Origin of the sequence: Mesorhizobium sp. M0816, from assembly GCF_040320005.1 — a bacterium.
GTDB lineage: Bacteria > Pseudomonadota > Alphaproteobacteria > Rhizobiales > Rhizobiaceae > Mesorhizobium.
This window is the reverse complement of sequence record NZ_JAMYOT010000020.1, coordinates 57,436-112,791: the sequence shown is the minus strand read 5'-3', so window position 1 is coordinate 112,791 and position 55,356 is coordinate 57,436. Positions and strand designations below refer to the sequence as shown.

The 55,356-nt window shown below is 60.5% G+C and carries 56 protein-coding genes, 1 tRNA gene, 10 pseudogenes and 1 other annotated feature (2 of these 68 cut by a window edge); of the genes and pseudogenes, 28 read left to right on the top strand and 39 right to left on the bottom strand.

What is annotated here, in order from left to right; all coding sequences use genetic code 11:
* A protein-coding gene (locus NKI17_RS26365; protein WP_023679202.1) for a Fic family protein crosses the window boundary here: on the bottom strand, positions 1-882 show its 5' portion. It extends 663 nt beyond the left edge of the window; the window shows 882 of its 1,545 coding nt (coding positions 1-882); its start codon is at positions 880-882; its stop codon lies beyond the left edge, outside the window.
* A 1,142-nt stretch (positions 883-2,024) separates the two neighbouring features.
* Between NKI17_RS26365 and NKI17_RS26360 the strand changes: the two genes are divergently transcribed.
* Complete coding sequence (locus NKI17_RS26360) at positions 2,025-2,480, top strand: YybH family protein (protein WP_352907003.1); 456 nt, start codon at positions 2,025-2,027, stop codon at positions 2,478-2,480.
* A gap of 965 nt (positions 2,481-3,445) precedes the next feature.
* Here the strand turns inward: NKI17_RS26360 and NKI17_RS26355 are convergent.
* A complete protein-coding gene (locus tag NKI17_RS26355) occupies positions 3,446-3,691 on the bottom strand; it encodes a DUF6074 family protein (RefSeq protein WP_084641544.1) in 246 nt (81 codons plus the stop codon).
* A 118-nt stretch (positions 3,692-3,809) separates the two neighbouring features.
* Complete coding sequence (locus NKI17_RS26350; protein ID WP_352907002.1) at positions 3,810-4,166, bottom strand: hypothetical protein; 357 nt, start codon at positions 4,164-4,166, stop codon at positions 3,810-3,812.
* Here NKI17_RS26350 and NKI17_RS26345 point away from each other — a divergent pair.
* Together NKI17_RS26345 and NKI17_RS26340 are read left to right on the top strand one after the other, a co-directional pair.
* Positions 4,156-4,518 (top strand): cysteine hydrolase family protein, encoded by a 363-nt coding sequence (locus NKI17_RS26345; RefSeq protein ID WP_352644401.1) that lies wholly within the window; start codon positions 4,156-4,158, stop codon positions 4,516-4,518. The two genes, NKI17_RS26350 and NKI17_RS26345, sit on opposite strands and share 11 nt — an antisense overlap.
* A complete protein-coding gene (locus tag NKI17_RS26340; RefSeq protein ID WP_352644399.1) occupies positions 4,515-4,829 on the top strand; it encodes a cysteine hydrolase family protein in 315 nt (104 codons plus the stop codon). The genes NKI17_RS26345 and NKI17_RS26340 overlap by 4 nt, the downstream gene beginning before the upstream one ends.
* Positions 4,830-4,965: 136 nt before the next feature.
* Here the strand turns inward: NKI17_RS26340 and NKI17_RS26335 are convergent.
* The 3 pseudogenes from NKI17_RS26335 to NKI17_RS26325 all read right to left on the bottom strand — a co-directional run.
* Positions 4,966-5,107: pseudogene (locus NKI17_RS26335) on the bottom strand (transposase domain-containing protein); the annotation flags it as partial.
* A 116-nt stretch (positions 5,108-5,223) separates the two neighbouring features.
* Positions 5,224-5,442, bottom strand: a pseudogene (locus NKI17_RS26330) (tyrosine-type recombinase/integrase); the annotation flags it as partial.
* A gap of 393 nt (positions 5,443-5,835) precedes the next feature.
* Positions 5,836-6,358, bottom strand: a pseudogene (locus NKI17_RS26325) (IS3 family transposase); the annotation flags it as partial.
* Positions 6,103-6,217, bottom strand: a sequence feature (AL1L pseudoknot). It overlaps the preceding pseudogene by 115 nt.
* A gap of 127 nt (positions 6,359-6,485) precedes the next feature.
* On the opposite strand from NKI17_RS26325, the gene NKI17_RS26320 reads away from it, so the two are divergent.
* A complete protein-coding gene (locus NKI17_RS26320; RefSeq protein ID WP_352644397.1) occupies positions 6,486-7,037 on the top strand; it encodes a hypothetical protein in 552 nt (183 codons plus the stop codon).
* Positions 7,038-7,420: 383 nt separating this feature from the next.
* Here the strand turns inward: NKI17_RS26320 and NKI17_RS26315 are convergent.
* Positions 7,421-7,628: pseudogene (locus tag NKI17_RS26315) on the bottom strand (IS66 family transposase); the annotation flags it as partial.
* Between the two features lie 199 nt (positions 7,629-7,827).
* Entirely contained in the window at positions 7,828-8,154 is a 327-nt protein-coding gene (locus tag NKI17_RS26310) for a hypothetical protein (RefSeq protein ID WP_352757423.1), read from the bottom strand.
* A gap of 499 nt (positions 8,155-8,653) precedes the next feature.
* Here NKI17_RS26310 and NKI17_RS26305 point away from each other — a divergent pair, with 499 nt between their 5' ends.
* Together NKI17_RS26305 and NKI17_RS26300 are read left to right on the top strand one after the other, a co-directional pair.
* Positions 8,654-8,953, top strand: a complete 300-nt coding sequence (locus NKI17_RS26305; protein ID WP_352576674.1) for a DUF1236 domain-containing protein — start codon at positions 8,654-8,656, stop codon at positions 8,951-8,953.
* A 307-nt stretch (positions 8,954-9,260) separates the two neighbouring features.
* Entirely contained in the window at positions 9,261-9,443 is a 183-nt protein-coding gene (locus NKI17_RS26300; protein WP_352907001.1) for a hypothetical protein, read from the top strand.
* 77 nt (positions 9,444-9,520) lie between these two features.
* Here NKI17_RS26300 and NKI17_RS26295 read toward each other — a convergent pair.
* Positions 9,521-9,691 (bottom strand): annotated as a pseudogene (locus NKI17_RS26295) (type II toxin-antitoxin system VapB family antitoxin); the annotation flags it as partial.
* Between the two features lie 549 nt (positions 9,692-10,240).
* Between NKI17_RS26295 and traG the strand changes: the two are divergent.
* A pseudogene (gene traG, locus NKI17_RS26290) lies at positions 10,241-11,680 on the top strand (IncP-type conjugal transfer protein TraG); the annotation flags it as partial.
* Positions 11,653-13,071: pseudogene (locus NKI17_RS26285) on the top strand (transketolase-like TK C-terminal-containing protein); the annotation flags it as partial. The pseudogenes traG and NKI17_RS26285, both read left to right, overlap by 28 nt.
* Positions 13,072-13,175: 104 nt before the next feature.
* Here NKI17_RS26285 and NKI17_RS26280 read toward each other — a convergent pair.
* From NKI17_RS26280 to NKI17_RS26250, 7 genes are read right to left on the bottom strand one after another with little or no spacing between them, the layout of a single operon-like run.
* On the bottom strand, positions 13,176-13,928 hold the full coding sequence (locus NKI17_RS26280) for an ATP-binding cassette domain-containing protein (protein ID WP_352699541.1): 753 nt from the start codon (positions 13,926-13,928) through the stop codon (positions 13,176-13,178).
* Between the two features lie 9 nt (positions 13,929-13,937).
* Positions 13,938-15,137, bottom strand: coding sequence for an alanine racemase (locus NKI17_RS26275; protein ID WP_352699543.1), 1,200 nt, complete (start codon positions 15,135-15,137; stop codon positions 13,938-13,940).
* A gap of 12 nt (positions 15,138-15,149) precedes the next feature.
* Entirely contained in the window at positions 15,150-16,124 is a 975-nt protein-coding gene (locus tag NKI17_RS26270) for an ABC transporter permease (RefSeq protein WP_352621950.1), read from the bottom strand.
* A gap of 35 nt (positions 16,125-16,159) precedes the next feature.
* Positions 16,160-17,221, bottom strand: coding sequence for a substrate-binding domain-containing protein (locus tag NKI17_RS26265; protein WP_352699545.1), 1,062 nt, complete (start codon positions 17,219-17,221; stop codon positions 16,160-16,162).
* A 60-nt stretch (positions 17,222-17,281) separates the two neighbouring features.
* Positions 17,282-18,343, bottom strand: coding sequence for a substrate-binding domain-containing protein (locus NKI17_RS26260; RefSeq protein ID WP_352621947.1), 1,062 nt, complete (start codon positions 18,341-18,343; stop codon positions 17,282-17,284).
* 33 nt (positions 18,344-18,376) lie between these two features.
* On the bottom strand, positions 18,377-19,636 hold the full coding sequence (locus NKI17_RS26255; protein WP_352907000.1) for a M20 family metallopeptidase: 1,260 nt from the start codon (positions 19,634-19,636) through the stop codon (positions 18,377-18,379).
* Positions 19,633-20,847: an ROK family transcriptional regulator gene (locus tag NKI17_RS26250; protein ID WP_352699549.1), complete on the bottom strand. Its 1,215-nt coding sequence runs from the start codon at positions 20,845-20,847 to the stop codon at positions 19,633-19,635. The genes NKI17_RS26255 and NKI17_RS26250 overlap by 4 nt, the downstream gene beginning before the upstream one ends.
* Before the next feature lie 218 nt (positions 20,848-21,065).
* Between NKI17_RS26250 and NKI17_RS26245 the strand changes: the two genes are divergently transcribed.
* Positions 21,066-21,147 (top strand) — tRNA-Leu (locus NKI17_RS26245).
* Positions 21,148-21,340: 193 nt separating this feature from the next.
* Here NKI17_RS26245 and NKI17_RS26240 read toward each other — a convergent pair.
* The 8 genes from NKI17_RS26240 to NKI17_RS26205 all read right to left on the bottom strand — a co-directional run bounded on the left by NKI17_RS26240 (position 21,341) and on the right by NKI17_RS26205 (position 28,073).
* Positions 21,341-22,033, bottom strand: a complete 693-nt coding sequence (locus NKI17_RS26240) for an amino acid ABC transporter permease (protein ID WP_352699551.1) — start codon at positions 22,031-22,033, stop codon at positions 21,341-21,343.
* A 20-nt stretch (positions 22,034-22,053) separates the two neighbouring features.
* Complete coding sequence (locus NKI17_RS26235; RefSeq protein ID WP_023679367.1) at positions 22,054-22,770, bottom strand: amino acid ABC transporter permease; 717 nt, start codon at positions 22,768-22,770, stop codon at positions 22,054-22,056.
* A gap of 68 nt (positions 22,771-22,838) precedes the next feature.
* Positions 22,839-23,666 (bottom strand): transporter substrate-binding domain-containing protein, encoded by an 828-nt coding sequence (locus NKI17_RS26230; RefSeq protein WP_352644377.1) that lies wholly within the window; start codon positions 23,664-23,666, stop codon positions 22,839-22,841.
* Positions 23,667-23,690: 24 nt separating this feature from the next.
* Positions 23,691-24,431 carry an amino acid ABC transporter ATP-binding protein gene (locus NKI17_RS26225; RefSeq protein ID WP_023679366.1) on the bottom strand — a complete coding sequence of 247 codons (741 nt, stop codon included), beginning with the start codon at positions 24,429-24,431 and terminating at the stop codon, positions 23,691-23,693.
* A gap of 168 nt (positions 24,432-24,599) precedes the next feature.
* On the bottom strand, positions 24,600-25,166 hold the full coding sequence (locus NKI17_RS26220; protein WP_023679365.1) for a peroxidase-related enzyme: 567 nt from the start codon (positions 25,164-25,166) through the stop codon (positions 24,600-24,602).
* Positions 25,163-25,645 (bottom strand): CMD domain-containing protein, encoded by a 483-nt coding sequence (locus NKI17_RS26215; RefSeq protein WP_352622741.1) that lies wholly within the window; start codon positions 25,643-25,645, stop codon positions 25,163-25,165. The genes NKI17_RS26220 and NKI17_RS26215 overlap by 4 nt, the downstream gene beginning before the upstream one ends.
* Positions 25,642-27,105 (bottom strand): NAD(P)-binding domain-containing protein, encoded by a 1,464-nt coding sequence (locus NKI17_RS26210; RefSeq protein ID WP_023679363.1) that lies wholly within the window; start codon positions 27,103-27,105, stop codon positions 25,642-25,644. Before NKI17_RS26210 ends, NKI17_RS26215 begins: the two co-directional genes overlap by 4 nt.
* A complete protein-coding gene (locus NKI17_RS26205; protein WP_023679362.1) occupies positions 27,102-28,073 on the bottom strand; it encodes a LysR family transcriptional regulator in 972 nt (323 codons plus the stop codon). The genes NKI17_RS26210 and NKI17_RS26205 overlap by 4 nt, the downstream gene beginning before the upstream one ends.
* A gap of 319 nt (positions 28,074-28,392) precedes the next feature.
* Here NKI17_RS26205 and NKI17_RS26200 point away from each other — a divergent pair, with 319 nt between their 5' ends.
* From NKI17_RS26200 to NKI17_RS26185, 4 genes are all read left to right on the top strand, one after another.
* Positions 28,393-29,463, top strand: coding sequence for an NAD/NADP octopine/nopaline dehydrogenase family protein (locus tag NKI17_RS26200; protein WP_352644367.1), 1,071 nt, complete (start codon positions 28,393-28,395; stop codon positions 29,461-29,463).
* Between the two features lie 142 nt (positions 29,464-29,605).
* A complete protein-coding gene (locus NKI17_RS26195) occupies positions 29,606-29,887 on the top strand; it encodes a metal-sensing transcriptional repressor (RefSeq protein WP_352622689.1) in 282 nt (93 codons plus the stop codon).
* Positions 29,888-29,897: 10 nt separating this feature from the next.
* Entirely contained in the window at positions 29,898-31,232 is a 1,335-nt protein-coding gene (locus NKI17_RS26190) for a cation diffusion facilitator family transporter (protein ID WP_352756203.1), read from the top strand.
* Between the two features lie 24 nt (positions 31,233-31,256).
* On the top strand, positions 31,257-31,691 hold the full coding sequence (locus NKI17_RS26185) for a YqaA family protein (RefSeq protein ID WP_352699558.1): 435 nt from the start codon (positions 31,257-31,259) through the stop codon (positions 31,689-31,691).
* Between the two features lie 210 nt (positions 31,692-31,901).
* On the opposite strand, the gene NKI17_RS26180 is transcribed toward NKI17_RS26185, so the two are convergent.
* From NKI17_RS26180 to NKI17_RS26160, 5 genes and pseudogenes are all read right to left on the bottom strand, one after another.
* Positions 31,902-32,675 carry a sulfite exporter TauE/SafE family protein gene (locus NKI17_RS26180; protein WP_352699748.1) on the bottom strand — a complete coding sequence of 258 codons (774 nt, stop codon included), beginning with the start codon at positions 32,673-32,675 and terminating at the stop codon, positions 31,902-31,904.
* 224 nt (positions 32,676-32,899) lie between these two features.
* Entirely contained in the window at positions 32,900-33,760 is an 861-nt protein-coding gene (locus tag NKI17_RS26175; protein WP_352906999.1) for a DUF1259 domain-containing protein, read from the bottom strand.
* Between the two features lie 66 nt (positions 33,761-33,826).
* Positions 33,827-34,297 (bottom strand): chromate resistance protein ChrB domain-containing protein, encoded by a 471-nt coding sequence (locus NKI17_RS26170; protein ID WP_352906998.1) that lies wholly within the window; start codon positions 34,295-34,297, stop codon positions 33,827-33,829.
* A complete protein-coding gene (locus NKI17_RS26165; protein WP_352907006.1) occupies positions 34,294-34,581 on the bottom strand; it encodes a rhodanese-like domain-containing protein in 288 nt (95 codons plus the stop codon). Before NKI17_RS26165 ends, NKI17_RS26170 begins: the two co-directional genes overlap by 4 nt.
* Before the next feature lie 176 nt (positions 34,582-34,757).
* Positions 34,758-35,252: pseudogene (locus tag NKI17_RS26160) on the bottom strand (superoxide dismutase); the annotation flags it as partial.
* 127 nt (positions 35,253-35,379) lie between these two features.
* On the opposite strand from NKI17_RS26160, the gene NKI17_RS26155 reads away from it, so the two are divergent.
* The 4 genes and pseudogenes from NKI17_RS26155 (at position 35,380) to NKI17_RS26140 (ending at position 39,776) form a co-directional block, all read left to right on the top strand.
* Complete coding sequence (locus NKI17_RS26155) at positions 35,380-36,357, top strand: chromate resistance protein ChrB domain-containing protein (protein ID WP_352906997.1); 978 nt, start codon at positions 35,380-35,382, stop codon at positions 36,355-36,357.
* A gap of 17 nt (positions 36,358-36,374) precedes the next feature.
* Positions 36,375-37,787: a chromate efflux transporter gene (gene chrA, locus NKI17_RS26150; protein WP_352907005.1), complete on the top strand. Its 1,413-nt coding sequence runs from the start codon at positions 36,375-36,377 to the stop codon at positions 37,785-37,787.
* Between the two features lie 102 nt (positions 37,788-37,889).
* A pseudogene (locus NKI17_RS26145) lies at positions 37,890-39,109 on the top strand (MFS transporter).
* A 25-nt stretch (positions 39,110-39,134) separates the two neighbouring features.
* Positions 39,135-39,776, top strand: coding sequence for a hypothetical protein (locus NKI17_RS26140; protein ID WP_352906996.1), 642 nt, complete (start codon positions 39,135-39,137; stop codon positions 39,774-39,776).
* On the opposite strand, the gene NKI17_RS26135 is transcribed toward NKI17_RS26140, so the two are convergent.
* The gene (locus NKI17_RS26135) at positions 39,777-40,358 is read right to left on the bottom strand and encodes a TetR/AcrR family transcriptional regulator (protein WP_352699569.1); all 582 of its coding nucleotides are present in this window, start codon (positions 40,356-40,358) and stop codon (positions 39,777-39,779) included.
* A 152-nt stretch (positions 40,359-40,510) separates the two neighbouring features.
* Here NKI17_RS26135 and NKI17_RS26130 point away from each other — a divergent pair, with 152 nt between their 5' ends.
* A complete protein-coding gene (locus tag NKI17_RS26130) occupies positions 40,511-41,395 on the top strand; it encodes a class I SAM-dependent methyltransferase (RefSeq protein ID WP_352906995.1) in 885 nt (294 codons plus the stop codon).
* Between the two features lie 135 nt (positions 41,396-41,530).
* A pseudogene (locus NKI17_RS26125) lies at positions 41,531-41,722 on the top strand (DUF1007 family protein); the annotation flags it as partial.
* Between the two features lie 88 nt (positions 41,723-41,810).
* Here the strand turns inward: NKI17_RS26125 and tnpA are convergent.
* Positions 41,811-42,173 (bottom strand): IS66-like element accessory protein TnpA, encoded by a 363-nt coding sequence (tnpA, locus tag NKI17_RS26120; protein WP_352621733.1) that lies wholly within the window; start codon positions 42,171-42,173, stop codon positions 41,811-41,813.
* Between the two features lie 770 nt (positions 42,174-42,943).
* Here tnpA and NKI17_RS26115 point away from each other — a divergent pair.
* Positions 42,944-43,399: a Ros/MucR family transcriptional regulator gene (locus tag NKI17_RS26115; RefSeq protein ID WP_352644347.1), complete on the top strand. Its 456-nt coding sequence runs from the start codon at positions 42,944-42,946 to the stop codon at positions 43,397-43,399.
* Between the two features lie 356 nt (positions 43,400-43,755).
* Here NKI17_RS26115 and NKI17_RS26110 read toward each other — a convergent pair whose 3' ends face one another.
* From NKI17_RS26110 to NKI17_RS26090, 5 genes are all read right to left on the bottom strand, one after another.
* Positions 43,756-44,010, bottom strand: coding sequence for a DUF982 domain-containing protein (locus tag NKI17_RS26110; RefSeq protein ID WP_352699572.1), 255 nt, complete (start codon positions 44,008-44,010; stop codon positions 43,756-43,758).
* Positions 44,011-44,255: 245 nt separating this feature from the next.
* Positions 44,256-44,519, bottom strand: coding sequence for a hypothetical protein (locus tag NKI17_RS26105; RefSeq protein ID WP_352621738.1), 264 nt, complete (start codon positions 44,517-44,519; stop codon positions 44,256-44,258).
* A 270-nt stretch (positions 44,520-44,789) separates the two neighbouring features.
* Positions 44,790-45,131: a hypothetical protein gene (locus NKI17_RS26100; RefSeq protein WP_352621740.1), complete on the bottom strand. Its 342-nt coding sequence runs from the start codon at positions 45,129-45,131 to the stop codon at positions 44,790-44,792.
* 28 nt (positions 45,132-45,159) lie between these two features.
* Positions 45,160-45,369, bottom strand: coding sequence for a hypothetical protein (locus NKI17_RS26095; RefSeq protein WP_352699576.1), 210 nt, complete (start codon positions 45,367-45,369; stop codon positions 45,160-45,162).
* Between the two features lie 11 nt (positions 45,370-45,380).
* The gene (locus NKI17_RS26090) at positions 45,381-45,560 is read right to left on the bottom strand and encodes a hypothetical protein (protein WP_352621744.1); all 180 of its coding nucleotides are present in this window, start codon (positions 45,558-45,560) and stop codon (positions 45,381-45,383) included.
* Between the two features lie 378 nt (positions 45,561-45,938).
* Here NKI17_RS26090 and NKI17_RS26085 point away from each other — a divergent pair, with 378 nt between their 5' ends.
* The 3 genes from NKI17_RS26085 to NKI17_RS26075 all read left to right on the top strand — a co-directional run bounded on the left by NKI17_RS26085 (position 45,939) and on the right by NKI17_RS26075 (position 47,293).
* Positions 45,939-46,076, top strand: coding sequence for a hypothetical protein (locus NKI17_RS26085; protein ID WP_352621746.1), 138 nt, complete (start codon positions 45,939-45,941; stop codon positions 46,074-46,076).
* Positions 46,077-46,217: 141 nt separating this feature from the next.
* The gene (locus tag NKI17_RS26080) at positions 46,218-46,880 is read left to right on the top strand and encodes a nucleotidyltransferase domain-containing protein (RefSeq protein WP_352644342.1); all 663 of its coding nucleotides are present in this window, start codon (positions 46,218-46,220) and stop codon (positions 46,878-46,880) included.
* Positions 46,877-47,293 carry a hypothetical protein gene (locus NKI17_RS26075; protein WP_352699578.1) on the top strand — a complete coding sequence of 139 codons (417 nt, stop codon included), beginning with the start codon at positions 46,877-46,879 and terminating at the stop codon, positions 47,291-47,293. Before NKI17_RS26080 ends, NKI17_RS26075 begins: the two co-directional genes overlap by 4 nt.
* 41 nt (positions 47,294-47,334) lie before the next feature.
* Here the strand turns inward: NKI17_RS26075 and NKI17_RS26070 are convergent, their stop codons facing one another.
* Positions 47,335-47,664: an FCD domain-containing protein gene (locus NKI17_RS26070; protein WP_352699580.1), complete on the bottom strand. Its 330-nt coding sequence runs from the start codon at positions 47,662-47,664 to the stop codon at positions 47,335-47,337.
* Positions 47,665-48,532: 868 nt separating this feature from the next.
* Positions 48,533-48,844 carry a hypothetical protein gene (locus tag NKI17_RS26065; RefSeq protein WP_031212213.1) on the bottom strand — a complete coding sequence of 104 codons (312 nt, stop codon included), beginning with the start codon at positions 48,842-48,844 and terminating at the stop codon, positions 48,533-48,535.
* A 448-nt stretch (positions 48,845-49,292) separates the two neighbouring features.
* Here NKI17_RS26065 and panB point away from each other — a divergent pair, with 448 nt between their 5' ends.
* Both panB and panC read left to right on the top strand, forming a co-directional pair.
* Positions 49,293-50,129, top strand: coding sequence for a 3-methyl-2-oxobutanoate hydroxymethyltransferase (gene panB, locus NKI17_RS26060; RefSeq protein ID WP_352699583.1), 837 nt, complete (start codon positions 49,293-49,295; stop codon positions 50,127-50,129).
* Positions 50,126-51,085, top strand: coding sequence for a pantoate--beta-alanine ligase (gene panC, locus NKI17_RS26055; RefSeq protein ID WP_352699585.1), 960 nt, complete (start codon positions 50,126-50,128; stop codon positions 51,083-51,085). The genes panB and panC overlap by 4 nt, the downstream gene beginning before the upstream one ends.
* 135 nt (positions 51,086-51,220) lie before the next feature.
* On the opposite strand, the gene NKI17_RS26050 is transcribed toward panC, so the two are convergent.
* Entirely contained in the window at positions 51,221-51,901 is a 681-nt protein-coding gene (locus NKI17_RS26050; protein ID WP_352699587.1) for a GntR family transcriptional regulator, read from the bottom strand.
* A 224-nt stretch (positions 51,902-52,125) separates the two neighbouring features.
* On the opposite strand from NKI17_RS26050, the gene NKI17_RS26045 reads away from it, so the two are divergent.
* The 3 genes from NKI17_RS26045 to NKI17_RS26035 form a co-directional block, all read left to right on the top strand.
* On the top strand, positions 52,126-53,253 hold the full coding sequence (locus tag NKI17_RS26045; protein ID WP_352644330.1) for a sugar ABC transporter substrate-binding protein: 1,128 nt from the start codon (positions 52,126-52,128) through the stop codon (positions 53,251-53,253).
* A gap of 74 nt (positions 53,254-53,327) precedes the next feature.
* Positions 53,328-54,866, top strand: a complete 1,539-nt coding sequence (locus NKI17_RS26040; protein ID WP_502894611.1) for a sugar ABC transporter ATP-binding protein — start codon at positions 53,328-53,330, stop codon at positions 54,864-54,866.
* A protein-coding gene (locus NKI17_RS26035; RefSeq protein WP_352906994.1) for an ABC transporter permease crosses the window boundary here: on the top strand, positions 54,863-55,356 show its beginning. The gene runs 1,579 nt beyond the window's last position; the window shows 494 of its 2,073 coding nt (coding positions 1-494); its start codon is at positions 54,863-54,865; its stop codon lies off the right edge, out of view. The genes NKI17_RS26040 and NKI17_RS26035 overlap by 4 nt, the downstream gene beginning before the upstream one ends.

Below are 55,356 nucleotides of genomic sequence, written 5' to 3'. Positions count from 1 at the left end.
GGGCAAGGGCGTGCCGTTGTCTCGGTCATGCTCACCGACGAAACCTCCTTCTTTTCGGAAGCCAAGTCTTACGAAACGAGCGTCACCAAGTACAATTCTTTGCAGACGCAGCAGCTCATCGCGATCGATCGGCCAGCGGCCGGCTTCGCCGATGGCGCGGCCCCAGCGCTGGATGCGATCTTGCGGCGGGTGCTCGCCCTCGATCGCATAGCTTGATCGCGAGTCTTTGAGCAAAAGAAAGGCGGCGGTCCGAGCAAGGAGGTCGCGCGGCACGTCCGCTACGATTGCCTCCGCGCGCCGCGGTAGTTCAAGGCCGATGAATTTTTCGAGAATCTTGGTGCGGAACACCAGAGGGCAGAACTCACGCGTGCCGGGGAGATTGTCCCTTACGCGATAGCGCGAAGCGGTCTTGTCGGGTCCGGGCCACTGCAGCTCGGGATCGACAACCGGAATGTATCGTCCGGCCTCCGCGTCCGGCAGATCGATACGCGCGCCCCTCAGCCATTCATATAAAAACCAGATGCGGCGGGCATAACTGCCGGTCGGGCTTTCACGGACCAGCGCCTCGATCGGCGCGGGACCGGTCACTTGGAACAGCCGCTTGAGGACGGCAAGGTCCAGTCCCTCGTACTTGAGCGCAAAGGTCAGGTGGCCTTCGAGGGTAGGATTTGGGGCATGGCGGGGGGTCATGATCCGCCAGCCTTCCCGTTCGGTAATGCGATGATGCTCGCCAGTGGCGAACAACCTACGGGGCAAGGGCGCGGCGAGCCTGTAGGCTCCGATCAGGGCGCTGTACCCGGCCGGGGTCGCCGTTTCAGGAAGGCGGATTTCCTGAAAAACGGTAACAGGACCTGAAAATTGGTGCTGTTGCACCGCAGGCATGAAAAGCGAATCCTTCCATCGAATTTTGGTTTAGTCGGCCAAAACCTATGAAAAATGATCCTATCCCATGAAAATTGATGCCACAAGACAAATTTTCCGAAAACCGATTCTAAAACGGTGCTGAAGTCGATCAAGCAAGAACTCCGCCACCGGCTCAAGGAAGCGACTTCAGACCAGAAAGGTGAGTCCAGGAACCGCCATTCGCCCGTCTCTTAGTCACGAGGCCGGCACAGATGGCCCGCCTTACGTCGAGCCGGATTGCTCGAGCGCGCCGTTCGGGGCTCACTCATAGAGCGCTCCGGTGCGCGATCCCGATTTGATAGCCGCGATCACGCTCGCGACTGATCTTGGTGACGTGGCGGCGTCGGAGTAGAAAAGTGATGCAGGATCTCGGTGGCGTCGTGTGTGTGTGTGACCTGAAGTGAGTTCTCTGCGGTATGGGGGGCGGCACGCAGCGCGCGCGTCTTCTCGGCAAACAGATCGACGAAGCGGCACCGAAGGGAAGTTCCTGGCATTCATTCTCGCCATCGCTGCCCCAATTTGCCGACCGGACTGCCGATCGATCTCGCCCAATACTTTGCGCGCCCAAGGGCCGAAGCTGAACTGGGCGGCACCTGCTCATTCGGGAGCTGACTCATGCTTGGCGCGCTAGCCCGAGAGAGCTGTGCCTGATCGAATGCGTGAAATCGTAGCTCGGGGTGGAGAGGCTGACGCGGTCATCTGTCACCCGCCTTCGGGCTGTAACGGAAAGCGCGACATCGTCTCCAATGCTCGTTCCCCACGTCGAGGGGCCCAGCGGCTTGGCTGCGGGGGGACTGTCAGCTAGTGGCCGCTGGGCCTTGACGACCAGCGAGCGTAAGAGGAGGCCCTGTGCTGGCTGACGAAAACTTGCGAGCAAAGCCACGGAAAAGCATCATTCGAACGAACTCTTTCGTCGAGACGAGGAGGGCAGTGAGGCGGTAGCCGCCGCTTTGAAGCTCTCCGGCAGCTGCTACGCTGGTCGTTCAGAGGGTCGCAGCTGCGCTTGCGCCGTCATATCAGATAAGTCTAATATAATCCGCGCCTGGCCATCGAACGCCGCGGCGCCCTCGGGTCGGCGCTATTCATCGGGTGGGCATGTCGGGCACGCAAGGGAGGACGAAATGAGACTGGTTCAGTCATTTGCATTTGCTGCTGTGCTGCTTCTTTCGTCTGCATTGTCTGCGGCCGCCCACTCGGCTCGTGAGGACATCGAAGCGGCGTTGGTAAAATTCATGGACGCCTTCAACAGCGGAAACGCAGCAGCGGTAGGTCAAATGTATACCGACGATGCCGCCCTGCTGCCACCCGACGGCAAACGCGTCGATGACCGCAAGGGCGTGGAAGAATTCTGGCAGGGCGCAATCAAGGCCGGGATGAAGAATCTCACCCTGAGGGCGCTGGAAGTGGAAGGGAGCGGGAATCTCGCCTACGAAGTTGGCGCATTTACGCTCGGTGTGCCGAGCAAAGGCGGCGCCCTCTCCACCGTCGCGGGCAAGTATCTCGTCGTCTGGAAAAAGGGCGACGACGGGACATGGCGCCTGCATCGGGACATCTGGAACTTAGGTGCGGCCGAATAGGGATAGATATCCAGGCCCTCATCGACCGTCTTGCGAAGGGTAGGGCGGCTGTATTGACCGGGATCTGGTGCTCTATTGCCAGCGCTGTCGAGTGGCAGGACGATGGGGACCGGCTAACCGCGCGGTATAGCTTCGGTCTGGCGCGCTTTCCAATGGATTTGCCGCCAATTTGGCGGATCGCTGATCAGTCGCGGTGATTGCGACCACGTCGCCAATTCCAATTCCCCGCTTCATGAAACGAGTCTGGAGCGTGCACGGCCTTAAGCAAGGGATTGCTAATGTGCGAGACAGCACGCTTCGCTCTAGCGGGTATGGCCCAGCGGCTTGGTTGAGGGGGGACTAGCAGCTAGAGGCCGCTGGGCCTTGACCAGCAGCATGCTTAAGAGGGGGCGCTGGCTGGCTGGCCAAAAACTTGCGCTCAAGGCAACGCAAAAGCATCATTCGAACGGACACTGCCCGCCAGAAGCTTATTCCAGCCGATAGAGCCACCATGGAATGCAAGCCCAGCAAACCAGATTCACCAAACATCGCATCAGGACCTGCGCTTGCCCGTCCATGGCCGCGCCAGTCCTTCGGCAATCAGCATTGCGACGCGGAGCAGCCAGCCGACCCATTATAGACCGCGACGGACGGTGATTAGGGCCAGCGCGGCGATAGGCAGCGAGCTTAACCGTTGGCGTAAGTGGAGTGTTTCACGATCTCAATTGGTTGGCTCCGCCAGGTTTCCAGCTGGCTGCCACCGGGCACGTGCCAGCTGGAGTAAACAATGAAATATTCGAAACCGGCTTTTTGGGCGGGAGCCGCGCTAGCTGCCTGCCTTTTGCCGAAACCGGCTTGGTCGAGCCAGTTCGGCTGCGCATATTGCAATGAGGGGTGAGAAACCTGGCATTCGACGGGAGCAGTGCAGTAACATGTGCGAAGCCTAGTCGAGTCTGCAAGCGGCAATCATTCGTCGTGAGTCGACGCTAGTGTGTGCGTTTCGCAGCACTCCGGCTGGCTATCTCGCGTAAGACGGCATGAAGAAGCGTTCCAATTTCCTGTTCGGCGCGCCCGGGTGCAATTCCTGATTCGGACAACTGAACGAGAATTGTCTTGGCGGTGCTGCGCCAGAACGCATTCGCCTCCTCGCCGTTCTTGGATTCCAGCACGCGGGCAACTCCCTCGACCAACTTCCGCCGCCGATACAGCGGAAACGCCCTTATGTTTGACACCGATCACCTCACCCATTCAGTCTCGCGATTAAGCATTGGCGGGTTAGAAAATCTGGTTAACGGCGTATTCTTTTTGGTAGTAGTAAGAGTTCTGTGCGGGCGGTGAACGGTGCCGCGATTAGCCAATGAGCGCGATGGCTTGGGCGCAAACTGTCGGGCAGGAATGGGTAAGAGCGGGCCGATCTCCGCTCTTCAGGGCCGGAAAAATCTCGACAATGCTCCCAATCGATTCCAGATCGAAGACGACGTCGTCAGAGCCGGTGTCATTGGCTGGCGTTCCGGAATAGCCGATGTCGTCACAATAGGATTTGATCGTCGCTGCTGCGCGACGGAGCAAGCCCGCACGCTCCGGCATCGTCAGCCGATCGACTTCATTGCCCCGCGCAGCAGTATAACCGCTGTTCCTGGGGCTCCCAAGCAGGATGTAGCTCCCCCTTTTGTTGACGCGATGTAGGTGGCCGATCATGATAACCAAGGGCGCAAAGAGCGACCCTCATGCTGGTGGGAGGATAAAAATGCAGCCACTTGTCATAGACGCGAAGCCTCAACCTATTTCAATTGATCCCGCTAACGCTGCAGTTCTCGTGGTGGACATGCAAAATGACTTCGGCTCCAAAGGTGGAATGTTCGACAGAGCCGGAATCGATATCTCCGGGATTCAACGGGCTGTCGACCCTACTGCCAGCGTAATAGCTGCCGCTCGCAATTTGAGAGTGCCCATCGTCTGTCTGAAGATGGGGTATTATTCCGACCTCTCGGACCTTGGGACATCGGACGCCCCCAACCTATCCGACATCTCCAGATCTTTCGGGTCGGTGAGAGCATGACAGCCCCGGACGGTAGCGAGGGCCGGATTCTGATCCGCGACACCTGGGGAACAGATATCGTTAACGACCTCAAGCCAGAGGCAGGGGATGTCGTCCTCTACAAAACGCGGTTCAGCGGTTTCTACGAGACCGAACTCGATTCTGTTCTGAAGACCGCAGGCATCAAACACCTCATCATGACAGGATGCACGACCAGCGTGTGTGTGGAGTCGACAATTCGGGATGCCTTCTTCAGGGACTATCACTGCATACTGCTAACGGATTGCACTAGCGAGCCCATCTCCTGGGAACGCCTCAAGGAGCAATCATGACGCCTCGATCACGCTCGTGCAGATACTCTTTGGATGGACATCGACGTCCGACCATTTCCTGAAGGCGATCGAGGAGCGAGTTCAGGGGGGTCTTGAACTAGCCGAATGAACTGGCGAGGCCGCGTATCACCCGAATTCAGATCACGGCCTTGAGATTGGGTGCGGTGACGTAGGCCCATGGCAGGAGATCGTCGATTCGGCTGTTAATAGCCGTTGACGATCCTAGTGAGGACGTCGGCGAGATAGCCGAGCGGCTCGATGCCGTTAAGTTTGCATGTTTATGCCGACCGTCGAACTATGCCGAGTGCCTCTTTCACCATGGCGGTCAGAGCGTGCTTCTCCCGCCGTTTTTTGGCCGCAGGCCAGTCGTTGACACTCGGCATAATTCTCATGCTCAAAGGGCGTTCAGGAATTCCAGAAGCCGGTCGTTTGGTCGAAATCGCTCGGCTTTGGCGCGTTCGTACGGCTTCAGCTTGGCGAGTGCGGATTCCTTCAGCTCAAGATGTGCGTGAAGATAGATCAGCGTCGTTTCCATCGTCTCATGGCCCAGCCACAGGGCAATGACCGAGCAATCGACACCGGCCTGCAGCAATTCCACGGCGGCGGTGTGCCGCTTATGTCTTGGTCGACATAGACGGCACACCTGCGCCATGCACACGCTGCAGGCGACCCGGGATGTCCGCAAAGTCTCGCTCTGGCTCGGTCACGCCAGCCTCCAAAGCACTGAAATCTACCTGCGGGCCGAGCCGACCGCTTGCCGCGATGGCGCCACCGTCGCTCAAGTCGGGTCGCTTCCGCACTCCCGCCAGGCTGCTGGCAGTGCTGAAGTCCGTCAGCCGATCGGCAGATTATGTCGAGTGATCGCTGCTCAAATACCGCAGGCGGCAAGCAATTGCCGCTGCGGACTCCGCATAATCAGACGCTCCACATAATTCCGGAAGTCGACTGGCCTCGTCGCCACCATGACCTTGACCGCACCAGTCGGCCCGATCACGACGTCACCGGGCGCGGCCTTGTCGCTGATCGTGGTTCTGAACGGCCTGCCGCGGATGGCGCCGTTCAGCCCGGTCTCCCGCATCAATCGTTCAATGGTGCAGCGGGCCACATCGAAGCCTTCGCGCTTCAATTGCCGCCACACCTTGCGCACGCCATAGACGGCGAAGTTCTCTGCAAACACTCTTGTGATCTCCGGCTTCAGAGCTAAATCCCGTTTCGCCCGCAATGACAGGCGGGAAGGATCGTGGTGTTGTGCCGCACGCGCGTGATAGGTGGACGGGGCAATCGGCAGAACCCTGCAGATTGGCTCGATCCCGTAGTCGCCACGATGATCATCAATGAAGGCGATCATTTTGAACGGGCGGTCGAGCTCCCCCTTGGCAAAATAAGCGGCTGCTTTCCGCAGGATCTCATTGGCCTGCCGAAGCTCCCGGTTCTCCCGCTCCAGAGCCTTCATCCGCGCCGTCATCTCGGTGGGGAACCCCTGCACGTTGGCCGCTGTCCACCTCCATCCGCTTCAGCCAGCCATCCAGTGCGGCTGGCGTGAGATAACGAGCCGCCACGTTTCACTCAGAACCCCGGCCCCCGCCGGGGTTTTTCATTTGCCCGGGTGATGCTAGGCTTGATAGTCTCTCTTCCGCATTTGCTTCGGGGGATGCCATGCGCACGATCGTTTTGCTGTGCAGTGCCGTGCTTTTCTCGCTCGCCCACATCCCGGCCCGCGCCGAGGAACCTTCGGTCGAACGCGGCCTCTACGTCTCGATTACCGGCAGCTGCCACGACTGTCACACCATGGGTTATCGGGAAAGCGGCGGGAAGATCGACCCGGAGAAGGCGCTCAAGGGCAGCAACATCGGTTTCCAGGGTCCATGGGGGACGAGCTATCCGGCCAACCTGCGGCTCATGGTGGCAGACGACGGCGAAGATGAGTTCGTGCGCATTGCCCGCTTTTTCGACGCAGCGCCGCCAATGCCCTGGTACAATCTCCGCAAGATGGACGAAACCGACGTGCGCTCGCTCTACCGCTATATCCGGTCGCTTGGCCCCGCCGGAGCGGCAGCACCGCAGCTGGTTGCGCCCGGCGAAAAGGTGATGACGCCCTTCATCGTGCTGGAGCCGCCGCAGATGCCGCCGCCCTGCAGTCGCGATCTCGATTGCGGCATAGGTGAAATCTGCGGCACAGCGGAACCGCGGATGTGCGTTAAGCGGTAGGCCTCAGAACAGCCGTCTGGCTCCGGTCGGGGTTTTTATTTGTCGCCATGGTGATATGTTGCCCGCATGGCGAAGTTTCGCAGGTTCTGGAGGCCAGGGGAACGGGGGAGAGGCAAAGATAGCCCCGGCCATAATTGCTCCCATCATGACCGAAATTGCTGCGGCAATGGACGTCCAATTTGCCCACACGGCGCCGGCTTTTAGTGTTTGACCGTGCCTTCAACTCTGCTGTCATACACGGATATCGCCACTCTCACGCTGCTGACGACGCCATGCTTGGACCAATGGGCACCTTCCGGTTGCGTTCGAACGCTTCGGCGCCCCATGTTTTGAGGCACAGCGCTGCCATGGAGCTGCTGCAGGCGGGCGTCGATTGTTCGGTCCCGCTCGACGGTGTTGCTGTCAATCTCGATGCGACCGTCGTCGAGGAAGCGCGAGAGGCCCTCCCAGCGCGTGAGAGTGTAGCGGATCGTCTCGGCGAGCTTTGTCTTGTGGCTGATCAGGCCGAGCTTCTCGCGCAGCCAAGGTTCGAGATCGGCGACGATAGCGCGGCTCCTTTCCTGGCGACGCACGGCGTTCGTCTGCCGACCTCGTCACTCCAAACCTGGTCGAAAACGCGTTGGCGAAGCTCTGGATCGGACGGGTATAAACCGGCCTGTTGAAAGGGATTTTTGGAACCCCCATGCTTCAGAAAGGCCGTCACTGGTGATCAAAATTAGCGCCCGTCGGGATGAACGAGTGAACGGTATGTAAAAGGAGGACATTTGCAATGATTGTCCGCCCCAACCGGCTACGAAAATTGTCCCCAACTGGCGGTTGGTAGACGCCAAGCAGCCGCGCACGTATCGTTTGTTACGATCGGGCCGCACCGGGCACAGCCCACCCCAGCGCCCACGCCCGTGCTCGGCGCAACGCTCGATCGACCCGTCGTGCTGTAGAGTGCGGCGGGTTTTTCAATGCCGATCGCGCAGCTCTTCACTGCCTTGGTGAGGGTCAGACGGTCGTTGCCGTTCTTTTTGATCAGCTTGCTGACCTGGCTCGGCCACACGCCATTTTCCCGCGCGAAATGTTCCACCTCATAAAGCGCATCGACCGACAGGCGGCCTCGGTCGAACAAGTGAACAAGTCTCGATTGCTCTTGTTCTCGTCCATTTCCGTTTTCCTACTCACTCGACATCCGACGCAGCTGGGAAATGAGGATCCGCCCGCCAATCGAGGAATGGCGGGCGGATCCTATCAGCGCAGGAAGGCACTTTTCTGCGCAGATACAAATTCGGGGCTGTTGGAGCGTCATTTCTGGCTAGCGAGCATCAGCTAGCAACCATTCCTCTCACCAAGAAGGTGATGGAGACGGCGAAAACCGGTGCAAGCAGCCAGCGAGCTTGGTGGACACTGTTCTCCATAGGCTCCTCCGTTGAGCCACGCCAACGAGTACGAACAGACACAGTTCCGGGTGGCTGCATGTGCGGGGCTATTGCGCGCTGCAGCGCAGACTTTGGTCCTACGCACGGCCAGACCGAAGACTCAGTGAGGAACGTCTGCACAAGCTTCATGTTTGGGGAAGCTTTGGCGCAAAGTTTCGCGTCCAGTGCAAGAGAGCTCACAAGGAGATAGCTATGAGAATGCGTCTTTCCACCGCAGCCGCGGGATTTCTGCTGCTGGCCGGTGTCGGTGCTGCCGCCGCTCAGGACGTGGTGATCGACCCGGAACAGGAGACGGTGATTAAGGAATATGTGAAAAAGCAGCCACTCGCTTCGGTGAAAATTCCTGGAGTGGAGCTCAATATCGGCTCAACCCTGCCCGACACAGTCGAGCTTCATGAGGTCCCGAACGTCAAATACCGCTACGTCGTCGTCGACGACCGGACCGTTGTCGTTGATCCAGGCACACGCAAGATCGTCAAAGTCATCCAGTGACCTGAACGATTTGGGGAGGAGAAGCCCGCCGTTACCAAGTTAGGCGGCGCGGGGACGAAGCGTGTTTGATAGGCTGTCGGGCGGCAATCGATCTATAGATCCGCCAGCACCAGGCCTTGGGCAACGCTTGATCAACCCGCCGTGCTGATGGGCACGGCGGGTTTTTCCAGATCACGGAGGGTTAGAATACGTTGTTAATTTATAATAGCTTTGCCGCGGGCGGCGATCAAACCATGGACAAAAGGGTCGAGGGAGACTCGGAGGAACTGCGCGGGGCGAATTTGAGCTCAGAGCCGAACGGTATGGCGTGAACGCCTTCCTTCTCGTTGTCGAACTTTTAAACCTGCTGGAAAAGCGCGGAACCATCAGCAGCGACGACGTCGCGAAAATGGCCGATGCCGCAGCACTGGCTGTTGCCGCATCCAGTCAACCTGACATGAGCAGCATTAATCTCTTGCAGGCCATCGCTGCCGCGCGCCACTCCAAATAACGGCTGTCGAGAGCGTTTTTCAGCTATTCCAAGTCCATGTCCAAACGGGGTTGCGAGGAGGTCCTATCGATTGCGCACTAAGCGTCCTTGCTGGCCGCGCCCCCGATGATCTCGTCGGCGCTGCGAGCATCGAGCACGGGCAGGGCGGCCCAGCGCCGGCGGCTGGCAGCTAGGTCTTCCAGCATTGCCGGCTTGCGAGCGTCGGATCCGAATCGACGTAGGCGCTCCTCCAGCGCGCGCTGCGAAGCGGAGCTAAACCCAACGCACGGGTTCGTTCCCGATAACGTCGCGCTTTGGCGCGGTTGCGGCAGTCTCCATTGAGAACCAGCGACGGTCCTGCAGCCGGCTTTCGTCGACAAATAGCCACCGCAGCCGCGATCATCTTGCAATTTGTGGATCTTATGCGCGGCTGCACGTGATCAGGTCGTCGGCAGACAGTGCGATCGGGCACAAGAGATCGAGCGGCTCTGGGCCGGACGTTCCATGTGCCAGGTGTCGGACCCCTTTCCCATTCGAGGCGCAAGTGGGATAGTTGTGCAGATCTGCGATTTAGTTGATCTCCTTCACGACCACCAGAATGAGAACAGTCACGATTGTTCCAGGTGGCGCAATGGCAACGACCCGAATCTGATCTCTCCGCCCAAGTGAAATACTTTCCAAAGAAGTCTCGCACCGAATTCTGCAAGTCTTTCTATCTCACAGTACGTCCTGCCGCTTTTGACAACTCCTTCCGCTTGCATATCTCGACACTCGGTCTTTCTTCGTTGTTCGGGTGATTCAGATCGGAGAAACGACAAGTGCCGGCAACCAAGATTTTGTGGGGACAGGTCCTCACCACCCTTGGGTTCGTCCTCGTGACAACATGGGCAGCGACACAATGGACGGCATGGCGGCTCGGCTTTCAGAGCCAACTCGGTCCGTCCTGGTTCGAACTGGCGGGACGGCCCATTTATCCCCCGCCGGCATTTTTCTGGTGGTGGTTTTTCTATGACGCCTACGCGCCGAAGGTCTTTGTTGAGGGCGCGGCGATTGCGGCAAGCGGCAGCCTGATGGCGATCGCCACCGCGATCGGGATGTCGGTATGGCGCGCGCGCGAGGCAAAGGACTCCGCGACCTATGGCTCGGCACGCTGGGCGACGCGAGCCGAAATCAGAGCCGCAGGCATAGTCGGTCCTGATGGCGTGGTGCTCGGCAAGCTCGACCACGACTATCTACGCCATGACGGTCCCGAACACGTGCTGTGTTTTGCGCCGACCCGAAGCGGCAAGGGTGTTGGCTTGGTCGTGCCGTCGCTGCTGACTTGGCCGGGTTCGGCAATTGTCCACGACATCAAAGGCGAAAACTGGGAACTGACGGCCGGATGGCGCGCACATTTCGGCCGGGTGCTTCTGTTCGATCCGACCAATGCCGCATCCGCGGCCTATAACCCTCTGCTGGAGGTGCGACGAGGCGAGCGGGAAGTTCGAGATGTGCAGAACGTGGCGGATGTCCTGGTCGACCCGGAAGGCACATTGGAACGCCGCAACCACTGGGAGAAGACCAGCCATGCGCTGCTGGTCGGCGCCATACTGCATGTGCTCTATGCGGAGAAAGACAAGACCCTTGCCGGCGTGGCGAACTTCCTCTCCGATCCACAGAGGCCAATCGAGACGACGTTGCGCGCCATGATGCTGACCCGGCATCTGGGCGAAGCCGGCCCGCACCCGGTCGTGGCGTCGGCTGCCCGAGAACTGCTCAACAAATCCGAAAACGAGCGCTCCGGCGTGCTCTCGACGGCCATGAGTTTTCTGGGCCTCTACCGCGATCCGGTTATGGCCAAGGTGACCTCATGTTGCCACTGGCGGATCGCCGACCTTGTCGAGGAGAGACGGCCGACGAGCCTCTATTTGGTCGTGCCGCCATCGGATATCAGCCGCACGAAGCCGCTAATCCGCCTCGTGCTTAACCAGATCGGCCGCCGACTGACGGAAGATCTCCATGCGAAGGATCATCGACAGCGTTTGTTGATGATGCTCGACGAGTTCCCGGCGCTCGGCCGGCTCGATTTCTTCGAAAGCGCGCTGGCCTTCATGGCCGGCTATGGCATCAAGTCGTTCCTGATCGCACAATCACTCAATCAGATCGAGAAGGCCTACGGACCGAACAATTCCATCCTCGACAATTGTCACGTACGGGTAAGCTTCGCCACCAATGACGAGCGGACAGCCAGCCGCTCGCCGGCCACAAAGACAACCACGCCGGCCTGATGACCAGGGATCAGATGGCGGTCCTCCGCGCCTCGATGTCGGTCGGCGACGGGCGGGAGTGGAACGCCTTCGAGGGATTGCCTGTTGGGGATTTGGAGCTGCAACGGTTCCTCGATGCCGTTCCGTTCGCGGCAAAGGGCCAGCGGCGCCGGCGCGCCCAGCGCATCGTGGTCCCTGGTCGTCTCGTCGCGGAAGCCAAAGGCAGCGTCTCCACGCAGGTCGGCTTCGGCAGAATTCTGGACGAGATTGCGCGGGCTGGCGGGCCGCTCGCCGACGCGATCGTCACGGCATCGCCCGATGTCACGGTTTCGACCAATCTCGGCCCCTGGGTCAACCGGCGCGGCCTGTTCGCGCGTCAGTCACTCGCCGACACTTTCCGCAGCGAACGCATCGCCTCGGCGCAGAAATGGGAATTCGGCACCTCCGGCCAGCACATCGAACTCGGCATCGCCGAGAACAATCTGTTCATCCTGCTGTCGGCCCTTGGGCTGTCGCATTCGATTTTCGGCAAACGGCTACTGCCGATCGGCACGCTCTACGATCCGTTCATCCAGCGCGGTCTCGATGCGCTCAATTACGCCTGCTATCAGGACGCGCGCTTCCTGCTGGTCGCCACGCCGTCCGGGGTCACATTGGCGCCGGAAGGCGGGGCGCATCAGTCGATCGCCACACCGTTGATCGGCATAGCGCAAGACGGGCTTGCCGCCTACGAGCCGGCTTTCGTCGACGAGTTGGGCGTCATCATGCGCTTTGCGCTGGATTATATGCAGCGCGACGGCGACGCCGTGCAGTCGGAGCGCACGTGGCTGCGCGACGAGACGGGCGGTTCGGTCTATCTGCGGCTCTCGACGCGCCCGGTCGAGCAGATCACGCGTAGCGTGACGCCCGTACTCGAGCAGGACATCGTCGACGGGGGCTACTGGCTGCGGCCTCCGGGTCCCAATGCCGAAGTGATTGTTGCCTATACCGGCGCGGTTGCGCCGGAGGCCATCGAGGCTATCGGCATGATGGCGGAGGACCGTCGCGACGTCGGTCTCCTGGCGGTGACCTCGGCCGATCGGCTGAACGCAGGCTGGACTGCCGCGAGCCGGGCACGCGAACGCGGCCTTGTTCACGCCAGGAGCCATGTCGAAAGGTTGTTTGCCGACCTCCCGGCGCATTGCGCCATCGTCACCGTCACCGACGGCCATCCGGCCGCGCTCGGCTGGTTGGGCTCGGTCTACGGCCATCGCACGCGCAGTCTCGGCGTCGAGCATTTTGGCCAGTCGGGCACGATCGGCGACCTTTACCGCCACTTCGGCATTGACGCCAATTCCATAGCCACAGCGGCCGACCGGATTGCCGGTGGCCGCCCCATCCGCTATCTGCGCGCTCTAGATTGATGCTGGCGACATTCTCTGGCCGAGGCCTGATCGTGGATCTGAAGTCATCCCACTCGCTGCTCGGGTAACGCAATATCTGAACGGCGCGCCTCTGTCGGACCGGGCTAGTGCTGAAGCCCGGTGATCATGGCGACGATCTCGTTCTTGTCGGTCTCGCTGGTCCTGCGCACGCCGATCTGTTTGCCACGTCTCAGAACACAGATCCGATCTGAGAGCCTGAACACCTGGTCGAGGCTGTGGCTGATGATCAGCACGCCAATGTTGCGCTGCTTCAGCGACAGAACAATCGTCTCGACCTTGGCGGTCTCGGCAACGCCGAGCGCGGCGGTTGGCTCGTCGAGCAGGATCAGCTTGCTTGCCCAGTGCGTGGCGCGCGCGATCGCCACGCCCTGGCGCTGCCCGCCCGAAAGATCGCGGATGGTGGCGTGAGCCGATGGGATGCGAACGTCGAGATCCTTCACCAGCTTTTCGGTGTCGTCGATCATCCGGCGTCGGTCGAGCAGGCCGAAGCGGTTCACCGGCTCGCGGCCAAGAAACATGTTCATGTAGACGGTCTGCTGATCGGCGAGCGCCAGGTCCTGATAGACCACCTCAATGCCGTGGGCGCGCGCCATGGTGGCGCTCGACATTGCCACCGCCTGCCCCTCGATGATGATCGTCCCGGATGTCGGAGCATGCACCCCCGTCACGATTTTGACCAGCGTCGACTTGCCGGCACCGTTATCGCCGACCAACGCCACTATCTCGCCGGGATAGAGCTCGAGCGAGAAATTTTCGATGGCGGTGAGGCCGCCGAAATTCTTGCGGATGTCGCGCAGCTGCAAAACAGGGCCCGTGCCGGTCGTGGTCGCGTTCATCACTTGCTCCTAGACAGGCCAGGCAGCGGTTTCGCCAAAACCGTTTTCGATCGTTTCGACTTGGGGCGCCCCCTTTGAGACACCGGAGATGCCGACCACGTAGGCGCGGGTCACGAACGCCTGGCCGCGAAAGCCGAACACCGCCGTGTCGCCGGGGCGTGGAGCATTGGCGCCGCTAGCGTCAATCATTGCGTAATAGTCGATTGCCGCAGGCGGCGGCACCTCGACGCTTCTGAGCGCGGCGGCGGCCGTGGTGGGTTCTGCGGACACGATTGCCTTCACCTCGTAGTCCGGAAAGATCGGATCGATATAGAAGCCGCCACCCAGGCAGTAGGCTTTGCCGCCAGACAAATGCGAGACCTCGGTCAAATACAGAACGGCAGGGAGCTCCGGCAGATCCTCCATGACGTGCAGCGCGGTGGTGCCGGCCAAGCCATTGCCCGGTTCACATTGCGTGGCGCCGGCTTCGGCCAGCGCGCCAATCAGGACACTCGACGTTGTGCCGGGCGCGTTCACCTCTATGTTGCTGCGGCCGGACTTGGCGAGCGCTTCGGCAGCTCTGCCCAGTGTCGCCAGATTGTGTGTCGGCAGGACCGTTCGCGTGGTCTGGTCGAACAACAGCGCCGGGAAGGTGGTGATACCAGCGAACCGTGCGCCGTCGAGACCATCCAGTTTTTCGGCGACCGCGGCGATATCGGCCGCCTCAAAACCACCTTCGTGGCCGCGGTAGAAAACGTCACCATCGGCGCGGATGCGGGCAAGCAGGTTTTGCGTGTACCCGGCGAGCCTTGCGCCGGCAGCGGCTTCTTCAGCCTTGGTGTCGTTGAAGACGGTCCAATAGTCCGGCCTGAACGTTTTGGCCGCCGCATTGGCCTCGTGCCTTGCGATCTGCTGCAGGTGGCCAAGATGACCGAGCCTCAGGCCGGCTCTGTGCGTTGCCCGCGCGCAGGCCATGTCGACGGCAACGGCCTGATCGATGCCGCCACGCTTGAGCGCATGGCAGAACGAACTGGCGCGGCCGACCTGCTTGGTCATGGCGAAAATCTTCAGGCCGAACCGGTCGGCCTCGCGCTTCAGGACCCGGACGTTGCTTTCGACGGCATCGAGGTCGAGCACATAGGAATTAGCCGGCAGCTTTCCTTCCTGGTGCAGGCGCGTGGCGCTTTCTATAAAGCTCGGATTGCGGCGCCGCAGAACATCGAGGAACATGACAAAACTCCTTCAACGGGACTTTTCGCGCAGCGATACGGCGACCGCCGCAAGAATGATCAAGCCGCGCACGATCATCTGGTCGGAGACGGACAGGCCCATCAGGATGAGGCCGTTGTTCAGCATGCCCATCATCAGCGAGCCGACCAGCGCACCGACAATCGATCCCTTGCCGCCGTTAAGCAGGGTTCCGCCGACAATGACGGCCGCTATCACCGTCATAAGGTCGGTTTCGCCGAGCGTATATTTCGCAGCCTGCAGCCGGCCGGCATAGAGCAGCCCGGCAAGGCCGGCGAGCCCGCCGCTTATGGTCAGAACGGCCAGCCTTATCTGCGCCACGCTAATGCCGGAAACACTGGCGGCACGGCTGTTGTCGCCGGTGGCCAGCACATGGGCGCCGAAGCGCGTCTCGCGAAAGATGAGATGCGCGATCGCAACGGCAATGACCGTCCACCAGATCAACGACGGGACACCCAGCAAAGAACCCGAGCCGAAGAAACCGGTGAAGGCGTCGTTGGTGACCGGGATCGACCGCAAATCGGTCATCGAGCGAGATACCCCGGCAAACAACCCGAGCGTCGCCAGCGTTACCAGGAATGAAGGCAACTTGACGTAAGCCACGAGGGCGCCGTTGAGCAGGCCGATCAGCAGGCCGGCGCCGAGGCCGGCCAGCACCCCGGCCAACAAGCCGTAGGCGTTTATCGCCACCGCGGCGGCAAGGGCTGCCACGGCAACGATCGAACCTATCGAAAGATCAATCTCGCCCGCCGACATGACAAAGACGAGGCCGATCGCCATGATCGTCACGGGTGCTGTCTGCAGCACGATGTTCGACAGGTTGCGGACCGTCAGAAAACCGCTGTCCTTCAGTACGATCGCGAAGAACAGGAAGATCGCCAGAAATCCGAGATAGACGACATATTGCTGCAGGTTGAAGCGGCTGACCAAGCTCGCTGCCCGGCCGGGGCTGGTGTTGATACTCGACATTCTCACTTCCTCCGGCGGGGCGCCATTGTCTGCCGCTACTTCATGGCGGCCGCGACGGTCGCGGGCACGTCCTTGTTGAGGGACCGCTTCCACCCGTCCTTGACAGTGTCCTTGGTGACGGCGAGGGAATCGACCACGATGAACGGCGCGGCCTTCTTGCCGATCAACGAGGCGGCCGTGGCGCGTGCCAGCGTCACGCCGATGTCGTAGGCTTCGTCTGCGATGAGTGCCGCAACGTTGCCGCCTTTCACCATGTCCAATGCCGCCGGTTCGTTCAGGTCGAGCGTGACGATTTTGGTGTGGCTGTTGCCGGCCGCCCGCAATGTGGACAGCACGCTAAGCGCCGGCTCAGCCCAGGTAACGTAGATACCGTCGAGGTCTGGGTGCTGTGTGATCATCGCCTGCGCGATTTCCTCGCTGCGCGCGGGGTCGGCCATTCCGGCCTCGGCCACGATCTTCATGTCCGGATAGTCCTGCTCGATCGTGTGCTTGAATGCTCCATCGCGCTGGTTGGTGACGTAGAAATCGGCATCGTGAAAGATGTAGCCGACCTTGCCCTGCTTGCCGAGCGCGTCGGCCATTGCGATCCCGGCCTTGTTGCCCATCTGGAAAAGGTCGTCCGAAACGATGGTCACATAGTCCTTGTCCTGAACGTAGCCTGCCGGCGAATTGTCGACGAATCCCAATTTCACGCCGGCCTGGCGCGCAGGATCATAGACGGTGGCCGCACTTGCGGGATCGACCGGTAGGGACAGTATGATCGAGGGCTTTTTGGCGAGTACTGTCTCGACGTCGGATTTCTGCCGGGCTGCATCAAAGCCAGCGTCGGTCTGAGCGACCACCCTGATGCCGAGCCGCTTCAACTCGTCCTGGGCGCCGCTGTTCACCGCGTTGGTGTATTCGCTCATCTCATGCCAGACCAGCGCGGCGGTGTATTTGCCGTCCTTGATCTGCTGCTCCTCAGCTGGTGTGAGCACGACGCTCTTTGCCGGCGTCGGCTTTTCCCCGTTCGGTCCCGTGGTGGTGCCCTCGGCTGCGAAGGCGTTGGCGGCGACGAGCGCTACCAGTGCCGACAACATTCCAATTGCTGTGCGCATGTCAGTTCCCCTTGCTTTTATGGTGTCGGCGGCCCTGATTGGCCGCCGGGCATTCGCCTGTCACTTGGCTGCGTCGAGCACCGATTGCGGCGCGTCGCGGTTCAACGAGTCCTTCCAGCCCTGCGCAACGTTCTGCTTGGTCACGGTAAGCGCCGGGGCAACGACGAAGGCCGGCGTCTCCTGGCCGAGCAGCGCCTTGACGCCGACAGCGGCCATGGCGCGACCGAGCTCATACGCCTTGTCGGCCACCAGTGCGGTCACGTTGCCGCCCTTGACCATATCGAGCGCGACCGGTTCGGCGAGGTCGAGCGTAACGATCTTGGTCTTGGTGTTTCCGCTTGCCCGCAAGGCCGACAGCACGCCGTCGGCCGGTTCGGCCCAGGTGACGTAGATGCCGTCAAGGTCGGGATGCTGCACGAGCATGGCGCTGGCCAGCTCTTCTGCCCGCGCCGGATCGGAGATCCCCTGCTCGGCGACGATCTTGATACCGGGATAATCCTTCTCGATCGTTGTCTTGAAAGCCTGGTCGCGCTGGTTCGTCACATAGTAACTGGCGTCGTGGAAGATGTAGCCGACCTTGCCCTTGCCATCGAGCGCCTTGGCCAGTGCATCGGCCGCCTGCTTGCCCATCTGGAACAGGTCGTCAGTGACGATGGCGGCATAGTCGGTTCCGTGCTTGTAGCCTTTCGGCAGATTGGAAAGGAATACCAGCTTGGTGCCGTCGGTGAGCGCCTGACGGAACGCCTCGGCCGAAGTGACCGGATCGAGGGGCAGGGACAGGATGACGTTTGGCTTCGCCGCGAGCGCGGTTTCGATGTCGCTGCGCTGGCGCGCGGCGTCAAAGCCCGCGTCGGTGGTGGCGACGATTTGAATGCCGGCACGGGCAAATTCATCCTTGGCACCGGACGTGACCGCATTGGTGAAGTCTGAGGAGGTGTGCCACAGCAGCGCGGCCTTGTAGCCCTTCTCCTTTACTGCGGCCAGGTCTGCGTCCGACAATCTAACCTCGGCGCTGGGTGTCGCCGTCTCGCCGCTTGGTCCCACTGTCTGTGCGCCGGCTCCGCCGGCCAACAGCATAAGGCTGCCTGCAAGTGCTGTAGCAACAAGTCTGTCTATCAGCATGGTAGTTCTCCCATTTTCGCTCTCAGTTGTCCTTCATTCCGTAACGCCGCAATACTCCACCATGAACCGGGCGAAGCCTACGACGCCCGCCAGATATTCCTCGACATCGACGTGTTCGTCGAAGGTGTGGCAGTTGCGAATGTCGCCTGGCGCGCAGTACACGGCGGGGATGCCGAGCCGGTTGGTGAAAAATGATGACTCTGACCAGAATGGCGCGCCTTCGATGGCGCCGCGACCAGCCATCGATCGGGCCATGGCGGCAGCAAGAGCGCCGACCTCCGGCCTGTCAGGTGCAATCTCGGCGGCGTTACCCCCGAGCGGATGATCGCGGCCTGCCGGATAGGCGTACGCCAACATAATTTCGGGATCGGTGATGGCGCCGCGCACCACTGCCTCGATTTCGGCGGCGGCCTCGTCCAGCGACTCGCCGGGCAACAGCTTGCGGATCAGCGACAACGTGCAGCGTTCGGGCACCGCGATGTAGCCGCCGCCCGCAAGCCCGGTGATCAGCAGGAAGCCACGCCCAATCAGCGGGTGCTCGGCTCTTGTTGCAACATCTTCCGAATGCTTCCATAGCGCGCTCATCACGGCGTGGCTTGCACGCAAGGCATCCTTGCCGAGTTCGGGTACGCCGAAATAGGCTGATCGTCCGGTGATGGTGATGTCGGTAATGAAGAAGCCAATTTGGGCCGGATAAACCGAAAGGCGGGTAGGCTCCACATAGACGACGAAATCGGGCGCCAAGACTTCGCCTCTCTCGATGCGGCCGACGAAGTCCTTGATGCCGGCGGAGACGCCGGTTCCAGGCTGGCCGCTCTCCTCGTCGCCGACGAAGGCAAAGGCAACATCGCCGGCCAGTTGGATGTCGGCGGTGTCGAGCAGAGAGAGTGCCGACAGCGCGGAGCAGATGCCGGCCTTGAGGTCACCAGCGCCGCGGCCCCAGATCTGCCCGTCGATCATTGGCGCGGCAAACGGATCCTGCTTGGTGGTGCCAGCCCAGTGCTCGCGCCAGCCCTCGACATGGACCGTATCGGTGTGGCCGATGAAGAGCAGCCGCTTGCCGGCGCCAGCACCTTTGCGCTCACCCCAGACGTTGGGCCGGCCGGGCGCGAATTCCGCACGCCGAATTTCGCTCAAGCCAAGCACGCGCATCCGGTCTTCAAGGAAGGCGACAAAGTTTTCTTCGTGACCGGTTATGCTTTCGCGGCCGATTGCCCCCTGCAGAAGCTCCACCGCTGCGTCGCGATCGAGGGCGGCGCGCAAGCGGGCGGTGATGTCCTTTAAGGCGGTCATAGCGTGGCCTCGCGCAGCACGGCCGAACTGGCTGGGGGGAGCGAAATGCGTCCGTCGGGCGCGTCGACGCCGAACAGTGTGTTGTGCAACTGGCTGAGCCCGATGGCGGCAGCGCCGATGAGCGCTGCCCGCGACCCCAGTTCGCTGGCCTCAACGGCGATAGGATAGGGGAAGCAGCGCGGCAGCAGGTCCCTAACGCGCAACAGGATTTCCGGCCGCAGCCCGATCGAGCCGCCCAGGACGACCTTTTGCGGATTGGCAATTGCCGCTATGGCCACAATGCCTTGCGCCAGGTAGCGCGCGGTTTCTTCGAGCACCGTCGCGGCATGCCTGTCTCCGGCCAATGCACTGTGGAAAATCGTCGGCACGTTGACGATGTTGCCCGTCAGCGCTGCGTAGCGTTCAACCATGGCGTTGGTTGCGACCACGCGCTCGAAAGCGCCGGCGCGCAACGATGTCGGCGCGAAAGGATCGGCGCCAATCGGCAAAAAGCCCATCTCGCCGGCTGCATTGCTGGCGCCCCGCACCAGATTGCCTCCAACCATGAGGCCGCTGCCGATACCGGTACCCAGCGCTATGAAGGCGAGATTGTCGATACCGCGGCCGCACCCCTGCCAGTTCTCGCCGAGCACCGCCAGATTGACATCGTTCTCGATCACTACATGAAACCCGAATGCCTGCTCGAAAGCGCGAACGACATTCATCGTGCCAAAGCCGGCAATATTCGGGGCAAGCAGGACGCGGCCCGTCTTCTTGTCAGGTGCGCCGGGAACACCAATCACCGCCAGCCTTATCTTTGTGCGCGAGATTCGGTGCCTCTCGGCCGCCTGAAGCGCCAGATCCACGATCTGGTCGACGATGAACTGTCCGCCCCGAGGATCGGTCGGCGCCGTTTCCTCCGCGAATATCTGGCAGGCAAGATCGGTGAGGGCGACCCGGACTTTGGCGCCGCCGAGGTCGACGGCCGCGATGTAGGCCGCGTCAAATACGAGTTCGTAAGTGACAGCCGTGCGTCCGACATGTCCGCTCGTGCGCCCTGTCTCCTGCACCCAGCCTTCCTGCTCGAGTGTCCTGACGATCTCGGAGATTGTCTGCTTGGACAAGCCGGTCTGCTTTGCGATCGAAGCGCGCGAGATCGGCCCGCCTTGCACGATCGCCTCCATGACGGAGCGCTGCGAGAACTGACGAGAAATGCGCGGGACGTCGTTCAACAGCGGCTCCGATTAATTCGTTCTATGACCGAACTTAATAATCATTTTGGACGGCCGTCAACTGGCCGCTCAAAATCAGGATGCGTCTAGCTTCAGCACGCAGGGCAATAGGATTAGAGTTCAATAGGTTAGGAGTTGACGGCCGCCTAATTCTCAAACTGCCACTTTCTACCTAGGTGCAGTATGAGAGCGTTAAGAGGTCAATGAGATAGCACCTTGCGGGTGTGGTGAAACTGCTAGACGCGCTGGATTCAAAATCCAGTTCCGAAAGGAGTGTCGGTTCGATTCCGACCACCCGTCCGAGCATGCACATCGTAGCGTCGTCGGGCGGGATGGTGATGGCGGAGGACCGCTATCCACGGAATCGCGTCAAATCACCAGTACCTACATCGGCTATTTGAGGTTCGCCTCAAGCTTTTCATCCCCAAAAGAATTGCCTCCCAGGTGCGGCTCGATATCCGAAGCTTGGCTATCCTGTGCCACATGCTTGCCCTCACGTCCGCACCCTAAGGGCTTGCTCCAGTCTGTCGGCGATCTGTGTGACGATATAGGCAATCACCATGTAGATCACGACGGCAATCACGAACGCTTCGAGGTAGTAGTAATTCAGCGCGGCGGTCAACTGGGACTGGGCGAAGATGTCGACAACCTCGATGGCGAACCCGAGGGAAAGCGCCTTCATGATCACCATCATCGAGGTTGTCAGGTCTGGAATTGCGGTGAGGGCCACCTGGGGAAATAGGATCCGTCGGAACAGTTGGCCGCTTGTATAGCCCAGCGAATGGGCGGCGTCCGACTGACCGGTATCGAAGGCGTTGAGGGCTCCTTTGATGATCTCCGCTTGGAACGCCGCAACACAACCGGTGACTGCAATGACAAGGATTACCCAGTTGGGCGTTTCGTGGGCGTTGAAGTTGATCCCGAGCAACGAGAGCAGGAACTGGAGTGCCGGGGGCAGACCGAAATAGGCGAGGAAAATCACGATCACCATCGGAACGCCCTTGAAGACGACCTTGTAGGCCATGATGAGCTCTCGCAGCACGGGAATCCGCCTATGTTCGACGAGCGCAAAAAGGCTGCCGACGATCGTCGACAGGGCGAAAATCGTGAACGCCATGGCAAGCGTTACGGGTACGGCGCCCAGAATTTCCCGCGAGTCTTGGAGCAAAATGTCGGTATCAAACATGGTCGAATACCCTCGTTACGTCACACGCTCGCGACGGCCGCGTTCTTGATCTGAGCTGTTGTCGTTGTCTCTGGCGCTTGCATCGGGGAGCGGAGCTCGAAGAAGCGCACGACGAGCCACGCGACAAGGCACATCAGCGAATAGATAACCGCCAGCACGAGGTACGTTTCGAACTGGTACTGGTTATAGTCGCGCTCCATGATCAAGTGCGCGGTCGCCATCACGTCCGCAGCCCCGATGTACATGACCAGCGCAACGTTATGGATCAGGTAGATGATGGAGTTTCCATAGCCCGGCAATGCGAAGTGCACCGCTTGCGGGCCAACGACGCGGGTGATTTTCTGGCGGAAGGTATATCCCAGACTGTCGGCCGCATCATGCTGGCCGCGATCGACGGCCAGGTATGCAGGTCGCATGACTTCCGACAGATACCCTCCATGATAGAGGCTCAGCCCCACCATCGCAGCGATCGTTGCAGAAATAAAATCCTTGGCGCCGAACAGGATCACCAACAAGGGCAGCCCATAGAACGCGACGAACAACTGCAGGACGACGGGAACACTCCGGGCATAGGACACGTAGAGGTCAGTCAGATGACTGATTACCGGTATCCTCCGAACCCGGAGTGTTGTCGCGACGAGAGCCAAGCAAAAGCCGACGACCATGGCCGTAAAGGTAATGGCGAGCGTCAGCGGCAACGCCGAGAGCAGCTCGGGAATCATAGCAGAAACATCCACTTTGAAACGCTCCTTCTTTCAATTCAGCCTTACCGCTGGCTATCGCTATAGTGTGGCGAAAGGTCCTGTTACTTCATGTATTTGACGATGTCCTCGCCGAACCATTTCTGCGAGAGTTTTTCGATCGTGCCATCGTCTTTTAATTCCTTGAGAACCTTGTTCACGTCGTCGGCTAAAACCTTGTTTTCGTCCGACCTGTGAATCAGCATGTAGGTGTTGTTGCTGAAGACCGGATCGGATGCCACAATATCGAGCTTCTTTTCCTCGATGACGGTCTGCTCACCGAGATTAGACGGCAAGACAAGCGCGTCGAATTTGCCGTTCTGAACTTCGTCCAGGCGGTTCGGATAGGGAATACCGGCGCTAGATGCCGTTACTTCAAGCTTGTATTGTGGATTTTCTTTTTGCCAATTCATGATGAACTTGTATGTTCCACCGCCGGCCGTGGTCGGAACGATCCTCTTGCCGACCAAGTCCTTCATTTCCTTTATGCCGCTGCCTTTTTTGCTGTAGATCTTCATCAGGCTGGCGCCCATGGGGTTTTCCGGAATGAAGAACTGCTTGGCGCGCTCAGGCGACTTGTAGTAGCCACCGACCGCGATGTCGTACTTGCCCGTGGCGAGGCCGGTTTCCTGCGCGATATCCGAAACACCTTCCATCTCAAACTTGTACTGCGGGAGCTTTGCGTTGATCGCTCTCAGAAGATCGGGCTCATAGCCTTGCGGCTCGACGCCGATCGCGCCCCATGCCAGCGGCTTGGATTCGGCAGACGTCGCGATCTTGATCGTGCGAACGGTCTGACCATAGCTGATCCCTGCGGTTGCAAGGGCAATTGCGATGCTGCCAGCGACAGCCAAGGCATAGCGACGGGAAAAATTGGATTTGATAGCAGACATTTCTTGGTTCCCTTCTTGTTTGGACTATTGAAATGCGAGTTCTGACTGCAGGAATTGAGCAAGTCTTGGGCTGGAAGGTGCATCGAAGATCTCAGCCGGACTGCCATCGGCGGCAACGACGCCCCGATCCATGAAGACGATGCGGTTTGAGATGCTTTTTGCAAATTGCATCTCGTGGGTCACAAGCAGCGAAGTGATGCCAGAGGACGTGACGTCTCTAATCACCTTCAGAACTTCGCCAACAAGTTCAGGATCCAGCGATGACGTGGGCTCATCGAAGAGGATCACATCCGGACGAACTGCCAACGCACGTGCAATACCGGTACGCTGGAGCTGACCGCCCGAGAGCTGGGATGGGTAGCTGTCTCGCTTCGAGGAGAGGCCAACCCGCTCAAGCTCCCGTTGGGCGATTTCCTGCGCTTCTTCCCTGGATTTGCGCTGCACCACAACGAGCGGATCCATAACGTTCTGAATCACCGTCATGTTCTTGAAGACGTTGAACTGCTGGAAGACCATGGCTGTTCGCAACCGTATCGCCTGGACCGCGGTCTTGTCGGCATGCTGGTAATCCATCTGGATCTGATCGAACCCGATGGTCCCGGATGACGGCTTGGCCAGGTAGTTGATGCACTTCAGCAGCGTGGTCTTACCGGTGCCGCTAGGCCCGATAATCGACACCACATCTCCGCGTTTCACCGAAAGATTAACGCCGTTCAGGACCTGCGTGCTTCCGTAGGACAGTTTTATATCTTTGAGTTCGAGCATTTCTGATTGGTGTCCTTCATTTCCTAGAGGAGGGACAAACAGCCAGAACAGCTGGATGATTGCGGAGCAGCCAAGAACTCATCTGCATTGGTTCCCTCTTATCCTTATGAGCCACCAGTTCAGCTGGCTCTGATTGGAGACGCCTGGGCGTGGTGATGATACGCAATGTCATTTCCCGGTCTCCGCATGGCCGAGAACGTGCATCAGCCGGTTTGCCCAGCCGAAGATCGAGATGGCGTGGATAAGGTCGATGATCTCGGCATCATTCATGCCGACGGATCGCAGCGTGGCGATATCGTCTGCGGTCGCTTCCGAAGGCGCCGCCGACAGCCGGCGGGCAAAGCTGTAGATTGCCGCATCGCGCGGCCCAAGCTTTTCGGGTTCGTCGAGGTACAGCGCGGTGACCACATCGTCGCTCTTGGTCAACTCCGCATGTCGGCGGGCGTGAACAACGGCACAGAATTTGCAACCATTGACCATCGAGGCGCCCAAGGCGCCAAGCTCGCGATCGGGACGGGCGAGCCCACCCTCGACGTACATGATCGCGTTGAACAAGATGGTGCGGGCAAGATAGCTTTCCGGATCATGCACAAGGGTCCGTACATATTCCGAAACTTTCTTGGCGGAGGGTGTAACCTTCATCGCATTGAGCTGTTCCGGCGTGGCCTCGGATAGCTCGACCGGCGCGATGTATGGCTGCCAGTTCAGCGGCTTCAGGCGCACCGAGGAAATCATGCCGACCTCATCAGTCTTAAGCCCGTCGCCACCCGCGTCTGGAAGTTGATGAAGGCAATCAGTTCGGAGAGCGCGACGATCTGCGGATTGTTCAACCCGGCTTTGGCGAGCAGGGCGATGTGGCTCGCCTCCGCCCTTTTCGGTGTCAGCGTGATCAGGTCGACATGCCTGGCGATGGTCGCCAACGGTTCCTCCAGATCCTTTTCCCCGCGGGCCAAGGCCAGAAGCTGCTCCGTCGAACCAAGCTGAGCCAGTTGCACATCATATTCGGCCATCAGGACTGGATCAGCATTCAGAGCGGCCATGCGATGGGCCAGAGCAACCCTCAAATTCGGCGCTAGCCCCTGATCGTTTGCCGGCTGTAGGACTGAGAGGCGACATTCCTCCGCCCCTTGAACGAATTCGGGCCGAAACCGACGCGCGGTGAAAAGAGCATCGTCCGGGGAAATCCCCGCGGCCTTATCCATGGCGTCGATCACAGTGCGGCCTCCTTATGCAACGTTGAATCGACCCATTCGTCCCCCAGAAGTTCCGGGATGTCGTAAGCGATCAGATTGGCGAAGTGGGTTTCGACATCTTCGGCAAACAGCGATGCGGCAATGCCGCGGACCAGACGGTCGGCCCCGGCGCTGACGGCTGGGATGTCGCCGGAGACCTTGCCGTGGGTCAGCATGGCGGCGTCGTTGAAGCAGTGGATATGCGCCAGCATCGGGCAGGAGCCGGGGACGCGTTCGCGAAACTCGAAGGCGGGACCGAGATCCGGCGCGTCCGACATGCCTGCACGAGCCGGCCCCATATCCGGCCTATATCGGCCATCCGACCAGGTGCGGATATGTGGGGCGATCGCCGCAAATTCCGGGCGGCCGCTGAAGTCATTTGAAAAGCCGGTTGCCGCGATCAGGAAGTCGTAGCGAATCGGCCCCTGCGTGGTTTCCACCAGCAGGGTCCCTGCCTCCTCCTTCACCGCAACTATGCCGCAGTCAAGAAGGAACCGAGCATTGGGGTGGCGAGACACGCGGAGTGTCGATGAACGCGGCGGCGGTGTCTGGGTCGAGGCGGTATAATCGAAGAATTTCCACTTCCAGGCATCGGGCAAGTGATGCATGCCGAGTACAACACCCGGGCTGCCAATGCCGGTCAGCTTGTTAATGCGCGGCATTTCCTTGCGCCGGATCAACATGTCAACAGAGCCGACTCCCGCCTCGAGTGCCGTTGCGGCATTATCCATGGAAGAGGCACCGGCACCGATCACCGCCACGCGCTTGCCTTTCAGCGCATCGAAATCGATGTCGTCGGCAGAATGGGCCCAATAGGCACGATCGATGCCGCTGAGGAAATCGGGCACGGCAAAACCGCCCAAACCGGACCGACCGGTGGCCAGAACGAGACGACGGGTGAGGACCTGGCCGGTTTCCGCGCCCTCGACATCGATCGCAATCAGATCTCCAACGGGTGCCAGTCCGGTCATGCGCACGCTGTTGCGCACCGGCAGACCGAGAACCTTGCGGTACCAGACCAGGTAGTCCATCCACTGGCCCTTGGGGATTTTGTCCAGCGACCGCCAGGCCTCAACGCCCCATTGCGCCGTGAACCAGGCGCGGAACGTCAATTGCGGCAGGCCAAGCGACGGACCGTGCAGGGTTTTCGGCGACCGGAGCGTTTGCATGCGGGCAAACGTTACCCATGGTCCTTCGAGCCCGGCCCTAGCCGCATCATAGGCCACGACATTGGTTATCCCGGTCAGTACCAGCTTTGCCGTGGCAGCAAGTCCGCACATGCCGGCGCCGATCACCACGACATCACGGACCGGCACGCCATCGCGCGAACGCGCGGGAACCCATGGCTTGGCGGGCAGTTCGAGAAAGTCGAGATCCTGCGCGAACTGTGCTTCGAGCGCAGCAAGACCTGTCGACGTTGGCGCGGCGGGGGTATGCTTCATATTCCCGTTCCGTGATTTGTGCCGGATGCAGGATCGTTCACCAATTGGCCAGCGAGGGTCGGATCTAGTTTCTTGAAGCCGACGATCGACCGTTCAGCCACCGCCTCGACCGCATCCATCAACGCCTGCGCGACTGGACGGAGGGGGCGTTTCTCGGCAGCCACAACGCCCCAATAGAAAAGAACGGTCACGTCGATCGGGCGAATGACGACCCCGGGCAAGGCCACGCCATAGGCGGTGAGAGGATCGATGACAGCCGCAACGCCAGTCCGCCGAACGATCTGCAACGCGCCATATGCTGTATTCGTCCGGATCACTGGCCCGGTGTCGATGCCCCTGGCCGCCAATGCCTTGGAGACATGCAACTGGAAACGTAGGGGGTTGAGCAATGTGGCGACGCGGCGACCGGCAAAAGCGGAAAGCGGTATGACGTCAAGTTCAGCCAGCGGATCGTCCTCCCGCACGGCAGCAACATCAGGCGCCGAATAGAGCCTCAGGACATCCAGACCGGGCGTATCGAGCGGCAAGCTCGAAAACCCGATCTCGGCACGTCCGCTGCGCACTTCCTGCGCGACGATCGAGGGGAGAAACTGCCCGAGATGCGTCTCGTCTGGAAGCTCGACACCGTTGAGCTCGGCCATAGCCGTCGGGATCAAGCCAGTTCCGATCGCAGAGGTCGCAACGATTTGCAGAATCCGACCTTTGCCGGCGGCAATCATCTTGGCCCGCGCCGCTAGCTCGGTGAAGGACATCAGCAAGCGCCGCGCCTCCTCCTCGAAGGCCACACCCTCCTCGGACAACTGCACCCGCCGACCGACACGGTGCAGCAATTCGAAGCCGAGCTCCGCCTCGAGATCCTGAATGGTGCGTGTCACCGAAGGCTGGGAACACCCGAGCATCTCGGCAGCCTTGGTGATGCTGCCACTGGCAGCAACAGCAAGAAAGGCCTGTAGATCTCGTGTTTCCATTTACGCCTACATGCGCGTTGTGTATGGATAAGATCGTCTCATGCGGATTTGATATATGTCAAGGCGGAAATAATATGGCCGGAGACGCCTCGGTGATTCGCCGTACGGTCGGAATGATTCGCAAGCCCACAGAGCGTCGCCGGCCGTCTCGGCCGTGTGGCTCGAACGCGTTCCAGCTGAACCCCATGGATGACGATTTCATGGGTAGCCAGGCTCAAGGAAGCGATAGGTTTCGATCGAGTTGTGCCTGCCTGCTGGGCGTGCATGCAATGGCGGTCGCCGCGCTGCGATACATAAAGACTGGAACAGGAGAAATCCTATGAGGGTGAGTATTCTGGGGGCCGGCGCAATTGCTTACGGCCTTGCTGCCTACTTGGCGGAGGCGGGGCACGATCCAATGCTTTGGTCGCCGTCGGGAGAGCGCACCAAGGCACTGGCCACCGGCGAATCGCTAACGGCTACGGGCGCTATCGAGGCAACGGTGTCGGTGCGTATCGCCAAGGATTGTAAAGATGCCATTGCCAATGCGGACGTGGTGATGATCGCGCTGCCGGCTTACGGCCACAAGATGGTGATGGATGCTGCCACTCCTTATCTGAGCGAGGGTGTACCGGTCATCATCAGCTCGCATAGTTCTTTCGGGGCGCTGTATCTCTCCAAGCAACTGGCAAAGCGCAAGGTCAGCCTGCCGATCGTCGTCTGGGGCACAACGCTCGTGACCGGCCGCCAGCTCGGACCGACTGAAATCGATGTTGTCACCGTTCGCCAGAAGCTTGATGTTGCGACGCTGCCTTTCGATGCGCTGGACCAAGGATTCGAGCTTTGTACGGCCCTGTTCGGCGATCGTTTCGTCAAGCGCGACGGCCTGCTTGCGATCGCGCTCAGCAACCTCAATCCGCAGAACCATCTGGGGATTGCCCTTCTCAATCTCACACGCATGGAGAAGGCCGAGCAGTGGAGCCAGGGTGGAAACGTCACGCCGGCCGTCGGACGCTTTGTCGAGGCTCTGGACGCCGAACGATTGGCGATCGCCGCCCATTTTGGAATTGCCGTGCGCACAGTTGAAGAGCATTTTTCATTGTCGTTTCACGTCCCCATTGGCACCGTTTCGGAAATGAACCAGGAGATGGATCGCCAAGGCCGCGGCGGCTTCGGCCCGTCAACTATCGAAAGCCGCTATGTTCTCGAGGACGTTCCTTTCGGGCTGCTACCGACGGTACTTTTGGGGAAGATCAGTGGAAATCCAGCGATCCTCCATGAGTCTGGAATCAACATATTCTCGGCAGCCTATGGTCGCGATCTCAAGAGAGACAACAATATCCTTCCAGCACTCGGCATCGAAGGACTGGCAAAAGCGGATATTGAAAACCTTTGCCGTAAGGGATTTTGACGAGACAAAGAGCTGCGCCGCTGATCCGATTCGGCATGAGCGGCGACTATTCTCCAAATCCTAACGAATGGTTGTTGCTTAAACCAGAATCGAGGCCGCTCTGAGGCTTGTCGTATCCCCTCCAGGAGGATAGTATCAAGATATGAGCCAGCAATCTCACGTCCACGAAACCCACCCCGATATCGTCAAGCGCCTGAAACGGGCCGACGGACATCTCAAGGGCGTCATCGAAATGATCGAAGCGGGTCGGCCCTGCCTCGACCTTGCCCAGCAGCTTCATGCTGTCGAGAAGGCCATTTCGCAAGCCAAGAAGACCCTGATCCAGGATCATCTCAACCATTGCCTTGAAGACGTCGTCGGGCCGCTGGCGCGCGAGCAGCGCCGCTCGATCGACGAGTTCAAGGACATCACCAAGTACCTGTGAGAAGCGCCAGATGGACAAAGTTCGCGATTGGTTCGGGTTTGGCCCGATGACGCATGGCATGGGCGGCCACGGACATGATCACGGTGATGGCGGCCATGGCCACACACACGGCGTCATCGATCCGACGATCGCCACGACAACGCGCGGCATCTGGGCGATCAAATGGTCATTCGTCGTTCTGGCCATTACGGCAGGGCTTCAGCTCGTGGTAGTGTTCCTCTCCGGCAGCGTGGCGCTGCTGGCCGACACGATCCACAATGGCGGCGACGCGGTTACTGCTATTCCGCTGTGGATCGCGTTCGTGCTGGCCCGCCGCAAACCGAGCAAGACGTTCACCTATGGCCTGGGCCGGGTCGAGGATCTGGCCGGGATCGTCATCGTTCTCATCATCCTCTTCAGTGCCATCGTCGCTGGCTATGAGGCGATCGACAGGCTGATCAATCCGCGTCCCATCGCATTTCTTGGCTGGGTCGCCATCGCCGGCCTCATAGGCTTCATCGGCAATGAAGCGGTCGCCGTATTTCGTATCCGCGTCGGGCGAGAGATCAACAGCGCTGCGCTGATCGCGGACGGCTACCATGCTCGCACCGACGGCTTTACCAGCTTCGCGGTCGTGCTGGGCGCTATTGGCGTATGGCTGGGCTTTCCGCTTGCCGATCCGATCATAGGACTGCTGATCACCGTGGCGATCTTCGCCATCGTCTGGCAGTCGTCGAAAGCCGTGTTGACGCGCATGCTCGATGGTGTCGAGCCCGCCATCATCGACGAAATCCATCATGCCGCCGAGCATGTGTCGGGCATCGGGCGCGTTGAAAGCGTGCAGGCACGCTGGATCGGACATCGCCTGCATGCCGACGTCGCCATCAGTGTTCCGGAGATGGCGACGGCCAAGGACGTGCTGGGCGTAACCGATGCCCTCAAGCAGGAGTTGTTCGCCCATTTGCCGGCGTTGGTGGAAGCCAATGTCCGCCTGTTGAGCCCGGCCGCGCCGGCCGTCACTGGCGCGGAAACCTCTCATGCTCACCATCATGCGCCGGAGCCCTTTAAGGTCGCCTGCGGTCTGGCTGCGGGGACGTTGGAAATCGTCGACACACCGGCCGGCGAGCGGATACGGCTGACCATCGATCGCCACGCCGACGATCTGGCAGCGACGGTGATCATCGACCGGCCCGGCGGGCCGGAGACGCTTCGCCTCGAACCTGTCGGCGACAACCATCACCGCCTTGAGAGCACCGTCGCCCCTGCCGAACCGCATGAGTTCCAGGCAAGTCTGGTGCTGACCGCGAAAGATCGCGAACAGGTGCTGCCGTTCAAGATGGTCGAACCCGAAGGTCACCATCATTAGGTCGACTGGCGGATATGCGGTTCAATGACCGATCTCGCGGCCTATGCTGGTCTGTTCCTGGCGGCCTTGCTCGCCGCTACGATCCTGCCGATGCAATCGGAAGCAGTGCTGGTCGGGCTGCTGTTTGCGGATTACTCGCCCTGGCTGCTCATCGGAGTCGCGAGCGTCGGCAACGTGCTTGGATCGGTGATCAACTGGCGGCTCGGGCGAGGCATCGAGCGCTTTCGGGGCCAACGGTGGTTTCCGATGAACCACGCGCAACTGGACCGCGCGCAAATGTGGTATCGGCGCTATGGAAAATGGTCGCTCCTGCTGAGTTGGCTGCCGGTTGTCGGTGATGCCCTGACTGTCGTCGCGGGCGTCCTGTGCGAGCCTTTTCGGGTTTTCCTTTTGCTGGTCACTGCCGCCAAGGTCGGCCGTTATCTTGTTCTTGCCGCCGTGACGCTGAGCGTGATCTGACGTCGCGAACCTTCTCGAAGCTGAGCTGGTTAGGTCGGCTGGTTCGAAGGAACCAGCCCAAGAGCCCGTCTGATGCACGCGGACGGGAAGCCTAGCTCTTTTTGACGGCGACCTTGTCGAGGGCTGCGCGCAGGCCTTTCGCCAGCTTCTGCGCATCGCGCGACCGGCCAACCAAGCTACGGCGCAGCGCTCCAGCCAACAGCGACATTGTTAAGACATTCCCGTGGCCGCGCGCCAGGCCTGCATAACGAAGCTGTGCTGGTTCCAGATCATCAGCGCTCCACTCACAGCCATGAGCGCGACCACAAGGCCGCGGAATTGTCGTCCACTCAGGCGTTCGAGCCAGGGCTTGGCCAGCAGATTGGCAAGCGCAGCGCCCAAACCCGCGGCTGCGCCGTACATGGCCGCCTGACCACCGAGCGCGCCGAGTCCGGTGAATACCGCGACCTTGACGACATCGGTCACAAACGAGTTCACGGATTTCGTGGCGACCAACGTCTCCTTCTCCGAACCGTAGTTCAGATAGAGCGAATTCAAGACGGGTCCCACCGAGCCCATCAGCGCCGACAACAGCGCGACGATCAGGCCGGCCGGGAGGAACCACCAGCGGCGGGCTCGGTAGCTCCGCTCGCGCGCGCCGCCGCGAAATTCCCAGACTGCACTGATCAGATAGATCCCTATGAGTATCTGGAGCCATTCCGCCCGACTGTTGGCGAAGAGCCAGGAGCCCGCCGCGGCACCGGCGATGGCGCCGGGCAGGTACCAACGGACCAGGCTCCAATCGATGTCGCGCCGGAAGGCCAGGGCGCGGATGGGATTGCCGATGAGCTCGGTCAAGGTGATGACCGGCGCAACCGCCGCGCTCCCTGTGATGAAAGTCACGGCGGGGATCAGCAATAGACCTCCGCCTCCGGCCGAGAGGGTGTTCAGTGTCCAGGTGAGGAACCCCGCCAACGCCAGGAGGCCTAGTCTAATCCAGTCCATCCGATCAGAACGAAGCGGGCCTTTGATCGTTCCGAACGCGTCGGTTCGCAAAAGCCCGGCCCGCCCCTTGAGTCTCGTGTGCGATGGAAAGGTGATCTCAGGCGCAATGCTGGTGGCAGAAAGACGCCGTGCCAGCGAACCATTCCCGAGGCGGCGGGAAGAAGGCCGACGATCCCTCCGAGCCGGCCGAACTCCGCCGTTGGACGCGCGCGCGGACGCCCAATCTAGCTCTTTTTGACGGCGACCTTGTCGAGGGCTGCGCGCAGTCCTTTCGCCAGCTTCTGCGCATCGTCGTACGCCCAGAAATGCATGAAGAAGAGCCGCGGTTGCTCATCGAGCATGTGGCTATGCAACGCGGTGATCTCGATGCCGTTGTCCTGCATGGCTTTGATAACCTGATTGACCTCCTTTGCTGTCAGCACAAAATCACCCGTGATCGCCGCCTTGCCGCCACCTGTCGATTGGAAGTTAATCGCTATTGCCGAGCCCATGGCCGCCGGCACTTCCATTCCATTTTCCTCGACCGGCTCAGCGCGCGAGATCGTGAACTGGTAGACCGCACCATTGGCCTTACCCTTATAACCGACGGTTTGGTCGACACCGGCCGTGTCGAACTCGATCTGTGGTGCGGTTTGCGGCTGGGCGCCGCCTCCCATCGGTGTTTTGCTCAGCGCCAATCCGGCATGAAGCGCTGTGGCGAGCGTAACCGGGTCGCCCTGGCCGAAGACGTGCATGTAGAGTGTCATCGGCTCCGCGCGCAGCAAGTGGTTGTGTACCGCAGTGATCTCGATCCCGCTTTCTTCAAGCTTCTTCATGACCGGGTTCACCTCGTCCTGCGTCAGAACGATGTCGCCCATGACCATTGCCTGATCTCCCATGGGTTCGAACGCGATCCAGCCTCCAAGCGCAAATCCGGGTTTCAGGGCCACGCCGTCGAGCGAAACCTTCAGGTCCGTTCGCGGCAGCCCGACCCGGTAGACGCCATCAGGCGTCTCGGTTCCGGATTTGCCGAGCGCCTTAGCGATTGTTTGCCAATCGGGTGCCGCCGATGCCGGTTGGAGCAGCGCCGACATCGCGATCAGCATTGCTCCGGTCACGAGTTTTGCATGCATGGGATTTCTCCTTGTGATCTGCCCCCATTGCCCAATTCGTCATGCGGCTGCTGGCTTCGTGGCGGGAGGCCAGCTGTGCGTTTCCGCTCTGCGGCCCGAAGCCCACGCGTAGAGCGCGTCATAGATGACGAAGCCGTGCTTCAGCACCTCGTGGTCGTCAGGCGTCAGGTCCCGCAAACCCATGGAGATCGCCAGCAGCCCCGCCGACTGTGGCGTGAGATCGTGCCGGTCCGTGTCGGCACCGCGCACTATCGCGGCAATGGTCACGATCGCCGGGTCGCGCTCGAGGCCGTATTTCGAAACGAAGGTATCGAAACTGCAGCCGTCGCCGACATGGGTGAATTCGACGCCGGGCACGTCATAAGGCGTGGCGCCCGTTTCCTGGGCAATTCGGATCACCTGATCGGGCGGCACGAACAGGAACTCAGGTTCTTTGTCGATGAAGCGCGCAATCAGCCAGGGGCAGGCTATGCGATCGATGACCGGACGTTCGCGGGTAATCCATTTCATGGCGCAATCCTTTCTTCGTTGATTATCAGAGGGACAGTGCGCGCGCCGATCGCATGCCAGGCGGCAATGCCGCCCGAAAGCGCACTTGCGTCGACGCCGCGACGGCGCAGTTCGGCGACGGCGTCGCCGCTGACCTGGAAGCCGTAAAGGCAATAGACGACAACCGGCCTGTCTTTCGATAGCTCATCTGCCCAATCGGCGATCTTTTCGGGGGCTCGGAGCTTGGCCCCCGGCAGCATATCGCTGCGCTTTGCCAAATCCTCGGCAAGGCAGACGTCGAGCACCACGAGATCTTCTCCTTGATCGAGGTGCGTGCGCAGTTCCTCTGCGCAATCGCTGGAACCGCATCGTCCGATGCCGATCCTGTTGAAAGATCACGCTGCGCGACGGCCCGGCGGTGGCGGGCAGCGACCCGTTCCCAATGGATGTTCTTCATAAAGGCATCGACATAGGCGCCGGCCTTGGTGCCGAAATCCATGTGGTAGGCATGTTCGTACATGTCGAGCGCAAGGATCGGCATGCCGCCGGCAAGACAGTTGGTGTGGTCCGCCGCCCATTGGATCGTCAGTCGGTCGCGCCGCTCCGACCAGGTCAGTAGGGTCCATCCCGAGCCTCCGGCCTGCGCCTTGGCACAAGCCATGAACTTGGCGCGCCAGGAGGATACGCTGCCGAAGTCGCGCTCCAGTGCCGCAGCGAGATCGCCTCCGGCATCGCCGGAGCCACCGAGCCCATCGAAATAGATCTCGTGCAGGATCGCTGAATTGGCGGCGACCAGTTCCTCGCGCTTCAGACCGTTGATGTCGAAAACTGGCGCCGCGCCCCAGTCGAGCCCGTCGAGCCGCTGTTCGATGGCGTTGAGGCGACGAACGGCACCCCCGTAGTTGTTTTCGTAGTGGCTTACCAACAGCCGCTCGGAGAGGCCGACGAGCCGAGGCGGCTTGAACGGCAGCGGCATGATCTGGTGTGGCATCGGTTTCCCCCCCGCTCTGCGGCACGTCCCATCCGTGAGGAGGCGAACGCTATGCCTGAATCGAATTTGATACAAGTGTTGCATTTGGCTTTGTTCGTGATACGGTTCACTTATGAATGAGGGGCAATCACAGGAGCAGCGCTGGCTGCTCCTGATCCATCAGCTGCCAAGCAAGCCTGCCTACTTCCGGGTGAAGATCTGGCGACGTTTGCAAGGTATCGGCGCGGTCGCAGTCAAAAGCACCGTTTACGCCCTGCCGGCCAATGCCGAGATGCAGGAGGATTTCGAATGGCTTCTCAAGGAGATCGTCGCTGGCGGCGGCGAGGCGATGATGTGCGAGGCGCGCCTCGTCGATGGTTTGTCCGACGTGCAGGTCCGCGCGCTGTTCGACGCAGCCCGTGACGCCGACTTTGCGGAGATCGTCGAGGAAGCGCGCGATCTGGCCGCAGCGATCAAGACCGACGCGACATCGGAAAAACATGCGGAGGCGCGTCCGCAACTCGGCCGCTTGCGCAAGCGGCTCGCCGAAGTCGTGGCGATCGACTTCTTCGGCGCCAGCGGGCGGCTCGCCGCCGAGGGACTGATCGCCGAGCTCGAGGCTCAGCTTAAAGAGGACAAGGCCATGACCAACGAACCGAAGAAGGCGGCCGAGCCGGGTGAGCTCAAGGGCCGGACCTGGGTCACGCGCCGGGACGTGCATGTCGATCGCATCGCCTGCAGCTGGCTCATCCATCGCTTCATCGATGCCGATGCAACGATCCGCTTCGTGGCGGGCAAGGGATACGCGCCGAAGGAGGGAGAATTGCGCTTCGACATGTTCGAAGGCGAAATCACCCATGAGGGAGACCGCTGCAGCTTCGAGGTGCTGCTCAATCGTAGTGGCATAGTCGACCCGGCGCTGCAGGCCATCGCCGAGATTGTCCACGACATCGACCTCAAGGACGCCAAGTTCAGTCGCGAGGAAACCACCGGCATCGCCAGCCTGATCGCCGGGATCGCCATGGCCAATGCGGGAGACGAGCAACGGATCGCCGAGGGCGCTTCGGTGTTCGACAACCTCTATCGATATTTCCGCTCGAAACGAGGGTGAAGAAAATGAACGAGCCGATGAGGGTGAAGAGTATCGACTCGGCAACAGCTCCGCATGCGGGCATACCCGCCCACGGCATTTCGTTCGGAGAAGCTACTCGGGTTTGGGCGCGTGTCGCCGCGTTGAGCTTCGGCGGCCCGGCTGGTCAGATTGCCGTCATGCACCGGATCTTGGTCGAGGAAAAGCGGTGGATCGGTGAGACGCGGTTCCTGCATGCGTTGAACTACTGCATGCTGCTGCCGGGCCCGGAAGCCCAGCAACTCGCTATCTATATTGGCTGGCTCCTGCACAAGACCAGAGGTGGGCTGGTGGCGGGCATCCTCTTCGTGCTTCCAGGTGTTATCACCATCATGGCGCTGAGCTGGATCTACGCGCTTTTCGGCCATGTCGGCGCAATCCAGGCGTTGTTCTTCGGGCTGAAGGCCGCTGTGCTTGCGATCGTGCTCGAGGCTGTCGTCCGCGTCGGCAAGCGTGCGCTGAAGAACAACGTTATGATCGGGCTCGCGGCGGCGGCTTTCGTGGCCATCTTCTTCTTCCACGTACCCTTTCCGCTGATCATCCTCGCCGCCGCAGTCATCGGCTTTGTCGGCGGCCGCGCGAGACTGGCTCCGTTCCTAACCGGCAATGGACACGGCAAGATCGCAGGCAAACAGGTGGCTGATGCCGATACCGCGCTCGGCGAAGACGTGCCTGCACACGCCCGACCGTCCGTTGGCTGGGCGCTGAAGATCGCCTCGGTGTTTCTGCTGCTGTGGCTCATACCCGTTGTCGGCTTGCTGGTGTTTGTTGGCCCCGGCAACGTGTTTAGCGACATCGCCTTGTTCTTTTCCAAGATGGCGGTCGTAACGTTCGGCGGGGCCTATGCGGTCCTCGCTTATGTCGCGCAGCAGGCCGTCGATACTTACGGTTGGCTCAAGCCCGGTGAGATGTTGGACGGGCTTGGGATGGCCGAGACGACACCCGGCCCGCTGATCATGGTCACCCAGTTCGTCGGATTCATGGGCGCATTTCGTGCGCCGGCTGGCCTCAATCCACTGCTCGCAGGCACGCTTGGCGGTCTCCTGACGACCTGGGTTACCTTTACGCCTTGCTTCCTCTGGATCTTTCTCGGCGCACCCTTCATCGAGGCGCTCCGCGGCAACAAGGCCCTCTCGGCTGCCCTGGCGACCATCACGGCAGCAGTGGTCGGTGTTATCCTGAACTTGGCGGTGTGGTTCGCGCTTCACGTCCTGTTCAGCGAGCTGCGTGAGGTCAGCTGGCTTGGCATGACGCTGGACGTTCCCGTGTTCAACTCCATCAACCTGCCGTCTCTGGTGCTGACGCTCGGGGCGCTGCTCGCGGTATTCCGTTTCAAGATCGGCATGATCCCTGTGCTCGCGACATGCTCGATCCTCGGCGTGCTCTATGGTGTTGCAACGGGATCGATCTAAGCTGTGCCGCGGGCGCAAACCCCTCTGCGGCAGGAGGCATCCCTGACAGCCCAGACGCCGACGAATGCTTCGCGCGAACCAGCGGTCAAACAGCGGTTTTCGCTGCTGCCTGCCGGTGCCAGGCCGGCAGCTGCCCTTCTGTTGATTTCCAGGGGATTGAGGGCATTCGGCGACGGACTCGTCAGTCTTCTGCTTCCCGCCTATTTGGCCACACTTGGTTTCAACGCTTTCAAGATCGGGATTCTCACGACAGCGACGCTCGCGGGTTCGGCGGCGCTCACCTTGACCGTCGGGTTTGTCGCACACCATTTCTCCCGCCGCTCCCTGCTGATCGCAGCTGCCCTCCTGATGGTCGCCACCGGGATCGCCTTCGCGTTGGTTCAGGATTTCTGGCCCTGCTCCTTGTCGCATTCGTCGGAACGCTGAATCCATCCTCTGGCGACGTCAGTGTGTTTTTGCCGCTGGAGCATGCGCAACTCGCCCATAGTGTCACTGACCGCGACCGCACCGCGCTCTTTGCACGCTACAGCCTTGTCGGCTCACTTGTAGGGGCGGTCTGTGCTCTTGCGGCCGGAGCCCCTGACATTCTCCGACAGGTTGTCGGCCTGGATATCAAGCAAGCTCTCCAGATCGCCTTCCTGCTTTATGCCTTTCTGGGACTAGGAGCGCTGCTCCTTTATCGGAAACTGCCGGACGAGCCGCTCGATGCGAGTGCGGTACCGGCGGAGCCACTACGCAAATCCCGAACCATCGTCCTCACGCTCGCTGCGCTTTTCAGCCTTGACGCTTTTGCGGGCGGTTTCGTGGTTCAGTCATTGTTGGCTCTTTGGCTTTTCCAACGGTTCGGCCTATCGCTCGCCGCGACGGGCACAATCTTCTTCTTGACGGGTATCCTTTCGGCTGGGTCGTATCTGGTGGCCGTGCAAATCTCTAAACGGATCGGGCTGGTGAACACGATGGTGTTCACGCACCTGCCATCCAGCCTTTGCCTTTTGCTCATTCCCTTCATGCCGAGCCTCGGTCCCGTAATCATACTTCTGCTGATCAGGAGCGCCTTGTCGCAGATGGATGTGCCGACCCGCACCTCCTACGTCATGGCCGTGGTATCGCCTGGTGAGCGGGCCGCAGCCGCGAGTGTCACCGCTGTCCCGCGCAGCCTCGCGGCAGCCGCCAGCCCGATGCTTGCCGGCTCGCTGCTCGCAATGTCCGGTTTCGGTTGGCCGTTGCTCATCGCCGGCGCCTTGAAGATTGTCTACGACATCCTTCTGCTTGCGATGTTCCGCAAGGTTCGTCCGCCGGAGGAACGACGAGACGGGCCATAGTAGCCCGCAGCATGCCCGAGCCAACATGAGCGGCGCGCCCATGTTATTCTGCAGGTCGACGCCTTGGCCACCGCTTGACCAGGGTACCAATGGGTCCATCTTAATCGTACCGGTGGCTCGCTCTTCAGCGCGAGGTGGAACTGATATGTGGAAAGCCCTCTTGGCTTTTGCGCTCGCAGGCGTCTGCCTGACGCCGGCGCATGCCGACAATGTCGATCTGGCGCTAGAAGCTTTTCACGAAACCTGTCTTGCCCATGGTCCAGACTTCGAGCGAACCGCCGCAGTGGCCAAGACGCGTGGATGGACACCGCTATCCGGTGACGCAGCGCTTACTCCAGTCGATGACGTGGATGCCTTTCAGGGATGGACGGTGACTGGCAATGATCTACCTGCCGGAACCATGATCGCGGTGACCAAAGCCACCTTAAGCGGCAAGGCCGTGCAGACCTGCTCCATCAGGCTGTTCGACGTCGACCGCGCGACATTCGAACAGCGTTTCTTCGCCCGGACGGACGCCGAAAAGATCGGCGAGGACCGGAATGGAGATCAGGTCTCCAAACTTTATGTATTGATTGCAGGCAATCGAAAACAGCTCGTCCATTTGACATCGCCGGTCGACATGGGGCGATCGGATTCGATCATTGCAAGCTCGATAGCCGACGATTAGTCAGGCGCCGATGCCTTTTCCCGCCATCCTCTGGAACAGGTCGTCGGCCTGTGCCGGTGAAAGGTTCATGTCGGTGGCGACCCACCAGGCGAGGACCGCAAGAAATGCGCCGGCGATGAACTGAATGGCGAATTCGGCGGGCATGCCGCGATCGCCGATCCGTTTCTCGACGAGTTCTTCCCGGACGGCTCGCCGGATACGCTCGCGCAATTCGTCGTGGATCGTATCGCCGCTGCTTGCAAGCAATGCGTGGTGAAGCGGTCGGAATGCATGGGCGTGCTCGAACATGGGCAGGCTGAACTCGAACAGGCGGCTACCTGTTTCATGACTTGCCGCCTCGCGCCTGCGGCCGATCGACCGCAGATGCGCCTCGATGGTCGCGCTGCGCAGAGCATCCTTGTCGGCGTAGTGGGTATAGAAGGTCGACCTGCCGACATTGGCCCGCTGGCAAATGTCATCGACCGTGATGGCAGCATATCCTTGCTCCGGGATCAGGACGATGAGCGCGTCCTGCAACAGGCCGCGCGTCCGCGCGACGCGTCGATCGATCGTGTTCCGCTCGCCCGCGCGTTCGATTTTCATGGCCATGGCCCCCTGCAGTGCCCGGTTTCGGACATTCGGCGGTCCGGTGTCCGACAACAGCATTTCCAGACATTGTGTCCATTATGATACGCCAAGTCCAGGAGCTCAAATCGGGTTTGGGCACGCCGCAATGAAGCAAAAGGTCGCCAGACATGCACTCATCTGATCATCACGCCGGTAACGGACCGCATTCGCGCAAGAGGGTGATAGCGTTGGCCCTGCTTGCCAAGCTGTCGCTGGTCGCCGGCTTCCTCGTCCTCGCCGAATTGGGCATGGGCTATATTCAGGCCGGCGCCTGGACGGCGGCATTCCACGGCCTCGTCCTTGCGGTGATCGCGGGATTGGCGCTGTGGGGCAGCCTGCGTCACAGGGGGCTCGTCGGCAACGGTGCGCACGGCGCGAGCGATAGGGGCATCGGCATCGTCTTGCACCGGGCGGCGGCCTATGACTTGTTTGCGCGCGTTCTGACCTTCGGGCGCGAGGGCCGCTTTCGCGAGCTGATGCTTCGCCCGGCAAAGCTCCAGCCCGGCGAAGCGATGCTCGATGTGGCCTGTGGAACGGGAACCCTTGCCATTGCCGCGAAGCGGCTGGTCGGTTCGGACGGAAGCGTCACCGGCGTCGATGCGTCGGTCGAAATGGTTGAGAGGGCGCGCGCCAAGGCCGAGCAGTCCGGTCTCGATCTGACTTTCGTCAACGGGACGGCGCAGCAGCTTCCCTTCCAGGACGCGCAATTCGACATCGTCGTCGGCACGCTGATGCTGCATCACCTGCCGAAGCCCGTTCGATCGGCCTTCATCCGCGAGGCAGCACGCGTCTTGAAGCCCGCAGGCCGGCTGTTGCTCATCGATTTCGGCAGGCCCATGCGCAAATCCAGATTGCCCAGGCTTCACAAGCATGGTCATGTCGATATGCATTCGGTCGCCTCGCTGTTGACCGAGAGCGGATTCCAGGTCAGCGATATCGGCGCCGTTGGAACCAAGAACCTGAACTATATTCGCGCAACGATGAACAAGGACCAGCCAGGCCAGGCGTCGTGATCATGCTCAGACGCTAGTTGCATGACGACCTGTTCTGGTATGTCCCATTTCGGCCTGCTTGCAATGGCAGGTGTCCTGCCTGATCCGGAATCGACGATCGAAATGTGAGCGAAAAATGCGACTGACAGGCATGGTATCAGGCGCGGCGTGCTCGCTTCCGCCGCGGCGGCGAACGCCCATCCGCATGTGTTTGCCGAAGCGAAGCTGGACCTGACCGCTGGTCCAGACAGGGCGGTCAAGTCGCTTCGGCATTCCTGGCGTTTCGACGACCTCTTTTCCAGCACTGTGCTGATGGAATTCGACAGGAATTCCGACCTTGTCCTTGATGCCAATCTTGCTGGGGTTCCTTCGGCAACCATTTCGGTCGCCAATAGAAAGCGCCGCGGCGAGCTTCTCGCCGCAATGCAGGCGTCATTCATGGTGAATGCGAAACGCCCAGCGCCTTCACCATCGCCGCCGCCAGTGTCGGCGGCGTGGTCAGCGGAATCCGCAGCCGCACCTTGCCGGCGACCTCCAGCTCGATCACCGCTGGTGGCGCCGCCGGCCGCGAAACGGCGACAGGCTCATCGGGAGCCACGACAACTTCGGCAAAGCCCGTCTCGCGGGCTCTCACCGTGCGGCGCCACTTATAGATCAGGCTGGTCGCGACATCGTACTGACGCGCCACCGCCGCCACTGTGGCCCCGGGCGCGAATGCCGCGGCCAATATCCGGCACTGATCCGCTTCACTCCAACGCCGACGCCGCTCCGGCCCGGTCAATAACGTCACATGGCTCATGCTGTGCTGCTAACTTCGCTCGTAAGGACGACTTTAAGAGCGCAGCCTCGCTACCGTGCCATCCTCTCGCAAGGCGGCCTTCGCCCGAGGCGTACCCTAACAGTGCATTTTGAATTTTGCTCCATGACCGCAAGGCGACGGCTGGATCGCATGTATCGACAGGTACTTTTTCGCGGTGAAGGTAGAGTCGAACGCGTAAACGCCGGCCTGACCTAATGAGCTATGATGGGCCCGTTGGAGAAACTGGGCGCCGCATCCAGGCACCCATGGCCTGCATGCTCGGCGGCGATAGGGCCCCGGAGATTGCCGGCGTGGCATTTCTCAGCGCCGCCAAGGAAGCGAAAAGCTTGAACGCCTGACATCTCCCGAATGCACGTTGCCATCCTGGGCTGTGTTCGCGTGTCGGCGCGCCGAGGCCTGGCGTCGTCTCGGCGCTCTCGGTCGCTGGCCTCCAGGCGATGAAGGCCGGCAATCTGCTTCTTTCGATCGAAGCGATGAGATGGAACGGCGCTGCAATGCCGAGCGCGACAGCACCATCGCCGAAGTGCAGATCAAGGCCGGCGACCAGACAATGCCAACGATCTGCTGATCGCATTCGGGTGAATGAGGGTGCTACACCTGAAGGGAAATCGGCCACACACACGCATGGCGCAGGAGATGACCAGCACAGTCGACCTTGGAGTAATCTGGCGTCAAATAATCATTGTTTGCAATTGCGCAGGCCGAATTTTCCAAATAGGAACGTCGGAGATCAACACGGAACGATTTTGATGGATGAAGCAATTGGGCAGCGAAGGGCTGATCTGCTAGGGATGACAGCAGATATCGTCGCAGCCTATGTCCAGAGCAACGCAACGCCCGTGGCGGATCTGCCGAATTTGATCGCCAGTGTTAATTCTGCGTTGTCTGGTCTGGCTGAGTCGGTCGCTGCACCATCGCCAATACTTACGCCCGCGGTAAATCCTAAGAAGTCGATCTTTCCCGAATACATCATAAGCCTTGAGAACGGGCGCAAGTTCAAGTCGATGAAGCGCCACCTGGGCTTGCTTGGCATGACACCTGATGAGTACAGAGCCAAGTGGGGTTTGGCGTGGGACTATCCTATGGTAGCGCCCAGCTATGCGGCTCAGCGGTCTGCGCTTGCCAAAGCTGCCGGTCTCGGCCGCAAGGCGGTTGCCAAGACGCCGCCAAGGAAAGCACCAGCAAAGCGCAAGGCCAAAGCCTGACAGTGCACGACGTTCGGGCCATGCCGTCAGGTCTAGATGGTCTAGGTGGCCTGGCTGGGAATGAGCTGCCTGGCTTCGCAGTTCAGTAAGCGCGCCGCTCACGCCACAACACAAGCTTCAGCACTGCTTGCGTCTTCACATCCTCGTATCCTGGCGGGGGCAGGAGAGGTCGATCAATGTGCGATCGACAAGTCGAGCCGATACATCGTCGCCCTCGACAGACAATCAAATCATATCGATAAAATCGCACTACATCGATATATCACGCTCTGCTCGATGCCACAAAACAACAACGCCGCTGAATCGAGCAGCGCTCCGTGCTTCAAGGGGCATGCACATACGGGTGCTGGGTAAGCCTAAATTTCTTCCCCGAGCAGTATCCTGGCCTCCTTGGCAGCAGCGATGAACGCCTGGCGCGCTATCCTTGGTGGTTTTTCTCCACGGATTACGGCAAGGCATGCTTCGATTGCGGCGAGCCGCGACTTGCCCTCCGGCCTCGGCCAATCCCTCAGCAGGATTTCGGCCGCGTCGGATACCGACGCAACAACTCTGTCGCGATCGATCCGGCCGGGTTGAACGACGACGGGCTTTCTGAAACGTTTCGTACGCACGACAGCCTCCAAGAACAAGATATGTTAGCTTCTGCTGATCCTTTGCGCCACATCAAACGTCCGCAAGCAACAGAAGGCATCCGCTTGGCCCAGAAGCCGCCGCCGCGACGCTGGCCAGTGCTTCAGCCGTCGGGCTTGGCCCCGACTTCGAAGAGCGCATCGCCAATAGCGGCGTTAAATGATCCACAAATACCCAGTGAAGGGGAGTTCTCCGAACACCGCGAAATGGAATCTCGGGGCTGAATTTACTCCATATCCGGCACGTCACCGCAGGTGAATAGCACGGTCGGCGGGCCATAGTCGCCAATAGCCGGGTCGGCGTCGCGGCTCCATGCGATTACGCCAACGTGCTTCCCTGCGAGCGCCTGACCGGTGCGGATGGCGCGTTCCTCGCTTTGCTGATCGGCGGGACCAAAGGCGGGAAACAGTTCGCCGTCCTCGCCACGATCGAACGCCACGACGACGATTAGCTTGGGCTTCTTTGGACCGGGCAGAATATGATCAGACATGGCGTGAACCTATCACATGACCGAGGATTGAGTCGCGTTCGAGACTTGGGAGGTGCGCGTGCAAGAGCACCGTTTTGAGGAGCCTTTGCGCGTTGCACTCGGCAGGTCGCGGCGGGTTTTGGAAAATCAGCCAAAGCCTCGGCCAGAGCGTTCGCTCCCTGAGGCGCAGCAGGATGCTGTCGAGAATGATCACCCCCATGCCGACGATAGAGAGGTGACCGCGATGATCGCCTCAACCAGCGCGTTAGGGCAACCGTCGATCATTCGACCTCATTGTCCTCCATTGGCGGTCGCCCGGCCGCTTCTACGTCGGGCTTGTCCGATAGCCAGATTTACAGGGCCGCTTCGGTTGGTGGGACCAATTGCAACAGTACCGATTATGGGCACCATCGGCGGCTCCCGATGTTGTACTTTCTTCTTTGCTTTCAGCTCAGCGATTTCCTCGTCACGTCTAACAATGCGGCTTTCCAGATTGGCGAGACGTTCGGTTAGCAAGTAGCGGCCAACGACAAATCCGCCTCCTCCCATCAGAACGGCAAACGTGGCAAAGGCGGCCGGGTTCGCCAACACCAGCACCACGTTGACTTCTAGAAAAGTGATAAGGTCCTGCATGGTCTGTTTGCTCTGGCCTCCGCCGTGATCACCCCAACACAGGTGGCGTGTCGTTGTAGCTGACCTGCACCAGCTCCGGGTGTCGGTAAGCGAGGGTAAGTATTTGGGTCTCAAGCTCGCAGTTGTAGGCCATGAGCGCCTTGACGGTCTCCAGGGGACTCTCGTAGCGGGCGATGAGCTTCTCCGCCTCCGAGTGCAGTTCGGCTTTAGCCGCCGCGTCCAGGTGCATGATGCTCATCGGGGTCCCTCCTAACATCTTGCCCGACGCCGAGCCGAGAGTTCGTCAAGGCGATCGTGAAGGTGGCCATTGAGTACGATCATTTCCTTGAGCGCCTTCACCGCGTCGCCCTTGTGCTGGGCAATGAATTTGTCGGCGACGGCCTGGAGGGCTGCTTCTTGGCGGCTGTCCAGTGTCACGATGTGGTCCATGGCGATTGCTCCAAACGTTCCTGGCCACAGAGAACAAAAACGGAACAAAAGAGTCAAGGACTAAGTGACTCAGCGAGGAATAGGTTCGTATTTATTGACGGCACGTGAGGCAGTGCTCACAGCCATGGAGAGCCGCATGGGCAGACGAAAAAGCCGGTATGACAGACTGTTTGCTCGGGACGTTGAGGGATCATAAGGGAAGCACTAAGCCTTCGCGAGGTGGCGCTTTCGGCGCAACTCAACCTCAAAGCGAATGGTTGGGCTGTTCGACAAATTGCACGAGGTGTTGGCCACTGTCGCGGAGAAGGAGCCTAACTACCGCATGCCGAACCTTGGTCTCCTACCGCTCTCGGAGGACTACTCCACGCGGAAATGACCATGGCCGGGCCGATGGAGTGCGTATGGCGTGCCGCCAAGGCCAACATGCTGCTCATCGTCGAGTGCGGCCACTGCTACCATGTCGGCCGCTTCAGGGCCAATGACGTGGCCACATGGTCGGCTGGAACAAGCCGCTAAAACCCATCAGGTCCAGATGCAAACGTGGCGCAGCAACCGTCCAGGATTCAGACAACAGGACGTTCGTTTAAAAAACAAAACATCCGATTTGATATCCGACGAGTGATGTGCTATGAGTCCACAGCAGAGGGAACTTGCGCCATGGCACGCTCGACCGCTCAAAGCGCTTTGCGCTATCCACTCACCATTATGCTCGGCACCGAAGCAAGCGTAAGATTGCTCCGGGAATTGTCGCGCCACGGCGGCTTGCTTTCTTCTCCATTGCTTGCGACTCGTAGCGGGCTTGCAAGGGCAAGCGTGTGGTCTGCTCTCGCAACCTTGGAAGGGATTGGCATCGTATCTTCAGAGGGAACGGGCAGGGCTCGTCTTTACCGGTTGAATGATCGCCATCCGCTGGCGACATCACTGGAAGCCCTCTTCGAGCAGGAGGCGCTTCGGTATTCCAATATTCGCGCCGTAATCACTGAGGCGGTCTCCGCAGTTCGGCCGAACGTACTCGCGGCCTGGATTTACGGCAGCGTAGCGAGGGGCGAGGACCGTCCAGACAGCGATCTCGACATCGCAGTGGTTACGCCATCCGAAAAGCTAGAAAGCGCGCTCCAAGAAATCCGTGAGGCACTGGTGACCCAAGGTCAAAAGCTTGGCTTCAATCCCTCGGTCGTGGGACTCACTCCGGAGGATGTGGCAAGGCTGTCGAGCACGCGAGACCCGTGGTGGGGCGGGGTCGAAGCCAATGCCCTGCTCGTCTTGGGTTCACGCCCGGACGAACTCGCAACAAAAACTCGCCGGAAGGCGTTGGCATGACCAGAAGAGGTGCGACGAAAGCAGTCGAGACAGGCTTTGGCGAGGGGCGATTGCGCATCGCCCGCTCATATTTGAAGGCTGCCCGTTTAGAGGTGGCAATGTCCGGAACGGGTGACATCGGAAATCCGGCTATGTCGCAGATCGTGAATGCGGCAATAGCATACGCCGATGCGCTCACTGCCCGATTTGCAGGAAAGATCAACCGCGCGGATCATGCGGCCGTGGTGAAAATCATGCGCGACGCGCTTGGAAATCGCCTTCCTGCAGCGCAGGCCAGCAGGTTGCGGAGCATCCTCGATGAGAAGGACGAAACTCAATACGGAATCAGGGCAAAATCATTACCCGAAGCGGAGAGCTTGCTCGACAAGTTGGAAAAATTCGCGGAGTGGGCGGAAAAAGAACTGGAAGTCTGATCAGCAATGGAGGCGGCATGTCGCTTATGGCGACCTGAATGTTACTTCAGCAGTTTGATCAGCACTGTGAAAGCCGCGTCGATGTCAGCGCGAACCGCGGCCCGGACCGCTTTCGCGTTGCGGTCTCGCAGCGCTGCAAACATCTGCTGATGGTGCTGGTTGGCGGTCGAATAGCTTCCGGAATCGTGCAGCATGTTGAAATAGGGACTGATCTGCAGCCACAGGTTCTCGATGATGTTGAGCATGTTTTCCGAGCCCGCGGCTCGATAGATGGAGAAATGAAAGGCGTAGTTAGCCCTGAGGTAGGATCCGGAGTGGAACAGCGGGTTTTGACGAAGGTTGGGCACCGGCAAAAAACGTAGGTGAAGCATGGCTGCTCATCAGGAAAGCAAGGACCCGCACTGAGCGTACGGCACGGGAGGCAAAAACGGCCAGACTACGGGAACAGCGGCTGAAGACTGGGACTGCTATGCAAGAGCGGAATGATGCGGGCGCAAAACGACCGTCAACACAGCGACGCCGCAATCGGTGACGCCTATCTTGTTGGCAGTTAGGGCCTCGTTAGCTCCCGGGCCTGCTCCGGGGACAAGGCCGAATGGGTCAAGCCCGACCTTGTCGGTCGGGTGAAATTTTGCCGCTCAATTTCCTCGATGAGACCTGACTGCCTTCAGCAGTTCGCGCTCGTCAGTGTGAGCATTTCGAAAAGTCGCCACTACCGTTTCCGCCAGGATTTTGCCCTGTTGGCTTAAAGGGTCGAGGTCTTCGTCTGCGCAAATCCGATCGAAAACGCGCTGGCAAATAGCCAAATCATGAGGACTAAGGCAGGTGCGATTGGTACGCTGGCGCTGCGGCATGTGCGAACCCTCAGGCCCGCTGCCCGTGCAAAGCAGCGGGCCTTTACAGCCAGACTGGAGAACGGAGGAGAGTTCAGTCTCGCGCAAAAAAACGTTTGATGTAGAGTGCTTGTTCCCGGCTAACGAACTTGGTAATTTTCGTACAGTGCGCCACCTGGGGCCGATTGCCTTCCCCGCAAGCAGTTAGCCGTTCAACTGTTTCAATGATAGCCTTGGCAAGGGGCTCACCCTCATGCATGGGCTCTTGGCCATAAGAGCAGGAAGACAGCCTCCTCGATCGGCAGCACGCCGGCCGGGCAGGTCTCCTCGATGCCACGCGCACCAGAGCAAGGGCGGCCAGGCCTAGCGGACTTGTCTTCGGCATCGATGGTTTGATCTGCGTTCGCTAATCCGCCTCATCTGTGAGCGACATCTTTTTGCGGCGGACAGGCGTCCAGTCGGTGATCGTATCGGCATCCACGGTGATTAGCCCGCCAGCTTTCACGGTCACCCTTCGATTTTCCTCGTCGACCCGCGTGACCTCGCCAGTGAGCTGGAGCTCGTCACCTGGTTTGGACTTTTTAGGAGCAGGGATCGAATGCGGAAAACCATAGGAGGGGATGCTGACGCTAGCTCTTCCGTCGTCCAGGAGCTTCAGCACCGTCACGGTGATCGCCACCTCATCGCCGATATTGATGTCCGCAATTTCCCAAGCCATGCCCATGATTCTGGAGCGGCTTTGACGGTAGTCAAGGGATTGGTAATATGCGGAAAATGCCAACGCCGCCAGCGTGCACCTTGTTTTGGAACCGATTCGAACCAGCGATATTGATTCAAATCGTAGTGTCTGGAGTGCGGGCGCATGCTTCCGTCACAACGCATTTCGGGTAGGCTTGCAACCAAGGTCGCTTCTGGCGTGAACCGCCGTGCGGCAGTTAAACTGTTCGAGTTGAAAACGGCCGGAGCCCGATTGCTCAGCCGCTCAGCAACACGGTTGTCGCGCAGGATCACCGAAGCAGAGGAACGCTGGTCCTCTGTGTTTGCTTTGCGGAGAGCCTGCTTCGCGACGCACAAACTTTTCTGATGCAGTGCGGTTTTGGCCTTCGCACCTGCACAGAACTATGCAAAACCGTCACCGCTGGAACTTGACCCAAGGGAATGTGCCGATGAGTGTGGCGGTTGAGACAAAGGCGCTGACGCCGCCGGACATTGCGGCCCGAAAGCACAAGAAGCCGATTGTCTGCTTAACAGCGTATACAACGCCCGTTGCGCGCCTCGCCGATAGGCACTGCGACGTGGTCCTGGTCGGCGACAGCGTCGGCATGGTGCTTCATGGCCTGACGTCAACCCTCGGGGTTACGCTGGAGATGATGATCATGCACGGCAAGGCCGTCCGCCGCGGTCTTGAACGGGCGCTGATGGTCGTCGACATGCCCTTCGGCTCCTATGAGGAGGGCTGCGAACAGGCCTTTCGCAACGCCGCCCGGCTGATGGCGGAGACCGGATGCGCCGCGGTCAAGCTGGAGGGCGGCGAGAGCATGGCTGACACGATCCGCTTTCTCATTGCCCGCGGCATCCCCGTCATGAGCCATGTCGGGCTGACACCGCAAGCGATCAATGTGCTTGGCGGCTACAAGGTCCAGGGCAGGGGCAGAGACGGCGACAGGATTTTGCGGGACGCTGTTGCTGTTGCCGAATCCGGCTCATTCTCCGTTGTGCTGGAAAAGGTGGCCGAGCCGCTCGCACGAAGAATAACCGAGGAGGTTACGATTCCAACCATCGGGATCGGCGCCTCCGCCGCCTGCGACGGCCAGGTTCTGGTCGTCGACGATATTCTGGGCATGTTCACCGGTTTTCGTCCGAAATTCGTCAAGCGCTATGCCGAACTGGGCTCAGAGGCCGAAGCCGCCATTGCGGCTTACGCGGCTGATGTGCGGGAAGGGCGCTTTCCGGCGGCCGAACATCTCTTCGCCGACGCACCGCAAGCCGGAGAAGCCGCGTGAGCGCGCCGATCGTCTGCACCATTGCCGAGCTTCGTACCGCTGTGGCTGGATGGCGCCGTTCCGGTCTCAATATCGCCGTGGTGCCTACGATGGGAGCCTTGCATGAAGGGCATTTGAGTCTCGTGCGTTCTGCGCTTCAAAAGGCCGATCGCGTGATCGTGACGCTGTTCGTCAATCCCAAGCAGTTCAACAGTGCGGCGGATCTTGCCGCCTATCCCCGCACGGAAGACGAAGACGCTGCAAAGCTCACGCGGCTGGGCGCCCACCTGCTTTATGTTCCGGATGCGACTGAGATGTATCCTGACGGCTTCGCCACGACCGTGTCCGTGTCCGGCGTCAGTGAAAGCCTGTGCGGTGCGTTCCGGCCCGGCCATTTCGATGGGGTGGCGACCGTCGTTGCAAAACTCTTCCTGCAGACCGGCGCTGATTTCGCCTTTTTCGGAGAGAAGGACTTCCAGCAGCTTCAACTTATCAGGCGCATGGTCCGGGACCTGGATATTCCGATCACCGTCGTCCCCTGTCCGACAGTCCGGGAAGCCGATGGTCTCGCTTTGTCATCGCGCAATGTCCGGCTCTCGCCGGCAGAGCGCGCCGTCGCCCCAAGGCTAGCATCGGTCCTACTCGATACGGCGTCGGGGCTCTCGAACGGCTCTCCCGTCCTGCCAACGCTTGCCGAAGCGCGCGCAGCGATCCTGTCCGCGGGCTATCGCGAGGTCGAGTACCTGGAACTCCGTGGCGAGGCAGATCTGCAACCGATAGCAAGCCTGGATCGGCCGGCACGCCTGTTTGCAGCGGCCTGGCTCGGCGAGACGCGGCTCATTGATAACGTCAGAACACTGCCGTCTCCCGTTCTTGTTGACAAGCCGCTCGGGCATGCCTTCACCCGTGCCGACGGTCACACCGCAACGCCAGCGATTAAGGATGAGCTTGTAGGCTCTGGCAAGCGCTACCCCTGACCAACTCGGCCCTGTGAGCGCTGGATCGTCCCCTCTGGATGAATCACCGCAGCAGGGCGCTGGAAATGTCCGCTGATGCTCGGCGGTTCGTGGTGAGCATCGCCGTCCTGCCATGTCGGGCTTGGCGACCTGCGACTATTTCAGCAGTTTGATCAGGACAGTGAAAGCCGCGTCGATGTCAGCGCGAACCGCAGCCCGGACCGCCTCCGCGTTGCGGTCTCGCAGCGCTGCAAACATCTCCTGATGGTGCTGGTTGGCGGTCGAATAGTTTCCGGAATCGTGCAGCATGTTGAAATAGGGACTGATCTGCAGCCACAGGTTCTCGATGATGTTGAGCATGTTTTCCGAGCCCGCGGCCCGATAGATGGAGAAGTGAAAGGAGTAGTTAGCCCTGAGGTAGGATTTGACGTCGCCGGCGGCATTGGCCTGTTCGAGTGCGTCCAGATGCTGGCGCAGCAGCATCACGCCTTGATCGTCCATGCGTTCGGCGGCCCATGCGGCGGCGATCGCCTCAATTTCGAACCTGACGTTCCTGAGATCGATAAGCCGCGCGCGGCTTAATGCAGGGATACCAATCGAACGGCCCGAAACCACCATCAAGGCGTTGGCGGCGCTCAGACGCCGCAGTGCCTCGCGAACCGGCATCGGGCTGACGCCGAAAGCGTCGGCAAGGCTCTGCACCGTCACCATTTCACCTGGAACGATACTGCCGTCGAGGATCAACTCGGTAACGTGCCGGTAGACCCTGTCCTGCAGGGTTTCCCTGGACAGCGGTGTGATCTCGACGCCCGGCTTCCTGAATGCCGCCCCAGCCATCTCTGCCTACCCTTCCCCATACGGGTGACGCTCTTGTCCTACCCGGCGCCTGTGCCCGGAATGCAAGGTTCGGATTGCCGCGTCAAGCGCCGGCGTATCCGGCTTTTACCTTTTCATCATTGATCTTTGATCAAATCATGATACGTTCAGCTGCGTCGAATGACAAGGAGTACGTTTCGTGCCCTTGGGAGGCATTCGGTCGTCTGAACTGGGAGGAGTTTTGAATGGGTATCGGATCGAAAGCCCGGCGGTTTGCGCTGCTTGCCGGCATGGCTGTTTGCGTTCTTGGTACGTCCGCCGCCGAAGCGGCCGGAAAGCACAAGATATTTCTCAGCATGAGCTTCATCGGCAATGATTGGCAGGCCGAGGCCGCCAACATGGTCAAGGCGATGGCGTCGCACAAGAGCATGGCCGACAAGGTGGACCTCCAGGTCCAGGTTGCGGGGCCGAACGCACAGCGCCAGATCCAGCAGATCAATGCCATGGTCCAGGCAGGCGCCGAAGCCATCGTGATCTTCCCGATCTCGCCGACCGCGCTCAACCAGGTGGTGAAGAACGCCTGCGACAAGGGCGTGAAGGTGTTTGCCTACGATGCCGAGATCACGGAGCCTTGCGCCTACAACGTCCATATCGACCAGGAAGAGGCTGGCCGCGTAACGGCGGAGTGGCTGGTCAAGAAGCTCAATGGCAAGGGCAACATCATCGCGGTGACCGGCGTTCCCGGCACCTCGGTCGATGATCTGCGCACCAAGGCCGCGAAGGAGGTGTTTGCCAAGCATCCCGACATCAAGATCGTCGGCGAGGCTGTCGGCATGTGGAGCCAGGCGGTGGCCCGTACCGAACTTTCCAAGATATTGGCGACGCGCAGTTGGGACGACATCAACGGGCTGTGGATGCAGGTCGGCTGCTTCACCGCCAATTCCATGCAACTCGAGGCCGGCAAAAAGGTCAGCGAACTCCTGCCTTGCGCCGGCGAGGGCTCCAATGGCGGGCGCATCCAGATGCTGCCGGAGGGCACGGAGGTCGAGGGCGCAACCTCTCCCTATGCGCCGCTCGGCGCGCCGCGCATTTCCTACGCGTCGCCGCCTTATTCCGGTGCGCTGGCCCTCAAGCTTGCGGTCGAGGCGCTTGACGGCAAGGAGGTTGCCAAGAAGACGATCCTGCCACTGCCGGTCGTCACCAACGAGACGATAAAGCTTTGTGACGAAGGCACCTGGGCGGAGATGAAGGCTGGCTGCAACGCGTTCAAACCGTCGTTGGTCTCCAACCCCGGCTGGTTCGCCTCGATCTTCTCCGACCAGACACCTGAAATCGGTCTCGCCGCCGCCCTTGTCGGCCAGCCCGAGGAGTAAGGCTCTCCGAAATGGAGCGTGGGGTGCCTTTCGAGGCACTCCACGCACCTTTCATGCAGGCCGGGACTGGGATAATGATGTCAGCGCATTCGACAGCTGTCGGCATAGAGGGCGTCCGCAAGGCGTTTGGCGCAACAGTCGCCCTCGATGACGTTTCCTTCGAGATCGCTTCGGGCAGCGCGCATGCCTTGCTTGGCGAGAACGGTGCGGGCAAGTCCACGCTCGTCAAGCTGCTGTCGGGACTGGTGCGGCCCGACGAAGGGCAAATCACCGTTCTTGGTGAACCGGCGCCACTCGGTTCGCCGCGCGCCGCGCACGCCAAAGGCGTGCAGACAGCCTTCCAGGAAATGACGCTGGTGCGCGATCTCAGCGTTCTCGACAACATGCTGCTGCCCTACGCGCCTGTCGGCCCGATCGGCCTGATCAAGCGGTCGGCCGCGCGCAAGGCGGTGCGCCAGCACATTTCCGATCTCGGGTTTTCGGTCGATCTTGATGCCGAAGTGGCAACGCTCGATCTCGCCGTCCGGCAGAAGATCGAGATCGCGCGCGCGCTCTATCGCAAGCCGCGCATCCTCTTGCTCGACGAACCGACCTCGACGCTGTCGGGCGGCGATGTCGAATGGCTGGGCGGCATCATCGCGCGGCTGAAGGCGGCCGGTACGACGGTCGTGTTCATCACCCATCGCATGCGCGAGGTGCGGGCCTTCTGCGATACGCTGACCATTCTCAGGAACGGCCGTCATATCGTGACCGCACCGGCTGCCGATGTCCCGGATGGAGAAGTAATCGAAAAGATCATCGGTCGCAGCATCGCCCAGACCTTTCCGCCGAAACCCGAAAGCGAGGCCGTCTTCGGTCCTCCGGTGCTCGGCGTACGCGATCTCAAGGCCGGGAGGAAGCTCGACGGCGTCGGTTTCGACCTGCGCAAGGGCGAGATTCTCGGCATTGCCGGGCTTCAGGGCATGGGCCAGCTCGACCTGTTCCTCGCCTGCTTCGGCATGGCCGAGATCGAGCGCGGCCATATCCTGGTCGACGGCCGCATGGTTTGGCTTGGATCGCCCGCCGATGCGCTCAAGCCCAACATGGCGATCGGGCTGGTACCCGAGGACCGCAAGACCGAAGGCCTGTTCCTGAAACTCTCGGGCCGGCAGAACGTATCGCTGCCGGTCGTCGCGCGTTTTACCCGATTTGGCCTGATCAGCAGGGACGAGGAGGCGCGGGCCGTACAGTCCGCCTTCTCGACGGTCGAGGTCGACCACCGCGCCATGTGGACTAGGGCGGGGGCGTTTTCGGGCGGTAACCAGCAGAAGATCGCCATCGCAAAATGGTTGGTCGCCGAAAGCCGCATCCTGCTGCTCTTCGACCCAACCCGCGGCATCGACGTCGGCACCAAGCACGAACTCTACGTGATGATGCGCGACTATGTGGCGGCCGGCGGCTCGATCCTTCTGCATTCAACCGAAATTCCCGAGCTGGTCCATCAATGCGACCGGGTGCTCGTCCTCTATGACGGTCGCCTGGTGGCGGAGCTTGCCGGCAACGACATCACGGAAGGCGCGATCATGCGACCGGCGCTGGGACACGGCGACTTGGTCCGGGAGGCGGCGGAATGAGCGTGACGAGTTTGCCCGCCGCGGCACCGGCCACGACATTGTCGCGGCTTCTCGCGCGGCACAGCGGCGCGATCATCGCGGCGATCGTCTTTGCCGTGCTCCTGCTGATCGTTGATCTGGTCAGTGCCGGGCGGCTCACCTATTTCGACATTTCGTTTCTCTCCAGCGGCGGCGCCACCTCGGCACTGGCGGCGATCGGCCAGACCGTGGTCATCCTGTCCGGCGGTTTCGACCTGTCCGCCGGCGCGGTGATCTCGCTGGTCAATGTCGTCCTGGCAAAAGGCATGGATCCGATGGCGACCGGCACCAGTGTCGCGCTGTGGACCTTGGCCGGAATTGGTGTCGGCATGCTGGTCGGCGCCTTCAACGGCTTCTTCATCGCCGTCCTGCGCATGCAGCCAATCGTCGTCACGCTGTCGACCATGTTCATCCTGCAGGGGGTAACGCTGCTGGTTATGGACAAGCCGGGCGGCTTCGTCTCTCCCGATCT

Coding starts and splice junctions, on each gene's coding strand:
- NKI17_RS26085 (WP_352621746.1), top strand. CDS start 45,939: ATGGCCGGGCCGATGGAGTGCGTATGGCGTGCCGCCAAGGCCAACATG.
- NKI17_RS26210 (WP_023679363.1), bottom strand. CDS start 27,105: ATGAAGCATACCCCCGCCGCGCCAACGTCGACAGGTCTTGCTGCGCTC.
- chrA (WP_352907005.1), top strand. CDS start 36,375: ATGAGGGTGAAGAGTATCGACTCGGCAACAGCTCCGCATGCGGGCATA.
- NKI17_RS26130 (WP_352906995.1), top strand. CDS start 40,511: ATGCACTCATCTGATCATCACGCCGGTAACGGACCGCATTCGCGCAAG.
- NKI17_RS26065 (WP_031212213.1), bottom strand. CDS start 48,844: ATGGCTTGGGAAATTGCGGACATCAATATCGGCGATGAGGTGGCGATC.
- NKI17_RS26240 (WP_352699551.1), bottom strand. CDS start 22,033: ATGTTTGATACCGACATTTTGCTCCAAGACTCGCGGGAAATTCTGGGC.
- NKI17_RS26045 (WP_352644330.1), top strand. CDS start 52,126: ATGGGTATCGGATCGAAAGCCCGGCGGTTTGCGCTGCTTGCCGGCATG.
- NKI17_RS26230 (WP_352644377.1), bottom strand. CDS start 23,666: ATGTCTGCTATCAAATCCAATTTTTCCCGTCGCTATGCCTTGGCTGTC.
- NKI17_RS26360 (WP_352907003.1), top strand. CDS start 2,025: ATGAGACTGGTTCAGTCATTTGCATTTGCTGCTGTGCTGCTTCTTTCG.
- NKI17_RS26320 (WP_352644397.1), top strand. CDS start 6,486: ATGCGCACGATCGTTTTGCTGTGCAGTGCCGTGCTTTTCTCGCTCGCC.
- NKI17_RS26100 (WP_352621740.1), bottom strand. CDS start 45,131: ATGCAGGACCTTATCACTTTTCTAGAAGTCAACGTGGTGCTGGTGTTG.
- NKI17_RS26275 (WP_352699543.1), bottom strand. CDS start 15,137: ATGTTCCTCGATGTTCTGCGGCGCCGCAATCCGAGCTTTATAGAAAGC.
- NKI17_RS26115 (WP_352644347.1), top strand. CDS start 42,944: ATGGATGAAGCAATTGGGCAGCGAAGGGCTGATCTGCTAGGGATGACA.
- NKI17_RS26155 (WP_352906997.1), top strand. CDS start 35,380: ATGAATGAGGGGCAATCACAGGAGCAGCGCTGGCTGCTCCTGATCCAT.
- NKI17_RS26345 (WP_352644401.1), top strand. CDS start 4,156: ATGATAACCAAGGGCGCAAAGAGCGACCCTCATGCTGGTGGGAGGATA.
- NKI17_RS26075 (WP_352699578.1), top strand. CDS start 46,877: ATGACCAGAAGAGGTGCGACGAAAGCAGTCGAGACAGGCTTTGGCGAG.
- NKI17_RS26040 (WP_502894611.1), top strand. CDS start 53,328: ATGATGTCAGCGCATTCGACAGCTGTCGGCATAGAGGGCGTCCGCAAG.
- NKI17_RS26280 (WP_352699541.1), bottom strand. CDS start 13,928: ATGAACGCGACCACGACCGGCACGGGCCCTGTTTTGCAGCTGCGCGAC.
- NKI17_RS26175 (WP_352906999.1), bottom strand. CDS start 33,760: ATGCTGATCGCGATGTCGGCGCTGCTCCAACCGGCATCGGCGGCACCC.
- NKI17_RS26225 (WP_023679366.1), bottom strand. CDS start 24,431: ATGCTCGAACTCAAAGATATAAAACTGTCCTACGGAAGCACGCAGGTC.
- NKI17_RS26305 (WP_352576674.1), top strand. CDS start 8,654: ATGAGAATGCGTCTTTCCACCGCAGCCGCGGGATTTCTGCTGCTGGCC.
- NKI17_RS26195 (WP_352622689.1), top strand. CDS start 29,606: ATGAGCCAGCAATCTCACGTCCACGAAACCCACCCCGATATCGTCAAG.
- NKI17_RS26105 (WP_352621738.1), bottom strand. CDS start 44,519: ATGTCTGATCATATTCTGCCCGGTCCAAAGAAGCCCAAGCTAATCGTC.
- NKI17_RS26270 (WP_352621950.1), bottom strand. CDS start 16,124: ATGTCGAGTATCAACACCAGCCCCGGCCGGGCAGCGAGCTTGGTCAGC.
- NKI17_RS26140 (WP_352906996.1), top strand. CDS start 39,135: ATGAGCGGCGCGCCCATGTTATTCTGCAGGTCGACGCCTTGGCCACCG.
- tnpA (WP_352621733.1), bottom strand. CDS start 42,173: ATGAGCCATGTGACGTTATTGACCGGGCCGGAGCGGCGTCGGCGTTGG.
- NKI17_RS26260 (WP_352621947.1), bottom strand. CDS start 18,343: ATGCTGATAGACAGACTTGTTGCTACAGCACTTGCAGGCAGCCTTATG.
- NKI17_RS26220 (WP_023679365.1), bottom strand. CDS start 25,166: ATGATTTCCTCGGTGCGCCTGAAGCCGCTGAACTGGCAGCCATACATC.
- NKI17_RS26170 (WP_352906998.1), bottom strand. CDS start 34,297: ATGAAATGGATTACCCGCGAACGTCCGGTCATCGATCGCATAGCCTGC.
- NKI17_RS26135 (WP_352699569.1), bottom strand. CDS start 40,358: ATGAAAATCGAACGCGCGGGCGAGCGGAACACGATCGATCGACGCGTC.
- NKI17_RS26180 (WP_352699748.1), bottom strand. CDS start 32,675: ATGGACTGGATTAGACTAGGCCTCCTGGCGTTGGCGGGGTTCCTCACC.
- NKI17_RS26070 (WP_352699580.1), bottom strand. CDS start 47,664: ATGCTTCACCTACGTTTTTTGCCGGTGCCCAACCTTCGTCAAAACCCG.
- NKI17_RS26185 (WP_352699558.1), top strand. CDS start 31,257: ATGACCGATCTCGCGGCCTATGCTGGTCTGTTCCTGGCGGCCTTGCTC.
- NKI17_RS26190 (WP_352756203.1), top strand. CDS start 29,898: ATGGACAAAGTTCGCGATTGGTTCGGGTTTGGCCCGATGACGCATGGC.
- NKI17_RS26265 (WP_352699545.1), bottom strand. CDS start 17,221: ATGCGCACAGCAATTGGAATGTTGTCGGCACTGGTAGCGCTCGTCGCC.
- NKI17_RS26205 (WP_023679362.1), bottom strand. CDS start 28,073: ATGGAAACACGAGATCTACAGGCCTTTCTTGCTGTTGCTGCCAGTGGC.
- NKI17_RS26080 (WP_352644342.1), top strand. CDS start 46,218: ATGGCACGCTCGACCGCTCAAAGCGCTTTGCGCTATCCACTCACCATT.
- NKI17_RS26340 (WP_352644399.1), top strand. CDS start 4,515: ATGACAGCCCCGGACGGTAGCGAGGGCCGGATTCTGATCCGCGACACC.
- NKI17_RS26200 (WP_352644367.1), top strand. CDS start 28,393: ATGAGGGTGAGTATTCTGGGGGCCGGCGCAATTGCTTACGGCCTTGCT.
- NKI17_RS26095 (WP_352699576.1), bottom strand. CDS start 45,369: ATGAGCATCATGCACCTGGACGCGGCGGCTAAAGCCGAACTGCACTCG.
- NKI17_RS26050 (WP_352699587.1), bottom strand. CDS start 51,901: ATGGCTGGGGCGGCATTCAGGAAGCCGGGCGTCGAGATCACACCGCTG.
- panB (WP_352699583.1), top strand. CDS start 49,293: ATGAGTGTGGCGGTTGAGACAAAGGCGCTGACGCCGCCGGACATTGCG.
- NKI17_RS26255 (WP_352907000.1), bottom strand. CDS start 19,636: ATGACCGCCTTAAAGGACATCACCGCCCGCTTGCGCGCCGCCCTCGAT.
- NKI17_RS26090 (WP_352621744.1), bottom strand. CDS start 45,560: ATGGACCACATCGTGACACTGGACAGCCGCCAAGAAGCAGCCCTCCAG.